Source organism: Pseudomonas sp. S2_A05, from assembly GCF_054668485.1.
In genome coordinates this window covers 2,692,077-2,749,091 of the sequence record NZ_CP162775.1, presented here as the reverse complement: position 1 = coordinate 2,749,091, position 57,015 = coordinate 2,692,077, and the positions used below count along the sequence as shown (strand labels likewise).

Genomic DNA, 57,015 nt, shown 5'->3' with positions numbered 1-57,015 from the left:
TCGCCCTCGGCGTGCTGGCGATGATCGTCGTGCTGTCGGTGATGAACGGCTTTCAGCGCGAAATGAGCTCGCGCATCCTCGGCATGGTGCCCCATGCGACCATCGTTGGCGTCAAGCCGATCGATGACTGGCAGCCAGTGGCCGCCGCTGCGATGAAAAATCCCGAAGTGACGGCCGCCGTGCCGTTCACCGAAATGGAAGGCATGCTGTCCTACAAGGGTTCGATGCAGCCGATTCAGATCAGCGGCGTTGATCCGGCCCAGGAAGGCAAGGTGTCGATCGTTGCCCAGCACATCGTCCAGGGTCGTCTGGATGCCTTGAAGCCGGGTGAATTCGGTGTGGTGATCGGTGAAATCACCGCGCGGCGTTTCCGCCTCAATGTCGGCGACAAGATCACTCTGATCGTCCCGGAAGTCAGCACCGCGCCGGGCGGTATCACCCCGCGCATGCAGCGCCTGAATGTGGTTGGCGTGTTCAAGGTCGGCGCCGAGCTGGACGGCTCGATGGGCCTGATTCACGTCGCCGACGCCGCGACCATGCAGCACTGGCAACCGAATCAGGTGCAGAGCGTGCGTCTGGCGGTCAAGGATCTGTACGCCGCGCCGAAGGTGTCTGCGGACATTGCCGGTGGCCTCGGCGCCGACTTCAAGGCTGACGACTGGACTCACACCCAGGGCAGCCTGTTCAGCGCGATGAAGATGGAAAAAACCATGATCGGCCTGCTGTTGCTGATGATCGTCGCGGTGGCGGCGTTCAACATCATCGCGACGCTGATCATGGTGGTGAACGACAAGGGCGCCGACATCGCCATCCTGCGCACCATCGGCGCTACGCCCCGGCAGATCATGGCGATCTTCATGGTGCAGGGCACGGTGATCGGTATTGTCGGCACCATCATTGGCGGCGTGCTGGGCGTGATTGCGGCGCTCAATGTCAGCGAACTGGTCGGCTGGGTCGAGCGTGTGACCGGCCAGCATATCTTCAGTTCGGACGTGTATTTCGTCAGCAACCTGCCCTCGGAATTGCAGGGTGGGGATGTGCTGTTGATCTGCTCGGCGGGTTTCATCCTGAGCTTCCTGGCGACGGTGTATCCGGCGTGGCGGGCGGCGAAGATCGAACCGGCGCATGCCTTGAGATATTCGTAAGCGACTCCATGCTCGTTCCCACGCTCTGCGTGGGAATGCCTCAACGGACGCTCTGCGTTCGGCTCTTGAAGGGACGCGGAGCGTCCCGGGCTGCATTCCCACGCAGAGCGTGGGAACGATCAGGTCCGAGGCAACTCGATCACAAACCGCGTCCAACCCGCTTCAGATTCACAACGAATCTGCCCGCCATGTGCCCGCACGATCGACTGAGTAATCGCCAGCCCCAACCCCGCATGCTCACTGCTGCCTTCCTGCCGCGCCGGATCCGCTCGATAGAAGCGGTCGAACAGACGTGGCAGTAATTGCGCGGAAATACCCTCGCCACTGTTTTCGACGCAGACGCGCACGGTTTCCCCCTCGTCGACGATGCTCAAGCGCACATAACCCTCGGCCGGGGTAAACCGCAGTGCGTTATCCAGCAGGTTCGACAAGGCCCGGCGCAACATGCCGCGATCACCTTCGATACGCGCCTCACCTTCACGGCTCAAGCTCACGCCAGCGTCTTCCGCCAATGGCGCAAAAAACTCCAGCAACATGTCGGCCTCATCCGCCAGCTCCAGTGGTTCGCGCTTGGGCATCAGCAAGCCGTGGTCAGCCTTGGCCAGGTAGAGCATGTCGTTGACCAGTTGCGCCATCCATTGCAGTTCTTCGAGGTTGCTGTGCAGCGCTTCGCGGTAATCCTCCAGTGCCCGGGGGCGGGTGAGGGTGACCTGGGTGTGGGTCAGCAGATTCGACAACGGTGTGCGCAGTTCATGGGCGATGTCGGCGGAGAACGCCGAGAGGCGCTGAAACGAGTCGTCGAGGCGTGCGAGCATGGCGTTGAAGCTGTAGGCCATTTCTGCAAGCTCTGGCGGCATCTTCTCTTCAGGCAGTCGGGCATTCAGCGATTGCGCAGAAATCCCACGGGCCACCGCGCTCATCCGCCGCAACGGGCGCAGACCGCTGCGCGCGGCCCAGGCCCCGAGCACGGCAGTGGCCAGCGCCGACAGGCCGACGGTCAGCCAGATCAGATGCTGCATGCGCGTAAGAAAATGCTGGTGATGGGTGATGTCCAGCAGCAGCGTCAGTTGCGGCGAATCCGCTGTGTCCGGATAGAGCGGGGCGCGCAGCACGCGGTAATCGGTGCCGTCATGGCTGATGGTCGACAGGCCTGTTTGCAGCGGCAGATTCTTCGGAATCTGCACCGAGCTGTCATACCAGTGCTGACCGTCGCCACTGGTAATGCGCAACGACAGATCCGCCTGACGGCTGAGTTCATCGGCCAGCCGCGCCTCGCGCTGGGCAGGTTGGAGATCCTGCAAGGCGCGGCGCAGGCCGATCAGTTTCGTCTCCAGTTGTTGCTGGTCAAGCTCGATGAAGTGCGCCTCGCTGGCGCGGTCGAACAGCACCCCGGCGAACAGCGAGACCACCGCAGTGCAGGCGGCAAACAACAGCGCCAGGCGCGTGCTCAAGGACAGGCTACGCATCACAGCGAACGCTCTTCGAGCACGTAACCCATGCCGCGCACGGTGTGGATCAACTTGTTGGGGAAGTCATCGTCGATCTTCAGGCGCAAGCGGCGGATCGCCACTTCGATGACGTTGGTGTCGCTGTCGAAATTCATGTCCCAAACCTGCGAGGCGATCAGCGATTTGGGCAGGACTTCACCCTGACGGCGCAGGAGCATTTCCAGCAGGGCGAATTCCTTGGCGGTCAGGTCGATGCGCTGGCCGCTGCGTTCGACCCGGCGGCGGATCAGATCCAGGCGCAGATCGGCCAGTTGCAGGCTGGTTTCCTGGGCAATTGCGCTGCCGCGTCGCAACAGGCTGCGCACCCGGGCGAGCAATTCGGAGAAGGCGAATGGCTTGACCAGATAATCGTCGGCGCCCAGTTCGAGGCCGTGAACCCTGTCCTCCACGGCGTCTTTGGCGGTGAGAAAAAGTACCGGCGTTTCGAGGCCAGCGCTGCGCACCGCTTGCAGAATCTGCCAGCCACTGCGCCCGGGCAGCATCACATCGAGGATCAACAGCGCGTAATCGCCGCTCAAGGCCAATTGCTGGCCGCTGATGCCATCGGCCACCAGCTCGGTATTGAATCCGGCCTCGGTCAGGCCCTGACGCAGGTATTGGCCGGTTTTCGCTTGGTCTTCGACGATCAACAGTTTCATGGGCGACTCGGGCTGCTTCGGGATGAAAAAGGGCGAGGGCGTTATACCGTGAGATCCGGCGATAAGCGCCAAGCTGACAAAGTTGTAATCTGCCTGTCAGGTCGATGCCAGCACTGGGTGGTTAGAGTTTCCCACAGGCTGAACCTTGTCTCGTTGGAGTACGACCATGTTTTTGCGCACCTCGCTGAAAATAGCCACCTGTCTGCTGGCATTGAGTTCGCCAGCCTGGGCGGCACCCGCGCACACCTTCGCCTTCGGCCAGCCGGCAGCGGCGAGCCAGGCTACGCGCAGTATCGAAATCGTCATGGGCGACATGAACTTCGACCCGAAAGCCATACAGGTCAAGGCCGGTGAGACGGTTCGCTTTGTACTGGTGAATAAAGGCCAGTTGCTGCATGAATTCAACCTCGGTGATGCGGCGATGCATGCCAGTCACCAGCAGGAAATGTTGCAGATGCAGCAAAGCGGCATGCTAACGCCGACAGGCATGAAAGAAATGTCCCACGACATGGCGGGCATGAATCACGCGGCGATGGGCCACGGCATGCAGCATGACGACCCCAACAGCGTGCTGGTCGAGCCCGGTAAAACCGCCGAGTTGACCTGGACCTTCAGCAAGGCCACGGCGCTCGAGTTTGCCTGCAATATCCCCGGGCATTATCAGGCGGGCATGGTCGGCAAACTGACAGTCAGTCAGTAAGCACTCAAAGGCGCGGGCAAAGGCTGGTAGAATCCGCTGATTCTTCAGTCAGGTTTCCGCCATGCATCCCGCAGCCGAACATTCGCCGCTGGGCAAATCCAGCGAATACATCGCCACGTACACGCCGTCCCTGCTGTTCCCGATTCCGCGCACCGCGAAATGGGCCGAGCTGGGCCTGACCGCCGAAACCCTGCCGTATAAAGGCGTGGATTTCTGGAACTGCTTCGAGCTGTCGTGGCTGCTGCCCTCGGGCAAACCGGTGGTGGCGATCGCTGAATTCAGCATCCCGGCGGACTCGCCGAACATCATCGAATCGAAGTCGTTCAAGCTCTACCTCAACTCGCTGAACCAGACGCCGTTCGCCGACGTTGCCATATTGCAAGCGACGCTGGTCAAGGATCTGTCCGCCGCTGCCGGCAAACCTGTGGGCGTTCGGGTTCGCAGTCTGAAGGACGTCGAAGCCGAAGGCGTGGTGGCGTTGCCGGGCGTGTGCATCGACGATCTGGATATCAGCGTGAGCAACTATGAGCATCCGCGTCCGGAGCTGCTGCGTTGCGACAATTCGCGCGTGGTCGAGGAGAGCGTGCACAGCCACCTGCTCAAATCCAACTGCCCGGTGACCAGCCAGCCGGACTGGGGCAGCGTCGTGGTGGAATATCGCGGCGCGGCGCTGGATCACGCCAGCCTGCTGGAGTACATCGTCAGCTTCCGCCAGCATTCGGACTTCCATGAGCAATGCGTTGAGCGGATTTTCCTCGATCTGCAGCGGTTGTTGAAACCTGAAAAGCTCACCGTGTTTGCACGTTACGTTCGCCGGGGTGGGCTGGATATCAATCCGTATCGCAGTACCGAAAGCGTACAACTGCCGAATCATCGGCTCGTACGTCAATAAAGATCCTGAATGTGCGACATCCAATGTGGAAGCGAGCCTGCTCGCGAATGCGGTGTGTCATTCAACGATGATGTCGACTGACACGACGCCTTCGCGAGCAGGCTCGCTCCCACAAGGGCTTGCATGCACATTTTGCAAATGAAAAAGCCCTGCCATCGCTGGCAGGGCTTTTTTGTGCGGCGGGGCGTCAGATGCCCATGCTGCCCAGCGCGTTGACGATGTTGCGCAGGGTGCCGGCGATCGCCGGGTGTTCGACTTCGAAGCGCTCCACTGCCAGGTTCACGCCATCGGCGATGCTTGCGTTCTGGGTGGCAGTTTCCAGCTGGATCTCCGATTCGATCTGCGCCATCAGCGCATGCAGATCTTCACGCTCGGCTTCCGACAGCGGTGGATTGTGTTTCAGCTGCTCGCGCAGTGTATCGAGCTGTTTTTGCAGTTCTTGGGCGGGCATGGTGGTTTCCTTTTTATCAATAGGCACTGGCATTGACCGCAGCCACGCGCCAAAGGTCTATGGCTGACCTTTAGATTAATCCACTCTCGGTAAACCTGCATGACGCCGGTCAGGGCTTTTCGCCTTTGGCGCGGCGCAAGCTGATGTCGGCGAGGCAGGCGTCCAGTTCGCCGAGATGATCGATTACCGAATGCACGCCCAGGCCGAACAACTGCACGGTTGCCTTGCCGCGCAACTTTTCGCGTTCCTTTTGCGAGAGCGCCTGCCACTCGCTCGGGCTCAGGCCGCATAGCGAGCCACAGGACGCCAGGCCAATCGTCCATAACCCGGCATTCAGACCGGCCTGTAACAGGCGCGGCTCACCACTGACCAGCACGCAACCGTCGAGGCGGTCGATGTTCAAACTCATCAACGCCTGCCAGCACGCGTTGGGCGCTGGCCATGGATTCATTGTTGCTGAATGTTGCGTCGGTTTGATCCAGTCCGGCAGCGACGCGGCCAGTGGCTGAGCGAGGGCAGGGGGCAATTCGTCGAGCCACGCGCAGGGAATTCCCTGGCGCTGCAAACTTTTCAGGCTATCGAGTGCGCCCGGTGTAGTTTTGGCATGTTCCGGCTGGGCGTTGAGCTCTCGCGCGGCGCGGGCACCGAAATCCACCAGGCAACCGCTCAGGCCGAACAGCACGGCAGTCAGGCCGGGCGCGGCGACGGGCAAGGTTTCGGCGTGAGTCATGGCAACGTCCCTGAAATAACGCTCAAGACTAAGGCACTGGGGTGACAGTTGCATGACAGGCGGGTGAAAGCCTGCGTAGGAAACTTCCTGCATATCGTTGCAGCGGCGCACTGCCCAAATCGCCGTTTACGCTTATACTAGCGGCCTTAATGCCCGGGCCGAGAGGACCGCGCCAGTATCGAATCCAAGGAGTTTTTCTATGCGCTGGAGCCCTTCGCTCACTCAGCTAAGTGTATGTGCCAGCCTGTTGCTGGCGCCGTTCGCCACCCAGGCGGCCACCGAAGAAGACCCTTGGGAAAGCGTCAACCGGCCGATTTTCCAGTTCAACGACTTCGTTGACACCTACGCGCTGAAGCCACTGGCCCAGGGTTATGAGTTCATCACCCCGCAGTTCGTTGAAGACGGCATTCACAATATGTTCCGCAACGTCGGTGACGTGACCAACCTGGCGAACAACATTCTCCAGGCCAAACCGGCTGCGGCGGGCGTTGATACCGCCCGACTGATCTTCAACACCACCTTCGGTCTGCTCGGCTTCTTTGATGTCGGCACCAAGATGGGCTTGAACCGCAGCGACGAAGACTTCGGTCAGACCCTCGGTTACTGGGGCGTGGGCAGCGGCCCGTACGTTATGCTGCCGCTGATGGGGCCGAGCACCCTGCGTGACGCACCGTCGAAATATGTCGACAGCTTCACCGGCGCGTACCGCTACATCGACCACGTGCCGACGCGTAACTCGATCTTCGGCCTGAACATCGTCGACACCCGCGCCAGCCTGCTGTCGAGCGAGAAGCTGATCAGCGGCGACAAATACACCTTCATCCGCAACGCTTACCTGCAGAACCGCGAGTTCAAGGTGAAGGACGGTCAGGTCGAAGACGATTTCTGATTTCGACCGGCGACAGAAAGGCGACCCTCGGGTCGCCTTTTTTGTCCGCGCCAGAGCGTCGCCTGCGACTGCCACTACCTTCCATCGGGTTACCTTTGGAGCGGTTCTTATAACTCCCGGTGATTTGACAAACAAAGTCGTCAAGCGACAATCGGCGCATGCTTGAAACGCTCTGCGGATGGGAGTACCGTCTGCGCCTTAGAAGGGCACCTCTGTTTAAAACCGCGCGCCAGGCGAATGCTTGAAAGCGCTGCAACAGAGAGGCTAGAAAGCGAATCCAGTAGTCTGCGCAGGGCCGTTGCCCCGCTCACTACGCCAACCTAATTCTGGCGCCGTTTGCCCACATGCCAAAAACCAGTGCCACGCTGCTGATAATCGATGATGACGAGGTAGTGCGCGCGAGCCTCGCGGCCTATCTGGAAGACAGTGGTTTCAGCGTCCTGCAGGCCGGCAACGGTCAACAGGGTCTTCAGGTATTCGAGCAAGACGAGCCCGATCTGGTCATCTGCGATCTGCGCATGCCGCAGATGGGCGGTCTCGAACTGATCCGTCAGGTTACCGAGCGCTCACCGGAGACGCCGGTGATCGTGGTCTCGGGTGCCGGGGTAATGAACGACGCAGTCGAGGCCCTGCGCCTGGGTGCGGCGGATTACCTGATCAAGCCTCTCGAAGATCTGGCTGTGCTCGAGCACTCCGTGCGCCGGGCCCTGGATCGTGCGCGGCTGCTGCTGGAAAACCAGCGCTACAGCGAGAAGCTGGAAAAGGCCAATCGCGAGCTTGAAGCCAGCCTGAACCTGCTCCAGGAAGACCAGAACGCCGGTCGCCAGGTGCAGATGAACATGCTGCCGGAAAGCCCGTGGAGCATCGACGAATTCAACTTTGCCCACCAGATCATCCCGTCGCTGTACCTGTCGGGTGATTTTGTCGACTATTTCCGCGTTGACGAGCGCCGGGTCGCGTTTTATCTGGCGGATGTTTCCGGGCATGGTGCGTCATCAGCCTTCGTCACCGTGCTGTTGAAGTTCATGACCACGCGTCTGCTCTTCGAATCGAAACGCAGCGGTACCTTGCCGGAGTTCAAACCTTCGGAAGTGCTCGGTCATATCAACCGGGGGCTGATCAGTTGTAAGCTGGGTAAACACGTCACAATGGTCGGTGGAGTCATCGACGAGGAGACCGGTTTGTTGACCTATAGCATCGGCGGCCATCTGCCTTTGCCTGTGTTGTACACGCCTGACAGTGTTCGTTATCTCGAAGGCCGTGGTCTGCCGGTGGGGCTTTTCAACGAAGCCACCTACGAAGACCACGTGCTTGAGCTGCCGCCGACGTTCAGCCTGACGCTGATGTCTGATGGCATTCTGGACCTTTTGCCGGAAGCAACGCTCAAAGAAAAAGAGGCTGCTTTGCCCGAACGGGTGAAGTCAGCGGGCGGCAGCCTGGATGGTCTGCGGCAAGTGTTTGGTTTGGCCACGCTAGGGGAGATGCCGGATGATATCGCCCTGTTGGTGTTGAGCAGGAATCTTTAATGAGTACCGGTAGAATCCAGTTCGCCGAGCAGGACGGCACCTTTGTCCTGAAGTTCGTCGGTGAAGTTCGCCTGACCCTGTGTTCGGCGTTGGATGCGACTATTGAGAAAATCTTCACCGCGCTGAATTTCAACGCGATCGTGATCGATTTGACCGAAACCCGCAGCATCGACAGCACCACCCTGGGCCTGCTGGCCAAACTGTCGATCCTGTCGCGGCAGAAGGTCGGCCTGTTGCCGACGGTTGTCACCACCCACGAAGACATCACTCGGCTTTTGCAGTCGATGGGCTTCGAGCAGGTGTTCAACATCGTCAACCACCCGGTGCCGTGCCCGGAGTGCCTGGACGACCTGCCGGATCAGGACCAGTCCGAAGAAGTGGTGCGAATCAAGGTGCTGGAAGCGCACAAGATTCTCATGGGCCTGAACGATTCCAATCGTGAAGCGTTTCATGATCTGGTCAATGCCCTGGAAAGACACTGACCTCATGAATTGATGGTGTCTGGGCTGGCCTCATCGCGGGCAAGCCCGCTCCCACAATGATCGCGTGAAACCTCAAACTTAGGTTCTCCACATACCCTGTGGGAGCGGGCTTGCCCGCGATGGCGTCGGGTCGGTCGATACATTTATCAGTGCAGGCAAATGAAAAAGGGCGAACCCTCACAGGTTCGCCCTTTTTGCGTTCTACAAAATCAAATCACAGCTTGGCCTGCAGCAACGCTTCCAGCTTCTCCTGGTCGCGGGCGAACTGACGGATGCCTTCAGCCAGTTTCTCGGTGGCCATCGCGTCTTCGTTGGACAACCAGCGGAATTGCGCTTCGTTGAGGCTCAGACGTGCTTCACCGGCATTGCCCGGCGCCAGTTTGCGTTCCAGCTTGCCGGTGTCGGCGGCGAGCTTCTCCAGCAGTTCCGGGCTGATCGTCAGGCGATCGCAGCCAGCCAGTTGCTCGATCTGGTTGATGTTACGGAAGCTCGCGCCCATGACCACGGTCTTGTAGTCGTTGGCCTTGTAGTAGTTGTAGATGCGCGTCACCGACTGCACGCCCGGATCATCGGCGCCGGTGTAGTCGTTGCCGTTGGCCTTCTTGTACCAGTCGTAGATACGGCCCACGAACGGCGAAATCAGGAACACCCCGGCATCGGCGCAGGCGGCGGCCTGGGCGAAAGAGAACAGCAGGGTCAGGTTGGTCTGGATGCCTTCCTTCTCGAGGATCTCGGCGGCGCGGATGCCTTCCCAGGTCGAGGCGATCTTGATCAGCACGCGGTCACGGCCAACGCCGGCCTTGTCGTACAGCTCGATCAGGCGATGCGCACGCTTGAGGATCGCATCCTGGTCGAAGGACAGGCGCGCATCCACTTCGGTGGAGATGCGGCCTGGAACCACGTTGAGAATTTCCTTGCCCACTGCGACGCCGAAACGGTCGCTGGCCAGGCCTACATCGCCCTTGCAGTCGCGAACGCAATCGTTCAGCAGTTCGGCGTAACCGTGAATCGCCGAAGCCTTGAGCAGCAGGGAAGGGTTGGTGGTGGCATCGGTCGGTTTGACTCGGGCGATCGCTTCGAAGTCGCCGGTGTCGGCAACCACGGTGGTGAACTGTTTGAGTTGTTCCAGCTTGGAAGTCATGGGCGTGCTCTATCCTATGGGTCTGAAGACATTACCCGAGCGCTGACGGGCACTCAAGGGTGCATTGGTGGATCGATGGCCCCTGCGGCAACAACCTGAAAACGATTGTTTGAAAGGCGGGGCGCGGTGTCGCTGAATACGATGCCAAAACAGCCCACAGGTTCAAAGCAACCGACCTGTGAACAGGCCGGTCGCCCAACGCCTACTCAGCGTTCAACACACCTTCCACGGACAACCGCGCCGGTTTTGGCTGGCCGTCAGAGGTGAGAAAGCCGAAGTTCTTCTCGCGATCGTTGCTGCCGGAATCACTGTTCCGCCATTCATAGATAGAGGTCAGCGGAATATTGAGGCGTTTAACGTCGGTAATAAACGCGTTGATCTTGGTCGCTTGCCCCTCAGGACCACCGTTGGAGGCGAGGGCCGAAACCCCCCATTCACTGATGACCCCCGGCAGATTGAAGTTCTGCTGGATGAAGGTCTGCGCGTTGCTGATCTGCGTGGCGGTCATGCCGTAAGGGTGGTAGGACACGGCGTTCAAGCATTTGGGGTAATCGCTGACGATGCTTTTCAGCGCCACCGTCGACGCCGAGCCCGCGCTTGGCGGCCGGGCGAAGCCGAAACCGACCCGTGGTGTCGTCTGTGGCTGAGCTTCGAAGGCCTTGCACATGCCGGCCATGAACGGCACGAACGTTGTATCGAAATTGCGCGTCGGCCAATAGGTTTCCAGGTCCGGTTCGTTCCATATTTCGATCGCCACCAATTGCGAGCTCGAGGATTTTTCCAGCCCGGTCACGGTGTTGGCGAACTTACCGCCGGCGGCGTTCAGTTCCTCGGGCGAAGTGGCCGGCAGTGCCTTGATCGCGCGCACCGTCAGCAGCACCGGCAGGCCGGCGGAAGCGGCGGCGGCGAAGGCGTCGCTGACCTGTTTCTGATAAGTCTTGGCGGTGAGGCTGTCGCTCCACACGCCGAAGCGCACAAAGCTGAAGCCTGCCGCTTTGATCTGCGCGGCATCGGCGGCGGTGAAACTCTGGATTTTCACCTGCACGCCGATGGTTTTTGCTGGAAGGTTGGGGAACAGCTCACTGGCGTGAACCTGGCTGGTGGCACCGAGCGCCATCAGGGCGAGGGCGGCGAGTTTATTGCGCTGTGCTGTTTTCATGTCTGCTCTCCTGAAGAGAATGACAACTACGAATATTTATCCCGTTACTCAATTTCCGATAACGGTGATGGCACTAAGTGCGCGAATGTTATTTTTTGTCAGGAAAACAGTAACTGAAAATCACAGTTATTTTTAGTCCGCTAATTGTGGTTGGGGCGGCTTAAAACGCTGTGGTACTTAATGTTCCTGTACTAACAGGGCGAAGCTATTTCTGAGTGCAGGAAAGTCGTGAGGGTTCATTAACTTTCGCGACATGTTGGCTGTTTGATATTACACAGGAAAGCAAGACTTGTTCAAAAAGATCCTCGTTGTCTGCGTGGGCAATATATGCCGAAGTCCGACGGCCGAACTGCTGCTGCGCAACGCGCTGGGGCCGTCCGCCATCACGGTGTCCTCCGCCGGCCTGTCCGCCCGCGTCGGCGAGGGCGTGGAGGCCTCGGCGCGGCAGGTTCTCGAAGAACACGGGCACCGTGCCGAGGCCTTCAAGGCGCGGCAACTGACTTCGGACATCGTCAATGACTCGGACCTGATCCTGGTCATGGAAAAAGCCCACGTCAATCAAGTGCTGAAGATTGCCTCGCACGCCCGAGGCAAAGTGTTTCTGCTCGGCAAGTGGCAGAGCGAGCGCGAAATACATGATCCGTATCGTCAAGGCAAAGCCGCGTTTATTCATGCCCACGCATTGATCGAAGATGCTGTTAGTTCATGGGCGAAGCGTCTCGGGCATTGATGAATATTCTTCAGAACAGCAAATGGTAAGAACAGACTTATGCAGTTACCGTCCGTAATCGGCACCCGCGACAATGATCAAGACAGTATTGATCTGCTCGGCATCTTCGGCAGCCTGATCGACCAGAAGTGGCTGATCGGCGCGCTGACGGGCGCCTTCATGGTCACCGGCGTCGCCTATGCGGTTCTGGCAACGCCGGTGTACCTGGCGAACGCGCTGGTGCAGGTCGAACCGAAAAAGAACGACATGCTCGGTTTCTCCGACCTCAACAGTATGCTCGGTGGGCAATCGCCGTCGGTGACCGAAATCGGCATCATCAAATCCCGCGCGGTGATCGGCAAAACCGTTGACGACCTGCGCCTGGATATCGACGTCACGCCCAACACGTTCCCGTTAATCGGCGGCTTTCTTTCGCGGCGTTATCGCGGAGACAGCGAGACCGGGTCGCGCCGCCGCGTTTCGGCTTGAACAGTTATGCCTGGGGCGGTGAACGTCTGGAATTCACTCGGCTGCAATTGCCGAAAGACCTGCTCGGCAAGAAACTCACCCTGATCGCCGGCGAGCAGCAGCGTTTTCAGCTGTTCGATGAAAACGACAATCTGCTCGCCGAAGGCGTGGCCGGCGAAGCGTTTGCCAACGATGGCGTGGAAGGGCAGATCGCGCACTTTTCGGCCAACCCCGGCACGCGCTTTCAGGTGGTGCGCAATCCTCGGATTGTGACCATTCAGGGCTATCAGGACGCGCTGGATATCTCCGAACAAGGCAAAGAGTCGGGGATCATTCGTCTGGCGCTGGCCAGCTCGGACGCGGCCGAGGCGGTGAAGATTCTCAACAAGATCGCCTCGCTCTACGTCGAACAGAACGTACGGCGCACTTCGGCGGAAGCCGCGCAGAGCCTGGCGTTTCTGCAAAGCCAGTTGCCCCAGGTCAAGCGTGATCTGGCCAAGGCCAGCGACGCCTTGAATGCCTACCAGACCCACGGCAAGACCGTGAACATTTCGCTGGAAACCCAGTCGGTGCTGGGCCAGTCGGTGGCGCTGGAAACGCGCATTTCCGAGCTGAAAATGCAGCAGGCCGAACTCGATCGCAAGTTCACCAAACAGCACCCGGCGTATCGCGCCTTGATGACGCAGATCGGCGAATTGACCCAGCAGCAGAAATCCCTCGAAGGCAAGGTTCAGGACTTGCCGGCCACCCAGCAGGAATTGCTCAACCTGACCCGCGACGTCGAAGTGGCCTCGCAGATCTACACGCAGTTGCTGAACAAATCCCAGGAGCTCGACATCGTCCGCGCCGGGGCTGTTGGCAATGTGCGCTTGATCGACACTGCCGATGTCGACCTGACCAATCCGATCAAACCGAAGAAACCACTGATCGTGCTGATCGCGACATTGCTCGGCGCGTTTGTCGGCGTGGCGCTGGTGCTGCTGCGCAAATCCCTCAGCCGTGGCCTTGAAGGCCCGGAAGGCATCGAGCAGTTGGGCCTGCCGGTTTACGCGTCGATTCCCTACAGCGCCTTGCAGGAAGAAGAGGACAACAAAAAGGGCCGCGCCCGCGATGGCGTCGACAAACCGGCGTACCTGCTGGCGCTGCGCAATCCGACCGATCTGTCGATCGAATCGATCCGCAGCCTGCGCACCTGCCTGCACTTTGCCGGGCTCGATTCGACCAACAACCGCATCATGATTTCCGGGCCGAGCCCGCAGGTCGGCAAGACCTTCGTCTCGTCCAACCTTGCGGCGGTCATGGCCCTGAGCGGCCAGCGCGTGGTGCTGATCGATGCCGACATGCGCAAAGGGCACCTGCACAAAACCCTCAACACGCCGATCAGCAATGGTTTGTCCGACCTGCTGGTCAAGCGCTGCACCCTTGAGCAGGCGATCAACAAGGTCGAAGTCGACAACCTGCATTTCATCAGCCGGGGGCAAGTGCCGCCCAATCCTTCCGAGCTGCTGATGCACGCCAACTTCCGCGAACTGCTGGCGCAACTCAGCGAATTGTATGACCTGGTGATCATCGACACGCCGCCACTGCTGGCAGTGACTGATGCCGCCATCGTCGGTCGCGAGGCCGGCATCAGCCTGATCGTCACCCGCTTCGGGGTGAACCCGGCCAAAGAGATCGAACTGACCATTCGCCGCTTCGCCCAGAACGGCATCGAGTTGAAAGGCGCGGTGTTCAACGGCGTCGAGAAACGTGCGGCCAGCTATTACGGCGGCACCGGCTATTACAACTACGAATACGCGTCCGACAAATCCTGATGGTTGCCGATTGTTCTTTCCTGTTTGAAGTGGGTGAGTTGTGAAAAAAATACTGCACGTGGCAGAGACGATCAAAGGTGGCGTGGCGACGGTGATCCGCACGATCTCGGCATCCCCAGAAGACGACGCAGCGAATTATCAACTGGTCTATCTGGTGCCCGAGGATCAGGCCAAGGAGCTGCACGGCATCGCCCCGCAGCAGGTGCGCACCTTTCCACGTAGTGGCCGCAACGTGCCGTCGCTGCTGCGTTTCGCCTGGCGTCTGAGCCAGGTGCTGCTCAAGGAAAACCCCGACGTGGTGCATTTGCACAGCACCTTTTCCGGGGTGATCGGCCGTGTGGTGTGTGTGCTGTTGCGACCATGGCGCAAGCCGAAAATCGTCTACTGCCCGCATGCGTTTTCGTTCCTGATGGAAAGCTCGCCGACCAAGCAGAAGGTCTACGCGTGGATCGAGCGCGTGCTGCAGAAAGTCACCGACGTGATCATCTGCGTCAGCCAGTACGAGCTGGATAAAGCCGCGCGTTTCGGTATCGAGCGCAAGCGCATGAAGCTGATCTACAACGGCATTCATCACAAGGATGACGCGCCAAAAACCGCTGGCGCCGAGCCGATTCATCTGCTGTTCGTCGGGCGCCTGGATTACCAGAAAGGCTTCGACGTGCTGCTCAAGGCCTACGCCAAGGTCAATCGCAACGACCTCAAACTGACGGTGGTCGGCAGTGCGGTCAACGAAGATTCGGTCGAGTGCCCGCCGATGGATTCGGTCGAGTACCTGCCGTGGGTGACCCCGAGTGAAGTGCAGGCGCTGTATCAGAAAGCCGATGCGCTGATTGTGCCGAGTCGCTGGGAAGGCTTTGCCATGGTGCCGCTGGAAGGCATGGCCATGGGGCTGCCGGTGATTGCCAGCAACTGCACTTCACTGCCGGAACTGGTCACCAATGAAGTGTCCGGCTACGTCTTCCCCTCCGGCGATCACCAGGCGCTGGCCGACGTTTTGACGATCATCCAGAAGCCGCGCCTGCTCGACCTCGGCAACGAAGGCCGGAGCATTGTCCGCGAACGTTTCAGCGCCGCGTTGATGATCCGCCAGACCTACGACCTGTATCACGCTCCCACTTATTAAGTAGAACTCAAGCTTATGAACGTAACGATTTTGCATGGCTACAGTGCGTCCAACTCCGGTGACGGTCTGCTCGTCGATCTGGCCATTGCTCTGGTGCAGCGTAACTTCGGTGACGACACCGCGATCAGTGTCGTGGCGTCCGACCCCGAGTCGTTCAACTACTTGCCGCACCCGCGTTTCGATGCGCCGGTGATGGCGGCCAAGGGTCTGGGGCGGGTCAAGCAAGCGGTGTTTCTCAATCAGTCCTACGCCGGGCTCGCCGATCTGCTGAAGAAAACCGATCTGATCGTCGGTGTCGGCGGCGGTTACATGCGTTCGAAAAGCGCCTTCGAGCACATCAAGCTGAAGCTCGGCCATGCCAAGCAACTGGAAACCGCGATTCTCAGCAAAGTGCCGTCGGTGTACCTGCCGCAGAGCATCGGCCCGTTCCACGGCGAGAGCAGCAAGATCGTCGAACACTACGCCAGCGCCGATGCGGTGTTCGTGCGTGACAACCGTTCCTCGGCCATCTTCGATGCTTGCGAAAACGTCTACCGCGCGCCGGATCTGGCGGTGCAGTCGCTGGCGAGCAAGATTCTTCAGCAACCGAAATTCACTCGCTGCGCCGCCTCGCCGGCGACGGTTTGCGTAGTGCTGCGCAAGCCGCCGGAATGGAGCAAAGAGAAGAAGGTCGCCTACGTGGCGAATCTGAAACTGCTGTTGCAGCGTCTGAAGAACAAAAGCAAAGTGGTCTGCGCCGTGCAAAGTGCGGTGCGTGGCAACGATGACGGCGCGTTCTACCGCGAGCTGGGCATCAACGAAGACCTGCTGTCGCTGAAGGCAACCATCGCCAAATACCAACCTGACCTGGTGATCTCGGTGCGTCTGCACGGCGCCATCGAATCGCTGCTCTCCGGCGTGCCGGCGTATCACATCAGCTACGAGCGCAAAGGCTTTGGCGCCTACCAGGACATGGGCGTCGAGGACTGGGTGATCAATGGCGGCGACATCGACGTCGACACCATCATCAACACCGTTTACGCGCCCAATGCCTTGGCTGATTTCGGCAAGCGCCTGACCGACACCTGCCGCGAAATCGAAGCGAAAACCGTGGCCATGGACGAAATCATCAAGGGTGTCGTTCGATGATATTTCGGCTGTTGCTTCGGGGCGGAGCCTTGGGCGCAAAGTTCTTGCTGGTGTTGGCCATCACCCATTACCTCGGTTACGAGGCGCTGGGTTTTTACGGTGTGGTGGTCGCGGCTTCGCTGATCGCTTCGAAGTTCTACAGCGTCGGCTTCAGTTCCGAGATCAACCGTTTGATCAGCGTCGGCGGCAGCTCGCGGCGGGTGGTCGACAAGGTTCTGCTGCTGTATCTGGCGGTGGGGCTGTTGTTGTCGGTACTGACGGTGCTGGTCTATTCGCTGTTCCAGTCGGTGGAAGCGACCGCCACGCTGATCCTGTGCGTGACCCTGGTGCTGCTCACCGAGCACCTGTCGTTCGAAATCAATTCCTTCGTGTTTTCTGCGCAGAAAGCCACCGCCGGCGCCTTGCTGTTCTTCATCAAGACCGGCCTGTGGGCGGTGTTGGCGGTGGGCGGCATGGTGCTCGGCTGGGTCGCGGGCATCGCCAGTGTGTTGTGGCTGTGGGTCGCCGCCAACGTGCTGGTGATCATTGCGGGTTACCTGATCGTGGTGAACGTGCACAAGGGCCGCGAAGCAGCGACGCTGGACACCGCGACGGTGTGGAAGGCCGGGTTGCCGTTCTATCTCGGCACCGGTCTGATCGCCCTGAGTCAGTACGCCGAGCGCTTTCTGATCATCGACCTGGAGCCCTACGCCAGCCTCGGTAAATATGTGTACGCGTGGTCGGCGGCCAACACTTTGCAGGCGTTGTCGTATGCGGTGGTGGCGGTGGTCGGCATTCCGGTGTTGGCCAAGCGTTTCCAGGCCGATCAACAGGCGTTCACGGTCAGGCAACTGTTCGTCAACAAATGGGTGATGCGCTCGCTAGCGGTCTCCGCCGTTGTGGCCGTGGCGATCTATGTGTTTTTCAATGTGCTGCTCGATTACGTCGCCGCCAGCGTGCCGCGTCCCGATAACGCGATTCTCGCGGTGCTGATTTTTTCCTTCGCGTTGCGGGCGATTGGCGACATCGTCTGGGGCGGTTTGATTGCTTCGAAAAACAGCCGGGTGTCGCTGGCCAGCGCGGCGCTCTGCCTGCTGATTTCGGTGCCGGTCAGCTATGTGCTGATCAAGCATTACTCGATCTACGGCGCGGCGTGGGGCAATGTTTTCGCCATCGTCGTGCAACTTGGTGTGATTGCAGTGTTGACCCGTGTCACCGGCGCAAAAGAAGGCTGCGCTGTCATGGGCCTGAAACTGCCGCGCATCGAGTTTCGCGGGCGCACATTCGATTCGTCGATTTCCTTTCTGATCCTGTTCACCGGACTGTTTCTGTCAGTGGCGATGCCGCTGTTGGTGCCGCGTGATCCGGGGCCGGATGCGATGACCTTGTGGTCGTCGTATGCGCGTGCCGACAACTGCAATTTCTGGAACCCGTTCTCGCCGGATCGCTCGTCCTACGAGTGTTCGGCGTTCCTGCTGCGGCCCACCGGGATCAATCTGACCAATGCCTGGGCCTACGGCATGTTCTGCAATTTCTTCCTCACCGCAATTCCGGTGGTGGTGTTTCGGCGCATGCCGTTGACCATTTTCGGCACCCTGTGCCTGTGGGGCATCGTGCGCTCGTTTTTCCTCGAGAACCTGACCAAGGAAATCATCGTGTCGGTGGCGGTGTTGAGCATTCTGCTCAGCGCATTGACGCGCAAATATCGCGGCGGTTTTTTCCTCTCGGCGGTGATTTACGGCGTGCTGATCCGGCCGTACTGGATTCTGTTTTCGCTGTCGTGGGTCGGCGTCTGCGTGATGAAAAAGTACGTCTCGCGCTTCACCTTCTTTCTGATGCTGTTTCTGTTTTATCTGGCGGTGGCCATGGCCATTCAGCTGGCGCTGGGCTTTCCGGTGTCATCGATCCGCGCGAGCAACAACGAGCTGCGCACGGCGGGCGAGGAGGGCTCGAAGTCGCTCATCGTCTCGTGGCTCAGCGGCAGTGACTTCGTCTCCCAGGCACTGGATTCGATGATCATTTTCTTCCGCCTGTCGTTCCCGGTTGAGCTGATTCTGCTGTCCGGGCCGGGGCAGGTGATCTTCGTTGCGCTGATGATCATGACCGCGCTGCTGCTGTTCAAGGTCATCACTTCGACCGACTACAAGGGCGCGCCGATCCAGACCAAACCCAAGGAACTGATCGCGATTCCGCTGGCGTTTCTGTTGGTGCAAGGCTTGTTCGAGCCGGACTTCGGCTCCTTTGCCCGACACTTCTCGATGGTCGTGCCGGTGTTGTTCGTCGGCCTGGGCTTGATGCTGCGCGCGAACAAACCGGTGCAGGTCGAATCAAGAATTCTCACTTAAGGCAGGTGCTCTATGTCGAGCAAGAAAAAATCCCTGGAGATCGAAACCCTGCGCGGCCTGGCGTGCCTGCTGCTGGTGCTCTATCACGTCATCGGCCCGCTGGGCGGCGGCTTGAAGATCGACATCGGCTCGCTGTTCCGGGTCATCGCCGACTCGATGGTGTACGTGCGCATGCCGCTGTTCACGTTTATCTCCGGCTACATCTATTCGATCTACAAGATTCGCGGCAATGACTTTTCCGCCTTCTTCGCTGGCAAGGTGCGGCGGCTGATCGTGCCGCTGTTCTGCGTCGGCGTGCCGTTCTCGGTGCTGCAAGCGGTGGGTCCGGGGGTGAACAAGGACGTCGGCGTGATCGACGCGTTGTTGTCGTTCTGGGTACCGATCAACCACTTCTGGTTCCTGCAGGCGGTGTTCAGCATTTTCATCTTCGTCGGCTTGCTGGAATGGCGTGGCCTGCTGCGTTCAGCAACGCGGCTGTATGGCTTGTTTGCGTTTGCGGCGGTGTTGTTCCTGCTGCCGCCGTTGCCGCTGGATGCGTTCGGTATCAACGGTGCAATTTACCTGCTGCCGTTTTTTGTTGCAGGGATGATCGGTCAGGAAAATGTCGATGTTTTGAAGCAGCGTTTCAAAGTGATCGGGCCGTTATTGTTTGTGCTGATCTCGCTGACGTTGCTGTACGTCGCGGCGATTGATCGTGAGCTGATTGTCGATCGCCGCAGCCTGATTGGTTTGACGGTGGGTTGTGTGTCTTGCATCGCGTTGCTGTCGAGTGACATGCGCTCGAAAGCGCTGACCTGGCTCGGCGGGTATTCCTATGCGATTTTCCTTTTTCATGTGCTGTTCGCAGCGACCTCGCGGTTTGTCCTCGGGCGCCTCGGCGTGAAGGATGAGAGCTTGCTGGTGCTTGGTGGTCTGAGTTGTGGATTGCTCGGGCCGGTGCTGTTGGCGATGGTGTTCAGCCGGTTCAATTTCACCTCGGTGTTGTTCCTTGGCGAACGTGCGGCGAAGAAGAAAGCACCGGTGATTGTCGCTCCGGTGGTGCAGACGCAGAACAGCTGAAAGCTTCGCGAGCAGGCTCGCTCCCACAGAGATTGTGTGAATTGCACAAGGTCTTTTGTGGGAGCGAGCCTGCTCGCGAAGGAGCCATCCCGGACAAAGGAAATATTCAATGATGCCAGTAGACGCCCCTCAACCCGTCGCCACCTCGGCCATCACGATAGACGATGCCCGCCAGCGCTTTGCGCAGTGGCGCGAGGGCAAGGCCGGCAAGGTGCTGGCGGTTTCGGTGATCGGCGACAGCTACACCGCCGGGCAGGATTTCTACCTGAACAAACTGGTGCAGCGAGTGGCCGCCGAGGTGGGTTTTGCCGGCCCCGGTTACGTCGGTTTCAACCACGGCGCGGCGCTGGGCGGCACGCATTTCAAATACACCCGCAGCAGCGACAAATACTTCGGCGGCGGCTGGAAGGTTTCCGACCTGGGCCAGGCCAGCCCGGACAGTCGCACGATCAGCGGCAAGCCGGGTGCCTGGGTGCAAGTCGATGCCAGCCCTTCGCCGCGCATCGATACCACGGTCACTCAGGCGAAACTGTTGTATCTGGGCAACGGCGAATCCGATGAGTTGCGCTATCGCTGGTCGCCCGCGCAAGACTGGCAACCGTTGAAACTCGCAGGCTCAGGCGTTCAGGAAGTCGCGCTAGCGGGCGCACCTTCAGCCGCAGACTGGTCATTCAGACTGGAAGTGGTGAAGGGCGCGCCGACACTGTTCGGCCTGTGGCTGGGTAACCATCAGCAGGGCGTGCGAGTGTCGAAACTGGCGGCCTCCGGCGCGGCATCGGCGGATTTCTATCACGCCGATCCGCAGTGGCAGACGCAATGGAAAGCTGTGGTGTCGAAGATTCCGGCCGACGTGTACCTGATCATGCTCGGCGGCAACGATCAGGGCTTCGGCGTCAAACCTGCGCAGTACCTGCAGAACGTTCAGGGCCTGGTGAGCATGCTGCGCGAGATCCAGCCAGCGGCGAGCATCAACCTGATCATGCGTCAGGACACCACGCGCTCCAGCGCTTATCCGATGTCGGCCTACGCGCAGGTGCTCGAACCGTGGGCGCGTGAGCAGCAGCTCGGTTTTGCCAACCTGCAATGCGCGTTCGGCCCCGACGTCAAACGCTACGCCAGCGCGATGATCGGCCCGGACAGGATTCATCCGTTGCCGGCCACGGGCGGGAAGGTGATTGCCGATTATTTTTATGGCTGGATAACTGGTACGAGTACCGGTTGCGACGACTCGCCACCATGATCGTTCCCACGCGGAGCGTGGGAACGATCAATGCTGACTGTGCCGCCGCTTTCGCGAGCAGGCTCGCTCCCACAATGGATCGGCGTGAAGCCCGGGTGATCAGGCGTCGTGCTTGAAGGCGTCGATGAGCCCCAGCAGTTCGTCAAGCTTGCGCGGCATCAACCGCGCATCACAGCGCGTCTCGACGTTAATGATGATCGCCGGATCATTGCAGCAGATGCGCACGCGAAAACGCCAGTCGCTGAAGATCACTTTCAGGCCATCGCGGTCATCCATTTCCAGCGCCTGTTCGCCATACAACGCCTTCAGGTGCGCGAGCAGCGGATAGGGATCACGCAGCGGCCGGCGAATATCGCCGGACGCAGGGAACACGCCGATCCGCTCCACCAGCAGAATCGTGCCCAGCCAGGTCTCGTTGGCGCTGGGCAGCGGTTGATGGCGCGACAACCAGCTCATCACCCCGAGGTTGCCCACCTCACGTTCAATCTCTGTCGAATGTTGTGCAATGTTCATGGTTGCCTGCCTTTGGTGGTGGGGAGCCGTCTCAGCGGCCCTTGAGGTACACGTTGTCGTAGCAGAAGTTGGTCGCCTGCAAGTAACCCTCGGCATCGCCGCAATCGAAGCGCAGGCCTTTGAATTTGTAGGCCAGCACGCAGCCGTTCTGCGCCTGTTTCATCAGTGCGTCGGTGATCTGGATTTCGCCGCCCTTGCCCGGTTCGGTGTCGGCAATCAGGTCGAAGATGTCCGGGGTGAGGATGTAGCGCCCGATGATCGCCAGGTTCGACGGCGCGTCCTGCGGCGCCGGTTTTTCCACCATGTTGTTGACCCGGTAGATGCCCTCGGAAATCAGCTCACCGGCAATCACGCCGTACTTGTGAGTCTGGTCGGCCGGGACTTCCTGGATGGCGACGATCGAGCAGCGGAATTTCCTGTACAGCTGGATCATCTGCGACAGCACGCCGTCGCCTTCGAGGTTCAGGCACAGGTCGTCAGCCAGCACCACGGCAAACGGCTCGTCGCCAATCAATGGGCGGCCGCTGAGGATCGCATGCCCAAGGCCTTTCATTTCCACCTGACGGGTGTAGGAGAAGGTGCAGGTGTCGATCAGCTCGCGGGTGCCGGCGAGGAATTTCTCTTTCTCGGTGCCGCGAATCTGGTGCTCGAGTTCGTAGCTGATGTCGAAGTGGTCTTCCAGCGCGCGCTTGCCCCGGCCGGTGACGATGGCCATGTGTTGCAGGCCGGCGTCCCGTGCTTCTTCAACGGCGTATTCGATCAACGGCTTGTTGACGATCGGCAGCATCTCTTTCGGCATGGCTTTGGTCGCCGGCAAGAAACGCGTGCCGTAGCCGGCAGCGGGGAACAAACATTTACGAATCATAAAAGTATCCTGGACAGTCATGGAACACAGGCGACGGTTGCGCGCCACAAAGTGGCGGCAAGTTTCAATGATTATTGAAGGCTTACTTTAATACCCGAGTCAGGTTGTTGCTGGCAATTAGTTGTGCTGTTAAAAAGCGCTAATGTTATGAGATGTCGACTACTTGGTTGTAAGTTATTTTTAGTCGGTATCTGTCGATAGTGATAAGTATCCAGGGAGTGCTAATAAGTACCCGTCAAACAGTTTGACCGGCAAAAATAATTATTGCCAGTGGTTGAACTAAATTTGTTTGAGGTTGTTGTCGCCCTGTTTGTGTGAATTGCTCCGCATATCCACCAGGCATGGCTTGACACGCTACCGGGTATTTATTCAATGACGGACCGCGCTATGAAGATTCTGGTAACGGGTGGTGCCGGCTATATCGGCTCGCATACCACACTTGCATTGCTTGAAGCAGGTTATGAAGTTGTCGTTCTGGATAATCTTTGTAACAGCAGCGACGCAGCACTTCACGCCGTTGAGGCCATTTGCGGAAAAAGTGCATGGATGATTCGCGGCGACGTCTGCGATCGCGCGTTGCTGGATCGTATTTTCCGCGAACATCAGATCGACGCCGTGCTGCATTTCGCCGGGCTGAAAGCCGTGGGCGAGAGTGTGCGCAAGCCGCTCGAATACTACGAAACCAACGTCGGCGGCAGCATCACCCTGTGCCAGGCGATGGCGGCGGCGGGGGTGTTCCGGCTGGTGTTCAGTTCCTCGGCAACGGTGTACGGCGAGCCCGAAGAGATGCCGATTCGCGAGGATTTTCCGACGGGCAATCCGACCAATCCCTACGGCCAATCCAAGCTGATCGTCGAGAACGTGCTGCGCGACCTGAGCCTCGCCGAGCCGCGCTGGAGTATCGCGCTGCTGCGCTATTTCAATCCGATCGGCGCTCACGCCAGCGGGCACATGGGCGAAGACCCCAACGGCATCCCGAACAATCTGGTGCCGTATATCAGCCAGGTTGCGGTCGGCAGCCTGCGCGAGCTGTCGATCTTCGGTAACGATTACCCGACCGCCGATGGCACCGGCGTGCGCGATTACATTCATGTCGTCGATCTGGCGGATGGGCATTTGAAAGCGTTGCAGTCGATCAGCGAGCGCACCGGCATTCACACCTGGAACCTCGGCACCGGCGACGGCTACAGCGTGCTGCAAGTGCTGCATGCCTTCGAACAGGCCTGCGGGCGGCCGGTGCCGTACCGGATGATGCCGCGCCGCGCCGGTGATATCGCCCAGAGTTTTGCCGATGCTTCGAAAGCGGCGAAAGAACTCGGCTGGAAAGCCACGCGCAACTTGCAGGACATGGTTGCCGACACTTGGCGCTGGCAGTCGAATCATCCCAATGGTTATTCAGGGTGATGGCCATTTAGTCCGATGTTAGTTTCAGTCAGGTTGTTAGATAACGTCGGGAAATTACACTGGCAATGCCTTTTGCAAGTCCGTAGATATAAACCTGCCGTTCGACTTTAGCAGTTACACAGGACTGTGAAAGAACAACGGATCTTGTTCGCGCTCTTTGCGGACTTGAAAGCTACCAGCTCTGACACAGATCTGTTTTTTAACAGTTCGAATGTTAGAAAGGAGTTGTTATGAAAAAAGTGATGGCAGTTGCCCTGTTGACGATGTTGAGCAACTGGGCTGCCGCCGCTGAAGCGCCGTTGACAGCGGTAACCAATGTAGGTGGCAGTGTGGCGGCTTCGCAAGCGCCCGCGGCCAGTACTGCAATGGTTGCCAGTGCTGTAGCGGCGTCCAACAGCGGTGGCAGTGCCAACGGCGGTACCACCGGTACGACGGGTACCACCGGTACAACCGGCACGCATAACTAACAGGAACATTTGTTAGTGCAGTACAGAGTCGCCCGACGCAAGTCGGGTGACTTTGTTTTTTGGATTCGCCCTTGAATAGCGTAGTGCCATTATGACTCGTAGTGTTTATCTTTTAATGTTGGCAAGTCTCGCTTTGCAAGGTTGCATGTTTTCCCCCGGCCAGTACCTGAGCACCAGCGATATCACCCGCCAGGGTGCCAGCGAAAGCAGTCGGGTCGAGCTGATTCCGATCACCCCGAAGCTGATCGCCATGAACCGCGCCACGCAGAAGCGTGAGTCGCTGCCGACGGAGCTGCTGGTGACGCCGGCGGAATATCGCATCGGCAACAATGACGTGCTGTACATCACCGTCTGGGATCACCCGGAGCTGACTGCCCCCTCCGGCGCGCAACAACAGATTGATGCCAACGGCCGACTGGTGCGCTCCGATGGCACGCTGTATTACCCGTTCATCAAGGAAGTCCGGGCCGCCGGCCGGACCATCCAGCAACTGCGCGCGGACATCGAACAACGCCTGTCGGCATTCATCGCCGAGCCGCAGGTCGACGTTGCAGTATTGCGCTTTGCCAGTCAGAAAGTCGTGGTCACCGGCGCCGTCACGAAGGCCGGCCCGCAAGCGATTTCGACCAATCCGCTGAGCGTGGTCGAGGCCCTCGGTTCCGCTGGCATCGACACCAATAACGCCGACTTGTCGGGCCTGCTGCTGACGCGCAACGGGCGGGTGTATCCGCTCAATCTCGACTCGCTCAATCAGCAGGATTCCGAACTGCAGAACGTCTACCTCAAGGGCGGCGATCAGCTGTATCTGCCGTACAACGACAACAAGCGCATCTACGTCATGGGCGAGGTCAACCAGCCGCGCGCGCTGAGCTTCAAGACCGCGACCATGAATCTTTCCGACGTGCTCGGTTCGGTCGGTGGCCTGAGTCAGACCAGCTCCAACGGCAACGCGGTCTATGTCATTCGCGGTGTGGAAAACCTCGACGTCGAGCCGGCGAAGATCTATCAGCTTGAAGCCGAATCACCGACCGCCATGGCGCTGGCTTCGCACTTCCAGGTGCGGCCACAGGATGTGGTCTACGTCGGCCCGGCCAACGTCACTCGCTGGAACCGTTTCATCAGCCAGTTGGTGCCGTCGGCGTCGATTGTCGGCACCGGGGCTTCGGCAGCGAAGAACTGGAGCGAATACAGCAACAACAGCAAATAAGGCCGCCCGACTGTGAACCTATTGAAAGTGGGCGTCTGCCTGATGGCGGCCTCGTTGCTGTGCGGCTGCAATCCTCTGATGAGCGCATCGCTGAACAACCTCAAGGCCGCCGTCGTCGGCCCCGACGAGGTTGATGTGACAGCAGCTGAGGTCGCCGGGGTCAACTACCCGCAACTGAAACTGACCACACCGTCCGGCTCAGGCGTGCTGGCGCTGGTGCGCGAGCGCGAAGACCTGCAATTCTGGGTCGCCTCCGGCAAGCAGGTTTTGCTGCTGCGCGATGGCCTCGCCGTGCGCAGCATCGGCCTCGGCCTGCAAGGTGATCTGGATGGCACGCGGCTGGCCGATGACTCGCCGTTCAAGCACGGTCTGCATCACGTCGTCGACGGTTTCACCACACGGCGCTGGATCGATCTGTACAAGGGCCGGGAAGTCGGCGTGATCGTCAACAGCCGCTTTTCGCGCCGTTCCACCGAGACCCTGGAGATTCTCGACAAGGCTTACTCGGTGCTGCGCGTCGATGAACAGATTGACGCGCCAGCCATCGGCCTCAGCGCGACCAACCGTTACTGGGTCGACCCGCGCGACGGTTTCATTCTGCAGAGCGAGCAACAACTGACCTCGCAATTGCGCGTGAAGCTGGTGCAATTGACTCTGACCGCAGGCATCTGCCGTGAAGCGCTTAAGCCTAATCGCGGCGGGTCTTTTCCTGATCGCTGGGGCGAGTCAGGCCGCCGTCACTGTGTCCGGCGACGTCGCCAATCCCGGTCCGATCGCGTTGCCGCCGGGTGGACGCCTGTTCGATGTGATCAGCGAAGCCGTGCCCAATGCCGAAGGCTATTGGCTGGCGGGCGGCTTGTTGCGCCAGTCGCTGGTCGAGGAACAGACGCGGCTCAAGGTCGGCGTGCTGTTCGATCTCGAGGTGCTGCAACGCATGGCGACGCTGTTCGATCGGCCAAGCCGCGCGGCACTGGCGCAGCGCATTGCCGAAGAGGTTCGACAAATGCCAGTGACCGGACGGCAGATCGCTGACCTCGATCCGGTGGCGGTGGAAGTCGGCTTCGCGCGCAACATTCGTCTGGATGACGGCGATCGGCTGATCTATCCGAAACGGGTTGATGAAGTGCAGGTGTTGGGCGCGGTCACCGAGCCGTGCCACCTGCCGTACCAGCCATTGCAGGAGGCCCGCGAATACCTGGAAGGCTGCTCGATTCTCGACGATGCCGAGGCCGATTACCTGTGGCTGATCCAGCCCAACGGCGTGTCGCGGCGCGTCGGCATCGCGCACTGGAATCGCGAGAGCGGGCAGTTTCCGGTGGCCGGCAGCAGGATTCTGGTGCCGATAAAAAATGATGATCTTGATCCGCCTCTTCCTGAATTGAATCAGCAGTTGGCCGAATTCATTGCCACGCAGCTGGCCGAGGTGGTTCGTTGAAGTTACGTTTTGCAGCTGTGTTGTTATTGCCCTGCGGTCTGGCCCACGCCGAGCCGCGCATCACCCAGAATGACTTCGGTGGCACCGGTCTGTTGCAGACGCCGACGGCGCGCATGGCCCCGGCCGGCGAGCTGAGCATCAACGCCAACCGCACCGACCCGTACAGCCGCTACAGCGTGTCGTTGCAGCCGCTGGACTGGCTCGAAGGTTCGTTTCGCTACACCGCGATCACCAACCGGCCCTACGGCTCGGAGGCCCTCAGCGGCAGTCAAAGCTACAAGGACAAGGCGGTCGACGCCAAAGTGCGCCTGTGGCAGGAAAGCCACTGGGCGCCGGAAGTGGCGCTGGGCTTTCGAGATATTGGTGGTACCGGTTTGTTCTCCAGCGAATTCTTCGTCGCCAACAAGCGCTTCGACAATTTCGATTTCAGCGCCGGCATCGCCTGGGGCTACATCGGTAATCGCGGCGACTTCGACAACCCGCTGGGCTACGTCAGCAATCGCTTCGATACGCGACCGGCGCTGGAAGGCACCGGCGACGTCAACTCCGGCTCGTACTTTCGCGGCAAGCCTTCACTGTTCGGTGGCGTGAGCTACCAGACGCCGTGGGATCGGCTGAGCCTGAAGCTGGAATTCGAAGGCAACGACTACAAGAACGAGCCGAAGGACAACGAGATCAAACAGGACTCGCCGATCAACCTTGGCGCGGTGTTCAAGGTGACCGATTCGATCGATCTGAGCGCTGCCTGGGAACGGGGCAATACGGCGATGTTCGGCGTGACGTTTCACACCAATTTCGTCAGCCGCAAAGCGCCGGCCAAGACTTACGATCCGACTCCCGAACCGCTGCCGGCGAAGGCGCCGACGACCTCGATGGAACAGGTCAACTGGGCCGATGTGTCGCGGCGTTTGCAGCAGAACGCCGGGTACAAGGTCGAGCGCATCAGTCAGCGCGATTCCGAACTGATCGTCTACGGCGAGCAGCAGCGGTATTTCCATTCGTCCAAAGCCGTTGGCCGCGCGAGCCGGATTCTCGACAACAGCGTCAACGACGACATCGACTGGTTCACCGTGGTCAACAAGCGCTATGACTTGCCGCTGGAAGAAACCAGCCTGCCACGCCAGACCTTCCGTGAAGTGATCAACAACGAAGAACCCTTGGAGTCGCTGCATCGCACCACCGAAATCAACCCGGCGATGCCGCACAACGAGACAACCCTCTACACCGAAGCGCCGCAGCATTTCAGCTATGGCGTGGGTCTAGGCTTCAAGCAAAACGTCGGCGGCCCGGATGGTTTGCTCTATCAATTCAGTGCGGATGCGGACGCTGAATATCGCTTCAACCGCAACACCTGGTGGAGCGGTTTGCTCAGCGCCAATCTGGTCAACAACTTCGACAAATTCGTCTACGACGCGCCGAGCGGATTGCCCCGCGTGCGCACGGATTTGCGCCAGTACCTGACCACGTCAAACACGACCATGCCGTTGTTCCAGCTCAGCCATGCCGAGCAGTTGGATAAAGACCTATACGGCATGGTGTACGGCGGCTATCTGGAGTCGATGTTTGCCGGCGTTGGCGCGGAAGTGTTGTTCCGCCCGACCGGCGAACGCTGGTCGCTGGGCGCGGATCTGAACTGGGTGCGCCAGCGTGATTTCGATCAGGGCTTTGCCTTGCGCGATTACTCAGTGGTGACCGGGCATATCACCGGCTATACCGATCTGCCGTTCGACACGCTGGCGGCGGTCAGTGTTGGTCGCTATCTGGCCGGAGACTGGGGAACCACCGTGGACATCTCCCGTGAGTTCTTCAACGGCGTGCGCGTCGGAGCCTGGGCGACCATCACCACGGCCAGCAGCGCGGAATATGGCGAAGGTAGTTTCGACAAAGGCCTGTATCTGTCGATCCCGTTCGACGAAATGATGAGCATGTCGACCATGCGCCGCGCCAACCTGGTCTGGGCGCCACTGACCCGAGATGGCGGCGCCAGACTGAGCCGCAGCTATCAACTGCACTCGATGACGGATAGCCGGGAAGGGGACATGTTCTATCGCAACTTCGAGAAGATTACCGAGTAGGCGCTGGTCTGTGGGAGCGAGCCTGCTCGCGAATGGTCCGGCACATCCAATATCTCCAGTGCCTGACACACCGCTTTCGCGAGCAGGCTCGCTCCCACAGTTGATCGGCGTCACGCCACACATCCAGGTCATCACCCGAATCCCTGTGGGAGCGAGCCTGCTCGCGATGGTCCGGCACATCCAACATCTCCATCGCCTGACACGACGCTATCGCGAGCAGGCTCACTCCTACACTTGATCGGCGTCACGCCACACATCCAGGTCATCACCCGAATCCCTGTGGGAGCGAGCTTGCTCGCGATAGCTTCGTGTCAGCCGACATCGTCATTGACTGACCCACCGCCATCGCGAGCAGGCTCACTCCTACAGTTGATCGGCGTCACGCCACACCTCCTGGTCATCACTCGAATCCCTGTGGGAGCGAGCCTGCTCGCGAATGGTCCGGCACATCCAACATCGCCATCGCCTGACACACCGCTTTCGCGAGCAGGCTCGCTCCCACAGGGGGCGCACCGGTAATCGATACTGGTTACTCAAATCCCGCCCACAAAAAGGGGACTTTCGTCCCCTTGTGATCTGCAGCGCTGAGCCTCAGTAAATATCCTTCGACAACAACGTAAACGGCGTCTTCACGAGGATCTTCAGATCCAGCCACAACGACCAACTGTTGATGTACTGCAGGTCGATCTCGACACGCTTCTGCATCTTGTCGATGGTGTCGGTCTCACCCCGGCAGCCGCTGATCTGTGCCAGGCCAGTGATGCCCGGTTTGATTCGGTGACGCGCCATGTAAGCGAGAATCTTGCCCGAGTAGTAATTGTTGTGCGCCACCGCATGCGGCCGTGGCCCCACCAGCGCCATGTGCCCCTGCAACACGTTGAACAACTGCGGCAACTCGTCCAGCGAAGTGCGGCGGATAAAACGGCCTACTGCGGTAATGCGCGAGTCATTGCGGCTGGCCTGTTTCACTTCGCGGTCATCGTGGACACGCATCGAGCGGAATTTCCAGACCTTGATCACCTTGCCGTTCCAGCCATGGCGGTCCTGCTTGAAAAACACCGGGCCGGGCGAGTTGATTTTCACCGCCAGAGCGATGATCAACAGCAGCGGACTGAGCGCAATGATCGCCAGGAACGCCACGGTTTTCTCAACCAGACTCTTGCTCAGAGCAGCGGTCGGGCGGCTGGTCAGCGGGCTTTCGTTCAGGTAAATCGCCGGCAGGCCGTCCACGACTTTCACCGAATGGTTGAGCAGGGTCAGGCTGTTCAAGTCCGGCACCCACACCACATCGACGTTGGCGCCGAGCAAATCGACATACATCGCTTCGATTTTCGCGGCTTCGCACAGGGGCAGGGTGATGTACAAACGACGGATGTCGTGGGCCTCGATCAGCTCAAGCAACTCGTCCTGAGCACCAACGACACGCGGTGCGTCGGAAGCGAGGACCGGTTTGTCACCGTTGCTGACCAAGCCAATCAGCGGCAGGTTTTCCAGTTGGCTCAGCTTTTTCGCCAGGCCCAACGCCAGTTCGCCGGTGCCGACAATCAGCGTCCGGTGTTCGCTTTTACGCGAACGCTGGTAGTACTTGGAAAATGCATGCAGCGGCGCGTAGAGGAACGCCTGACCGAGGAAACCGTACACCGCCCAGCTCAGAATCACCTGACGTGAAAACAGCTCATCGGCCTGGCAGACAAACGCGATGCACGCCAGCGCGGCCATGGTCATCGACCAGCCCATGAACAAGCGGCCGAGGCCGGTCAGGTAGTTGTCGCGTTTGCGATAAACGCCGCTGAATGTGTAAGCCGGCACCGAAGCCAGGACGGCGAGGGTGGCGCACATTCGGTAGTAGAACGCGACGGTGCCGGTGTGCTGTTCAGCGAGGATGAACAGCAGCGTCACAACGAAAGCCTGTGCCAGCGCCCATTGGCCCCAAAAGGTCAGTCCCTTGAGGCCCGTGCTTCGATTAATACTGAGAGAAAGATCCATACGATATCCCCAAAAGACGTCCATTCAGGTTTCAACAGTTGAAAGCCGAGTTGTTATGCAGACTTATTGTTTTTGTTTTAGCGAGTGTCTTGAGGTAACAACATCGAGAGCCGAACTGTCGTCAGCCAATAGACTAAGTTATTGCCGGGAATGGTGTCTGACGAGTTCTAACAAGATGGCACAGTGCCAACTTTTTAATAATTAAATAGATGGCTGTTAGAAAAGGTCGTAGAGCGGGGGATGAAAAGGCGAGGGGATATTTGTTACTGTTGCAGGGTGGAGGCAGGGAAGCTTTTATTGAATCAGGGAGGGAAAACCAGACAGAGTGCTCTTCTTGTTGTTGTAGTCGCACTTTATATCTGTTTGTCTCGGTTTTAGTGGCGCCGGTGATTACGCTACGACTTCTTGAATCAGGCAATATCCGCGATTTCTTACGGCTCGGAACAATCGCTCGCCATTACTTGCGTTCTTGAATTTATCCTGCAATCGACTCAGGCACATTTCCAGGCCACGGTATTGCTCGGGTTCCCGGCCAATGCTGATGATCAAGTCATCACGACTGACCACGCGCTCTTCATGGGTCAGCATTTTTCTGACCAGAGCGGTTTCCAGGCCAGTCAGGCTGATCGCAACATTGTCCTTGAGTAGAACACCTTGTTCATCGTCAAGATGCCAAGTGTCGCTGCAAGGCTCAGTGCTCTCGCTGACATTGGAGATATGAGCGCGTTCTGCACTGCGGGTCGGGAAGCTTTGAAACGGATTGTCTGTCTGCGCGGCTCGCCATTCATTTTCGAGAGTGGCCAGTATGCGTTGAGTATCATGCTCGATACTGCGCGCAACATTCTTTCGGCTGAGGCTTGGGTAACTGAACTCCATGACCATCGGGGCGGAAGAGGGCGAAGCAACACCTTCAACAAACATTTGTGCCTGCGACGTGCCAAACGAATTGAAACGCTCACTGGACAAGATGCTTTCCAGTTCACGTTGCGACGTTGTGCTGTGCGTCACAACAACAAAATATTTTCTGGGGAGGGTTGTACTCGTTTCCATGTCTCTCTCCTAAATACACACCAAAATTGGCTAAAAGATAAATCGGCAGGCGAGCAATGACTTCCTCGGAAGTAATCGTAGGCAGGGTTCTGGCCGAAAATGGCCATCGATAAATTCCACTCGATCTGCTGCTATGTTATGGAGTTTTATTGTTATGTGGCGTGATGCCGTGCTCATTCAAGTGCTTGAGTTTTAATAAGTATGAGGCGCAATTGGAACGATATGGCTGCATCAGACGATCCTTCGTACGTATGCAAAAGGGAAGACTGCCCGAGACTCAGGCAGTCGATATCAGGCCCCGCATCAGGCGATAGCCGTAGCCGCGGATGCTCTGAATCGCGTTTGTACCATACATGTCCTTGATTTTTCCACGCAAGCGACTGATTGATTTTTCCAGTGCCCGAGGATCGTAGAAATTGCTGTTGAGGCCCATGATGCTGGCGATTTCATCATGACTCAGAATGTGATTGCCGGTGTGCGCAAAGGCCTCGAGGATCTTCATCTCGGCGAAAGAGATATCTAGTTTGCGCCGACTGTCCATCAGGCAGATCCGCGTCGGATCAAGCGTGAGATTGATATCTCGTTGCCAGTCTTCGCTGTTGAAGAACTCCGCGAGCAAGTCTTCGCTGTCATCGCTCAATGTGTTGAGCTTGATACAGGCATCCGCCCCGGCGAGAAAATACTTGATCTTGTTGACGGCACCGCGGCCGGTGACAATTGCGCAAATAAGCGGCTTCAAGTTGTCATCGCGCAGGTTCTGCACCAGGGCCAGATTTTCTTCGATGGCTTGTGGATTATCGATGATGACGAAAATGGCGCGGTAGGAACCGATGTAACCGTGCTGCTTATATGAACTAGTGAAAGCACCTGTTTCCAGAGTCATATCGGGCTGCACGTGCTTTGCGATCAGCGATCTCAAATGATCAGCCACACCCAGTGTACGACCCAGCGCAAGAACACCGGATTCATCATTTGTCGGGCGCGGACTTCTCGTCGCCAAGTTCCCTGAGAGCATCATGCGTTGACTCGAATTAGGTGCTGACATCGGGATGTTAAAGCACCGGTTCTCATCTGTGACTGACAATTGGTAACATTTACGCGGATTTTAGACGTGTCTCCCGAGTTTTCTAACAATAACTAAGCTTTTCAGGCTTTTAGTTGATTTTCTCGGGCTTGTGAACTAATGGATAAGTGATGGCTATATGCAATGGTGCCACTATTTTGAGCTTATGGCGATGGCTTTGTCTATGTCCTTTTGCCATTGATTGGCCATGCCAACAATGTGTGAAGTTGATCACACTTCATATCTGAACTGAAATATTTTTAGTAATAGATGTAAATTTTTTCAGTTTAGTTCGTCGGCCGACGATTACTAACATGACTTGAGTGTGGCAGTCCGTTAAATCTATTCTTCGAAATCAAAGGATCGCGGCCTTCGGCAGCTTCTACATGGAAATGCATTCCACATGTAGGAGCTGTCGAAGGCTGCGATCTCTTTAGATCTTCATATGCGCCAATTGTGTAACTCGGATACTCAACCCCTGAGTGTTATTGACTGGTCGCTCACCCTGAGTGCTCTGACGGAGGATTAATGGATTTCTGGACCCTTTTCCAGGTATTGATATTAGGCGCGGTTGAAGGCCTGACCGAGTTTTTGCCCATCTCGAGTACCGGCCACCAGATTATTGTCGCCGACCTGCTCGAGTTTGGCGGCGAACGCGCGATGGCGTTCAACATCATTATTCAACTGGGGGCCATTCTTGCTGTGGTCTGGGAGTTTCGTCCGAAGATCTTCGATATCGTCAAAGGCCTGCCCACCGAGCGCAACGCGCAACGTTTCACCCTTAATCTGCTGATCGCGTTTTTCCCGGCCGTTATCCTCGGCGTGTTATTCGCCGACGCGATTCATGAATACCTGTTCAACCCGATCACCGTTGCCGTCGCCCTGGTTGTCGGCGGCATCGTCATGTTATGGGCCGAACAGCGCAGCCATGTAGTCAGCGTCGAACATGTCGACGACATGCGCTGGTCTCACGCGTTGAAGGTCGGTTTCGTACAGTGCCTGGCGATGATTCCCGGCACCTCACGCTCCGGCTCGACCATCATCGGCGGTCTGCTCTTCGGCCTCTCGCGCAAAGCCGCCACCGAGTTCTCGTTCTTCCTCGCCATGCCGACCATGGTTGGCGCTGCCGTGTACTCCGGCTACAAATACCGCGACCTGTTCCAACCCAACGACCTGCCTGTCTTCGCCCTCGGCTTCGTCACCGCCTTCATCTTCGCGATGATCGCAGTGCGTGGCCTGCTCAAATTTATCGCCAACCACAGCTATGCCGCGTTCGCCTGGTATCGGATCGCGTTTGGTTTGTTGATTCTGGCGACGTGGCTGTTTGGCTGGGTCAACTGGACCGCCGCAGCGGCCGCCTGATCACTGAGCGCTGATCAACGCCGCCACGGCGAGATCGTTTAACGTCGAATCCGCCGACTCCTGACGAAAGCGCTGCAAGGCCGAGGTGAAATATGCGGCCTGCAGCATGCCGTCGCTGGCCAGATAGAGTCGCGCGTCTTCTTGCTCCTCGGCGGAGTAAACACGCTTGTGACTGTCGGTCGTTTCCTGGCTAGACGAAATAGGTGCGAGGATCAAAGACACCAAAGTGAAGCCGGAAAGCTGCGTCACCTCCCACGGCGTATCGGTACGGCCCATGCAAAAGCCATCGCAGTGCGCATAAACGTTGGAGGTGAAGCTGAACAAAGCGAGGAGGGTGAAACGCTTGAAACCTGAACAAGTAAACGCGGGCATAAACGAAAGACATCCTGTCAGTACATCAAAACACCGGGCAACGCTCATGCGTCGCCCGCACGCTCAATCCATCAATCAACGACCTTCAAGCAACTCAGCCGCCTGATCCAGCAACGCCAGCGGATCCTTGGCCTTGTGAATATCCACCGACAACAACTGACGGAATTTCCGCGCCCCGGGGAAACCGGTGCCCAGGCCCAGCACATGCCGAGTGATGTGATGCATCGCCCCACCGGCCAGCAGATGTTCGGCGATATACGGCCGCAACTGCGCCAACGCCTCAGCCCGACTGATCACCGGCGCGGTACTGCCGAACAGTTGCTGATCGACCTCCGCCAGCAAATACGGATTGTGATAAGCCTCACGCCCCAACATCACGCCATCGAACGTCTGCAGATGCTCATGGCAGGCCTCCATGGTCTTGATCCCGCCATTCAGCACAATCTCCAGCTCCGGAAAATCCGCCTTCAGCTGCGCCGCGACGTCATAGCGCAACGGCGGAATGTCACGATTCTCCTTCGGCGACAACCCCTCCAGAATCGCAATCCGCGCATGCACGGTAAAACTCGTGCAGCCGGCATCCCGCACAGTACCGACGAAATCACACAGCTCAGCGTAACTGTCCCGACCGTTGATCCCGATGCGATGCTTCACCGTTACCGGAATCGACACCGCATCACGCATCGCCTTCACACAATCCGCCACCAACTGCGGATGCCCCATCAGGCAGGCGCCGATCATGTTGTTTTGCACACGATCGCTCGGGCAGCCGACGTTCAGGTTTACCTCGTCGTAACCGTGTTCCTGAGCCATGCGCGCGCAGGCGGCGAGATCGAGCGGAACACTACCACCGAGCTGCAACGCCAGCGGGTGCTCGGCTTCGTTGTGACGCAGGAAACGTTCGTGATCGCCGTTGAGCAGAGCGCCGGTGGTGACCATTTCGGTGTAGAGCAGGGCGTTCTTCGACAGGAGGCGTAGGAAGAAACGGCAATGGCGGTCCGTCCAATCCATCATGGGTGCCACACTGAAGCGGCGAGACGGCTCAGGCATGGATTTTACTGGGCTGAAGCTCTGATTCTGGACCATTTTACTCAACGTGTTTTCGGCGTGCTTTTGGGCGTTTTCAAGGGTGTTCAGCATCTGGTTGGTACGATGTACCAATTCGAAGCCAATGCGTACCACTTTCGTTTATGGCAGCTGTCAGGACATGAAAACTGGCGGATGGCAGCATGCGCTACACCGCATCCGGCGGAATGGAGTGCAAGTCTACCAAGACAGCCACATTTTCGCCCCGGAAACGGACTACGCGATCTGGATTGCTGGCAGAGGATCTTGATAGCTCCAGCAACTTCATCGAGCAGGTGCTCCGGCGTCAGATGGGGATTGCCTCTATTGAGTCCCGTGCTTGCGCGAGGCCACGACCGGTAGGCGTATTGCCATTCCCACCTGGTAAAGGATTGAGTCGCCAAGCGTTTGAATGCGCATTTTCAGCCCCCGTTTCACGCCGATAGCGATGTGCCACAAATCATGATGGCAATGCGTCATCACGCCGCTCAAAAAGTTCAACGATTATACAAAAATATAAAGTTGTACAAGTTTTCCCAAAATTAATAGCATCCCTCCAGACACCTTTGCTGAAACGATAAATCCAGCCTGCATATGCTCTGTTGCGACGTGATGGGTTTGTCTGCCGGTGCTCGCGTCGGGTTGTTTTCGACGCTTCAACAGCATCGGCATTTGCATTTCAGGGACCGCTGGAGCGTCCCGTACTACGCCCTGGATGACGACCCCCGAATGTCTGGACGGTGACTGTGGTTACCGGAGATCAATTTTTTTGTGCCTGGCGTTTCGCGTCAGGACGTTTGAGGCTGAATATGGCAGTAGCATCGAATTTCCTCGGTGACATCAAAGTTTCCCGCAAGCTGGGAACCGGCTTCGGCATTCTTCTGCTGGCCGTTTTGGCGGTTGCCTTCATTGGCTATAACAGCAACAGCGTGCTGGTTGATCGCTTGAGTACGACGCGTCTGATCGGCACGTTGAATGACGCTACGCAAAATATGCGTCTGTCCGAGAAACAGTACGAAGCCGCCGCTGACGCAGCCTTCGCCGAGTCCTATAACGCGCAGTTGAATGTCTTGCAGGGCCTTGTGGGCAAGGCGCTGGATACACTGACCCGCGCTGAAAACCAGCAAGCCTTGAAGGCTTTGCAAACCACGATTGTTGCCTACGACCAGAAGGTCAAACGGCTGATCGCTGCCGATCAGTCGACCACCGATGCGCTGAAACCGCTGACGGCGCTGTCGGACAAGTACGCGCAAACTTTTGCCGGCATGCTTGAAGGCACCACGACCAGTGCCTTGGCGTCTGCCGATGGTGAACGCGTTCGGGAGCTGCGCACGGTGGCCGATTTGCGCAATGGCATGACCACTTTTCGCCTGATGTTGCGTCGTTACATCGCGGTGCCCAACGACGTGAACAAAAAACTGCTGATGGAAACCATCGATAGCTTCTTGAGTGATATCAGCAAGGCGCGCACCAGCCTGCCGACGGCGCTGTCGAGCCAACTGGAAGAAGCCCACTCCGGCATGCGGCGTTATCGCGAAGTATTGGTGGAAGTGGCCGGGCTGTTTGAGCAGAAGCAGAACATGCGCGAGCAGGTCGACCAGGAAAGCAAGGCGATGGACAAGATCATGAGTGGCCTGATGGACACCCAGCAGCGCCTTGCGCATGAGGATCAGCATTCGGCTTTTATTCAGATGGCGGTATTGACTGCGTTGGCGCTGGTGATCGGGCTGTTGGCTTCGGTGGTTATCTCGCGCCAGATCACTGCGCCGCTAGCGCTGACGGTTGATCTGGCACGACGGATTGCCAAAGGCGACCTGACGGTCCAGGCCAGGTCTGCGCGCAAAGATGAGTTGGGCGATCTGCAAAATGCGATGCAGGAGATGGCGCAGAACCTGAACACGCTGGTGCAAGGTATCGGCAATGGCGTCACGCAGATTTCCACCTCTGCGGAAAAGCTCTCGGCCATGAGCGAGCAGACCAGCGCAGGTGTACGTCAGCAAAAAAGTGAAGTGGATCAAGTTGCCACGGCGATGCACGAAATGGCTTCGACGGTGCAGGAAGTTGCGCGTAACACCACCGATGCCTCCGCTGCCGCGACCCTCGCCGATCAGCAGGCGCGCCACGGCAGCACGGTGGTCAAGCAGGCGACGGTGCAGATCAGCGAACTTGCCATGGCCATTGAAGAGTTGGGCGGTGCGATGAATGTGCTGACTCAGGACAGCGAGCAGATCGGCAAAGTCATCGATGTGATCAAAGCCGTCGCCGAGCAGACCAACCTGCTCGCGTTGAACGCCGCTATCGAAGCCGCGCGGGCGGGTGAGCAGGGTCGTGGTTTTGCTGTGGTAGCAGACGAAGTGCGCTCGCTGGCACAGCGCACGCAGGACTCGACCAAGGAAATCGAAGCGCTGATCGTCACCCTGCAACAAGGCACGCAAGCGGCCGCGACGCTGATGACCTCAAGCCGCGAGCGCACCCTCGATACGGTGGTACTGGCGCAGAAGGCCGAATTGGCGATTACCGAGATCAATCAGTCCATCGGTACGATCCAGGAGATGAGTCTGCAGATCTCGGCCGCCGCCGAGCAGCAAAGTGCCGTGGCCGACGAAATCAACCGCAGCATTGTCAGTGTGCGTGATGTGGCTGACCAGTCGGCTGTCGCCAGCGAAGAAAGTGCGGCGGCGACGATCGAATTGGCGTCCCTGGGGCAGGACCTGCAGCGAATGACCGCGCATTTCCGCACCTGATCTTTTCAACTTGGCGCACGCGGTGCCTTCAACTATTCAGGCGCCGCAGGGCTACAGTTATTGCCTTGTTTGCAGATAACTAAGGCCAGCAGCTGTTTTATTTATCGCCATGGAAGGTTGCACGCCGTCATCAGGTGGTTCATGACCGACTTTCCAAAATCATTCGCGTCTCCCGGTGGCTGCCAGGGCTGTAGGAACAAAGGTGTGCCAGAGATGGATTTCGCCTTCGCTTTCCAGCCCATTGTGGATCTGCGCGATCAAACGACGTTTGCCCATGAAGCGTTGGTTCGCGGCGTAAACGGTGAAGGCGCCTTGTCTGTCCTGGAGCAGGTGGACGATCAGAACCGTTATCGATTCGATCAACTGTGTCGAGTGCGGGCGATTTCCACGGCGGCTGACTTGGGCATGACGCAGTACCTGTCGATCAACTTTCTGCCGAATGCCGTTTACCGGCCGGAGATGTGTATTCGCAGCACGCTGGAAGCGGCGCGCACATACGGCTTTCCGCTGGAGCGGCTGATCTTCGAGGCTGTGGAAGGCGAGCACGTCGAAAGCAACAAACACTTGATGAATATCTTGCGTGAGTATCGTGAGTTTGGTTTCAAGACGGCCATCGACGACTTTGGCGCAGGCTATTCCGGCCTTAACTTGTTGGCGGATTTTCAACCGGACCTGATCAAGCTGGATATGGCGCTGATCCGCAATATTCACCGTGACCGCGTACGCCAGACGATCGTGCGCAACGTGGTGAACATGTGCAGAGAGCTGGGCGTGGAAGTGATCGCTGAGGGCATAGAAAGTGCCGAGGAAAGAGACTTTCTCGCCGATTGCGGCATTTACCTGATGCAAGGCTACTGGTTCGCCAGGCCCTCGTTCAAATCGTTGGCGCAGATCTCGACGAGTGCGTGGCTGGGGAGATCATCCAATCCGCGCTCTTATGCAAAACATTGACAGCCACCAACACTGGCTGCCGTGAGTGCCATGCGCCTGAATGCCGGTTGTTCTGCGGTCACGGGGTGCGTCGGGTTTCCAGCAACGTAAATAGGCCCATGCCTGCGAGCATCGCCAATACGAAAACGATTGCCTGCCAGTGGCCCGTCAACAGGATGGTCACCGCCGGGCCGGGGCAGATGCCGGCTATCCCCAAACCGACGCCGAACAGCAGGCCGGCCAGGAATGCATTCAGTTTGAGCACGTTCAGATTCCCAACACCGCGTGCATTGAGCGAACCGTTCCCTCAACGCGCGCGGTGGCCGGGTTCAGTGGCTTATTGCGGCACCGCTATCCACTCACTCAACGTCTGCTGATACTTGCCAGTGACCTTGCTCAAATGCAGCCACTGATCGACATACACTTTCCAACTCATGTCATCACGCGGCAGCAAGTAAGCCTTCTCCCCGTACTGCATGTACTTATGCGGATTCACTGCGCACAACCCCGGTTTGAGTTTCTGCTGATACAGCGCTTCCGAGGCGTCGGTGATCATCACGTCGGCTTTGTTGTCGAGCAGTTGCTGGAAGATCGTCACGTTGTCGTGCAGGGCCAGTTGCGCTTTGGGCAGGAAGGCGTGGACGAAGGCTTCGTTGGTGCCGCCGGCAGGTTCCACCAGGCGCACGTTGGGCTGGTTGATCTGGTCGATGGTCTGGTATTTGGACTGGTCGGCGCAGCGCACCAGCGGGATTTTGCCGTCGGTATCGAGGGTGTTGCTGAAGTAGGCTTTTTTCTGCCGTTCCAATGTGACCGAGATGCCCCCCATGCCAATGTCGCATTTGCCGGCCTGCATGTCGGGCATCAGGTTTTTCCAGGTGGTCTGCACCCATTGCACCTTGACGCCGAGACTGTCGGCCAGGGAGCGGGCCATGCTGATGTCGATGCCTTCGAAGTCGCCGTCGCTGCGCTTGAAGGTGTAGGGCTTGTAGTCGCCGGTGGTGCAGACGCGCAACTGGCCTTGTTGCTGAATGCTGTCGAGGTGAGACGAGGCCGGGTCGGCGTGAGCGCCAGTCGCCAGGGTCAGCAGGCCGCCGAGGATCATCGTGCTTTTTAGTGTTGTCATTGAGATCGGGCTTCTGAAAGGGAAGGTGGCCCAGTGTAGTGAAAGCCTTCCACGGGTGTCATCCCGGGTCCGGACTCAATGTGCCGAGCCACGCCACCAGCGCCACGATCAACAGGGCAAGGGCCAGCTCCATCACCACACTGCGCCGCAGCGCGTTCGCGGCGATGAGGTGCTGGCCGTCGCGCAGCGATCGTTGCAGTGACGGTCCAAGATGAAAGCGGTTCAACGCAGCCAGCACCAGCATCACGGCGAACGCCAGCACCTTGATCGCCAGCAGCAGCCCGTAAGTGCCGAACAGCACTCCGTCGAGCCTTGGGCCGACGATGAAAAGATAATTCATCACGCCGGTGACCGACACCGTCAGCACGATCACAGCGCCCACCCATTCGAAGCGTTTCACTGCATCGGCTATCAAGCGAAGGCGTGTATCACCGATCCGCCCGCTCACCATCAACACCAGCGCCAGCAAGGCACCCAACCACGCTCCCGCCGCAAGCAAGTGCAAGATGTCGCTGAGAAAGTGCCAGAACCGCAGCCATCCTTCGTCCATCGCGCCATGCCCGCTCCACGCCAGCGAAGCGAGAGCAATGGCGCCTGCCAACGACGCTGGCCACAGACCCGGCCGGATCACCACGATGGCCAGCGCTGTCATCCGCAGTGCCCACGCCAGGCCGACGTCCGTTTCCAACACCATCATCTGCAGGTGCGGCCACAACGCCGCGAGCTGTGTTTCGCCACTCATGGCGCGGGTCATCAGCACCAGCCCGGCCACTGACAGCAATGCCCCTGTCACTGCCATGCCCCGCAATAACCGACGGAACTGCAGCAACGTGTTAAAGCTGTACAAGCCAAACAACGCCAGCCCGAACAACAGCAGCAAATCCACATACAAGGCGAACCGCAGGATGATGTTGAGCAGGTCCGCCATTGTTCACTTCACTTTGAACGTGACGTTACCGGTGATCGGGTGCGTGTCTGCGGACACCGCGCGCCACTGCACCTGATAGGTGCCGGCAGGCAGCGGGGCGAGCGGGGTGATCAGCATGGTTTTCGGATCGCTGCTGGCGCTGACTTTGGCTTTCATCGGCATCGGCGAGTGAGCCATGCCACCCATTTCGGTCATTACCAGTTTGGCCCCGGAGAATTGCGTGACCAGGTTCTCGGAAAAGTGCAGCTCGATCCTGCCCGGCGCGGCGCCTTCCGCGCCTTCGGCTGGCGTTGACGAAAGCAGTTTCGGATGGGCCTGGGCGAGGGTGCTCAGGAGCAATCCGCTGGCGAATATCAGGGGCAGGGTTAATGTGCGCATGCAAGGTCTCCGATTTGTTTTTTTAGAAGAATTCAGAACCACAGCCTGACCCCGAGGACGAGGCGCGCCTCACTGCGATCCTCGTCTTCTTCGCGGGCGTAGTCGGCGGTGTTGCCGTAAGTGCGATTCCACGTCACGCCGATATAAGGCGCGAATTCGCGGCGGATTTCATAACGCAACCGCAGGCCCGCCTCGGTATTGGACAACCCTGAGCCGATGCCTCGCTGCGGATCGTTTTTGCCATAGATGTTGAGTTCTGCGGTCGGCTGCAGGATCAGGCGATTGGTCAGCAGGATGTCGTAGTCGCCCTCCAGGCGTACCGCACTCTGGCCGCCCTCGCCGAGGAAAGCCGTGGCTTCGGCCTCGAAGTTGTACAGCGCCATGCCTTGCACGCCGAACGCGGCCCAGGTTTGCGGTGCGCCGGGTTTAAAGTCCTGACGCACGCCGCTGACCACGTCCCACCATGGTGAAATCGCGTGGCCCCATAGCGCTTGAATTTCCGCGTCTTCAGTCTTGCCGTTGTTGCGCTCGCCTTCAGAGCGCAGCCACAGCCGATCGGTATCCCCACCGATCCAGCCGGACAGGTCCCAGGCCAAAGCGCTGCCGTCATCGGCGTTCTGCCATTCGAGTTTGTCGGCAAGAAAGTAACTGTTTATAACGCTGTCATGCACCTGATGACCGCCGGGGCTGGTGAACACCGCAGCGCGGTCGGCGTCGGTCACGGGCGGAATCGGCGTGCGGCTTTCGCTCGGCGCGGCGGGCTGCATCATGCCGTCGTCCATGCTTTGCATTGCCGAATGATCCATCCCGGGCATCTGGCTGTGATCCATACCGTGCATGGCGTCGGCGGCCATGGCTGAGGTGCCGGCGAGCAGCAGCGGAAACACGCTGAGTCGAGTCATGATGGACCTCTTCATTCTTCCACCCGCACTTCGCGGAACATGCCCGTTTCCATGTGATAAAGCAGATGACAGTGATAGGCCCAGCGGCCGAGGGCGTCGGCGGTGACGCGATAGCTGCGGCGGCTGCCGGGCGGCATGTCGATGGTATGTTTGCGCACCTGAAAGTTGCCGTTTTCGTCTTCCAGATCGCTCCACATCCCGTGAAGGTGGATCGGGTGGGTCATCATGGTGTCGTTGACCAGCACCAAGCGGATGCGCTCGCCGTATTTCAGCCGTAAAGGCTCGGCATTGGAGAATTTGATGCCGTTGAACGACCAGGCGAATTTCTCCATGTGGCCGGTCAGGTGCAGCTCTATCGTGCGGCCCGGATCGCGGCCGTCCGGGTCCTCGAAGGTGCTGCGCAGGTCGGCGTAGGTCAGCACTCGGCGGCCGTTGTTGCGCAGGCCGAGGCCTGGGTCGTCAAGCTTTGGCGCGGTGATCATGGCCTGCATGTCCACCAGCGGATTGTTGTTTTCACTGTCGGGATGGGCTTGCATCGGGCCCATGGCGGAGTGATCCATGGTGCTCATGTCCATGCTGCCGTGATCCATGCCGCCCATGCCCATGTCGTCCATGCTCACCAACGGACGCGGATCCAGCGCCGGCACTGCTGCCGACATGCCGGCGCGTGTGGCGAGAGTGCCACGGGCGTAGCCAGTGCGATCCATCGCTTGAGCGAAGAGGGTATAGGCCTCGCTTTCAGGTTCGACGATCACGTCATAGGTCTCGGCCACTGCGATACGCAGTTCATCGACGCTGACCGGTTTGACGTACAGGCCATCGGCAGCCACCACCGTCATTTTCAGTCCCGGAATGCGCACATCGAAATAGGTCATGGCCGAGCCGTTGATCAGGCGCAGGCGCAGTTTTTCGCCGGGACGGAACAGCCAGGTGAAGTTGTCATCGGGGGCCTGGCCGTTGATCAAAAAGGTATACGTGGCGCCACTGACGTCGGCAATGTCGGTGGGATTCATGTTCATTTGCGCCCACATCTTGCGATCGGCGACCGTGGCGCCCCAGCCTTTTTCACTGACATCGTCGATAAAATCGCCGACGGTGCGTTTGTGGAAGTTGTAGTAGTCGGACTGTTTTTTCAGGGTCTTAATCAGGCTGGCCGGGTCTTCGTCGGTCCAGTCGCTGAGCATCACCACGTAGTCGCGATCGTACTGGAACGGCTCCGGCTCTTTGGCCTCAATGACCAGCGGCCCGTAGACGCCGGCCTGCTCCTGTAAGCCGGAATGGCTGTGATACCAGTAGGTGCCGTGCTGCCGGACCTTGAATTGGTAGACATACACGCCGCCCGGTTCAATGCCGTGGAAGCTCAGGCCCGGTACGCCGTCCATGTTCGCCGGCAGGAGAATGCCGTGCCAGTGAATCGAGGTGTCAGCCGTGAGCCGGTTTCGCACCCGCAGCGTCACGGTATCGCCTTCGCGCCAGCGCAACAGCGGGCCGGGCAGGCTGCCGTTGATGGTCATCGCCGTGCGTGCGGAACCCGTGAAATTGACCGGAGTTTCGCCGATGAACAACTCGAATTCGTTGCCGCTCAGTTCGTTGAGGGGGGCGGCGCCGTTCAGCGCCCAGACCGGTGTACGCCACAGCCCGAGGCCTGCGAGCACGCTGCCAGCGGCCAGGCCTTTGACAAAGGTACGTCTTGTTGGAGTGGAAGGCATGCGCTGGAAATCCCCGTCTGACTCATGACAGAGAGACTAGCCAGCCTCAGCTTTCAGTTGGCTGAGGCGAACATTACAGTTTTGTCAGTTGACTCGGACGCCTTACAGGCCCAGCCCTTGCTGCACCACTTGCAGCAGATTGTTTTCCGTCAGCGCAATCGCATCCAGCTCCTGGCCGGTCTCGATAGTCTGCAACCACCAATGGCTTTCGCCATGCTCGTCAACCGTGCGCAGCAACGACTGATCGCGCCCCGGTACCTTGATCTCGACACGTCCGCAACCATCCTCGGTAAACCGCGCAATCGGATCGAACGTAAGGCTGTGATGATTAGCCTCGATCACCAACTGGTCTATGGCGTAGTCGTGGCTTTCACCATCCGGCGAACTTTCGCAAACGTGCGTAGGATTTCGCCGAATCTTCAGTCCTACTTCGGTGACTGGTTGCAGCCAGCCCTCAATGCGGTGGTACAAGTCGTACACCTGAGCAGGCCAGCAATCGATTTCCAGCACCGCATCAGCCTGGGTGTGCCGTGTCTGCTTGAGTCTGGCGGCGAGTTCGTCTGCTTTACTCATGTCGGTTCCCTTGTTGGATGTCTGCCTGTTCAGCGTAGACCTTTGCACGGCGCAGGGCCTTGCCTTGCGTCATGCGCTTGCAATACAAGCGTGTCGAAATCAGCACTGGCCAGGTCTGGCCAACAACGAAAACCACGGACGCAGGCGTCCCAAGGAACGGGTTAATGAAAAAGCTGTTTACAATTCTGGCGCTGATCGCGCTGACGGCCGGTAGCATCGGCACGAGTTCGGCGCGTCAGCCGGCGTCGAACAAAGCGCAGGCCGAATCGGTGGCGGGGGTGTTCGACTACTACCTGCTGGCGCTGTCCTGGTCACCGACTTTTTGTCTGACGCACAAGGACGATGCGCAGTGCACCGGCAAGGGTTATGGTTTTGTCCTGCACGGTTTGTGGCCGCAATACGCCAAGGGCGGCTGGCCGCAATCCTGTCCGCCGCTGACCAGGCTGTCGGCGGCAGAAACCAGCAAGGGCCTGACGATGTACCCGACGAAAAAACTCCTTGATCACGAATGGTCCAAGCACGGTACCTGCAGCGGTCTTGGCGCAATGGGTTATCTGGACAAGTCCGATCAGGCCCTCGGCGCGGTGAAGATTCCGCAGGCGTTACAGCCGTTCGGCTCGACGTCGTACTACTTCGAAGCGCAAGAGATTGTCGATCTGTTTCGCAAGGCCAATCCGGGTATTCCCGAGGATGGAATTGCGGTGATTTGCAGCGGCCCGCAGCTGTCGGAAGTGCGGGTGTGCATGGACAAGGATTTGCAGTTCGGCGCGTGTGGCAAAGGGGTGAAGACGCAGTGTCGGGCGGGGGATATTCGGGTGCCGCCGGTACGGTAAGCCATCCGTAATGAGCAAGGAAAAACAGGCGCTCCCGTGAGCGTCTGTTTTTTTTGGTCTGAGGATTTTGAAATGTGAATATGAATACGAACCACGCTACTACTCAAACACCATGAACATCCCCACCGCCGACCTGCTCCGCGAAATCAACAAACCCGAATAAGGATCCCCGGGGGGTTCAGGCAAATCCCCCCGCATCCACCCCCAATTCCCCACGCAAAAACTCCACCAGCCCCCGCTGCAACCCGCTCAACACTCCCTCGCGGCTGACCAGCGCCAGTTCCGTCGGCGCCAACTCCGGCAGATCCCTACACACCTCGTGCTCTGGCAATACCGCCGAAACCGGCAACACCGAAACCCCTAACCCAGACGCCACTGCGGCTTGAATTCCGGTCAGGCTGTGGCTGCCGAACGCCACTCGCCATGGTCGCTGCGCCACATCGAGCAGGCGAATAGCCCGCTGTCGATACAGGCAGCCCTGCGGAAACAGTGCCAGCGGTAGCACACCGCTGGAGGTGTCGAATTCGGTGCCTTTGACCCATACCAGGCGTTCCGGCCAGGTGGCCCATGCCGGGCCGCTGTCGGGTTCGCGTTTGATCAGGGCAATGTCGATGTCGCCGGCGTCGAGGCGTTGGCGCAGGTCGAGGCTCATGCCACTGATGGTTTCCAGGCGCGCCTGCGGATGGTTGCGGGTGAAACCGGCGAGGATCAGTGCCATGCGCCGGGCGTCGAAGTCTTCCGGCATGCCGATGCGCAGCACTTCCAGGTCGACGTCGCTGGCCAGCGCTTGCGTGGCTTCGGCGGACAGCGCCAGCAATCGGCGCGCATAGTGGATCAGCAGTTCGCCGTGTTCGGTGACCGCGACGTTCACTCCGGTGCGGTCGCGCAGGAGTAGCGGGTGGCCGACCAGATCCTCGAGTTTGCGCACCTGCTGGCTGACCGTCGATTGGGTGCGGTGCACACGTTCGGCAGCACGGGTGAAGCTGCCTTCGTCGACCACGCAGACAAAGGTTTTCAGCAATTCCAGATCCAGCATGGCGGCGTTCCTGATAGTTGATTTGCGAATGACAATCGCGTGTTTATTTAATTTCACACTATCACCGCGCGCTCATAAGCTGAAGTCCTCACTGTGGAGGAATCGACCGATGACCTTGAACAACACGCCGCGCCCGCACTGGCTGACCTTCGATTGCTACGGCACGCTGATTCAGTGGGATGAAGGCCTGAAAGCCGTGGTCGAAAAAATGCTCAGCGACAAGGGCGAGCACGCAGTCGACGCCGCTAAGTTGATCGAAGTCTACGACCGTCACGAGCACCGTCTCGAACAAACACCGCCGCACCGTTCCTTTCGCGAACTGAGCACACTCGGCCTGCAACTGGCGCTGGCAGAACTGGGCTTGCCGAGCCAGCCCGAGGACAGTCAACGCCTGGCGACAGCCATCCCGAACATGCCGCCATTTGCCGAAGTGGTCGACACCCTCGCGCAGCTCAAAGCCTTGGGCTTCAAGCTGTGCATTGTCTCCAACACTGACGACGACATCATCGCCGGTAACGTCGCGCAACTCGGCGGCCATATCGACCGGGTGATCACCGCGCAACAGGCCGGTGCCTACAAACCGGCGCCGCGCCTGTTCGACTACGCTCATGAGCAATTGGGCGTGACCCGGGATGAAGTGGTGCACATCTGCGCCAGCCCCATGCTCGATCACACGGCGGCGCGGGACATGGGTTTTCGTTGCGTGTGGATCGATCGCGGCACCGGGCGCCAGTTGTTGCCCGACTATCGCCCCGACGCGATCCTGTCCAGCCTCGATCAAGTGCTGCCGCTGTTCAAATCCCTCGGCTGGACCTAAGGAGGATTGCCATGGCTCATATCTTGAGCGGCACTGGCAAAGCCAGACCAAGCGCAACGCTGAACCTGGAAACCGAAGCGATCATCACCGCCCGCAACGAACTCGCTGCGTGCTTTCAACTGGCCGCATTGCATGGTCTGGAGGAGGGCATCTGCAATCACTTTTCGGCGATGCTGCCGGGGCATGATGATCTGTTTCTGGTCAATCCATACGGCTACGCTTTTTCGGAAGTGACCGCGCAGAATCTGCTGGTCTGCGACTTCGCTGGCAACGTGGTCGATGGCGAAGGCGAGCCCGAAGCGACCGCGTTCTACATCCACGCGCGCCTGCACAAACAACTGCCACGGGTAAAAGTCGCGTTCCACACGCACATGCCGCACGCCACCGCGTTGTGCCTGTTGCAAGGCCCGCCGCTGCTGTGGCTGGGGCAGACTGCGCTGAAGTTTTACGGGCGCACAGCGGTGGACGAGGATTACAACGGTCTCGCACTGGACGCATCCGAAGGTGACCGCATCGCCAGCGTCATGGGCGACGCCGACATTCTCTTTCTGAAAAACCACGGGGTGATTATCGCCGCGCCGAGCATTGCCGAAGCCTGGGACGATCTGTATTACCTGGAACGCGCCGCGCAGGTGCAACTGCTGGCACTGGCCACTCAGCGCGAATTGAAACCGGTGCCCCATGCGATTGCGCAGCGCGCCTATGAACAAATGCGTGAAGGCGATGCGCAAAGTGCCCGCGCGCACCTGACCAGCGCGATGCGGCGGCTGGCCCTGCACAACTGATTAACCGTAAAGAAGCAATCGTAAATAAATCGACGAAAAGCGATCATCCAAACTCGCGACGCGCCGATAACTGGGCGGGAGGCGGGCGTTTGCCCGGTACATCCCGGTGGGCTACGCTCACACATACAAGGGTTTCGGGCTCGCGCCCCTGTCGTACCTGCCCAGGACATGCTTTTGCCAATCCCCAATAACGATCCGCATCAGGCCCCCGGCACGCTCAAACGGTTGCCGCTACGCAAAGCGGCGGTGCTGTTTATCGTTGCGGTGAGCCTGTGCCTGTGCGGTCTGCTGTACCTGCAACTGGAGCAGTCGCGGCGTCAGGATCTGGCGGTGGCGAAAATGGCTTCGGGCAACCTGACCAGGGCCATGGCGCAGCAGGCCGAGGACACTGTGCGGGCGGCGGATCTGGTGATGACCAGCCTGGTCGACTGGATTCAGGACGATGGTTACGGGGCGGTGCAGCGCCCTCGGTTGCAGCGGATCTTTGCCCGCCGCGCGCAGCAACTGGATCAGTTGCATGGCATCTTTCTCTTCGATCGCGAAGGGCAGTGGGTCATTACTTCGTTCGCCGATCTGCCTCGTGGCAATGGCGTGGCCGATCGCGAATATTTCAAGTTCCATCAGCAGAATGCTTCGACGGTTGCGCACATCGGCCCGGCGATTCGCAGCCGCGAAAACGGCGAGTGGATCATTCCGATTTCCAGACGCGTCAACGACCAGCTCGGCAACTTTCAGGGCGTGCTGATGGCCGGCATCCGCATGTCCTACTTCGATCAGTTCTTCAAAAGCTTCAGCCTCGATGACAGCGGCATCATGTTTCTGGCGCTGACCGACGGCACCTTGCTGGCGCGACGGCCCTTTGATGAGTCGTTGATCAATACCTCGGTGGCACACGGCGAGATCTATCAAACCCTGCTGCCGAACGCTAACGCTGGCACCGCGATGCTCAACTCCGTGGTCGACGGCGTGACCCGCTTGTATGGCTATCGACAGCTCGCCTCGTATCCGCTGGTGGTCTCTGCGGCGACGTCGCAAGACACGATTCTGCAGGGCTGGTATGACCGCGCCTTTCAGTCCAGCGTGATTGTCGCGCTGGTGATTCTCGGGGTTGGCCTGTTCGGCTGGGTGTTCATTCATCAAGTGCGCGATGGCGAACGTATCGAGAAAAACCTGCGCAAGGCGCAACTGGCGCTGGAGCAGATCGCCACCCACGACAGCCTGACCGGGTTGGCCAATCGACGCTTGTTCGAGCGCTCGCTGGACATCGAATTTGCCCGGGGCGCGCGCCAGGTCAGCCCGGTCAGCCTGATCATGCTCGATATCGATTTCTTCAAGCGCTACAACGACGCTTACGGCCATGTCGCCGGCGATCAATGCCTGGCGCAGGTTGCGCAAGTGGTGAAGGCCTGCTGCCAGCGCAAGTCGGATCTGGCGGTGCGTTATGGCGGCGAAGAGTTTGCCGTGCTGTTGCCGGACACGGACATCAACGGCGCGCTGGCGATAGCCGGGCAGATTCGCCGCAGCGTGATCGACAAGCACATCATCCACAGCGGCTCGCCGACCGGTTATCTCACCGTGAGCCTGGGCTGTTATTCATTCATTCCGCATGGCAACGACAGCCCGCAGGTGTTTATCCAGCGCGCGGACGCGGCTTTGTATGAGGCGAAAAATGCCGGGCGCAATCGCGCGGCGGTGTTTACAGCTGAAGAGGGTTTTGCCGAGCTGATGCGTTCGGATCGCTGATTTTTTTTCAATCAACAGACATCAGAAGTGGGAGCGAGCCTGCTCGCGAATCGGTGTGTCAGCTTGCATCAAGGTTGGCTGACAGACCGCTTTCGCGAGCAGGCTCGCTCCCACATTGGGTCCTGATGTATGCAGGACTATCTGGGATGGCTCTTGTTCGTTCAGCTGCCCGTGCCACCGCCCGCACCACCCGTGCCGCCGCCGGCCGAACCGGTGCCGCCACCCGCGCCGGACCCCGAACCGCTGACGCCGCCATTGGTGCCCGTTCCAGTGCCCATGCCCGAACCAGTTCCTGTCCCTGTCCCTGTCCCGGTTCCTGTGCCAGTTCCGTTATTGGTTCCACCAGAATTGCTGTCAACGGAAGGCGAGCCCGGCGTGCTGTCTGGCGGCATGGTCGAGCTGCTGGCGCCGCCGGACTTGGTGCCCGTCGCATCGGTGCTGTCATTGGCAGCGAAGCTGGCGGCGGATGCCGTGGCGAGCAGGCCGGCCAACAATAACGAAGTGAATTTGCGCGTCATCATGGTACGTCTCCTGATAAAGGGGATTACCTGATATTGGTCTTGCGCACTGAAACCTTGGTGCCCGTCGAGTGACGAGCGGTCAGTCGCCGCGCCAAGTGGCCTACCGTTCTTCTGCAATATTGGCTATTTGCCGAACCACCCCCGGGGACTAACGTAGCCACACATTCAATCGCTACCCCGGAGCCCACCATGCAACCTCGTGCCGATTTCTACACCGCGTCCCCTGATGCCATGAAAGCGATGATGGCGCTGGAAAATGCCGTCTCGAAACTGTCGCTGGAAAAGAGCCTGCTGGAACTGGTCAAGCTGCGCTCTTCACAGATCAACGGCTGCGCATTCTGCATCGACATGCACACCGCCGACGCGATAAAGGACGGCGAAACCCCACGCCGCCTGTTCGCCGTGACGGCATGGCGGGAAGCGCCGTTCTTCAGCGAGCGTGAACGCGCCGCGCTGCTGTGGACCGAGTCGCTGACACAACTGAGCCTGACCCACGCGCCGGACGAAGACTATGAAGTCGTCGCTGCGCAGTTTTCGCCGATGGAACTGGTTGACCTGACGGTGGCGATCAACACCATCAACGGCTGGAATCGCCTGGCAGTGGGCTTCCGCAAACTGCCGCAGGCCTGAGACATTCACGCTTTTACCTTGTGGGAGCGAGCCTGCTCGCGAAGGCGACGTGTCAGTCACCATCATCGTTGCTGACATACCGCATTCGCGAGAAGGCTCGCTCCCACAGGGTCCTATTCAATGCCCATCGGAGCTCGGCGTCGTCGGTGCTTGTACCTTGCGCATCAAGAACACCATCACAGCGTGCATTGCTTTGTATTAATACGAAGCATTACTATTCACGCCCCTTTCTCACCACGCCGCCCATCCCCCATGCGCTCCCGCAGACCCGGCTTTTTCGAGCATTACGAAGAGTTGATCGGCACCTGGACTCGTCGCCTGCGCAATCGCGCGCAGGCCGAGGATCTGGCGCACGACACCTTTGTGCGGGTGCTCGAGGCGGATTCGGCGGCGGTGCAGCAGCCGCGTGCGTATTTGCATCAGACCGCGCGCAATATCGCCGTTGATGGTTATCGGCGTGAGGACCGGCGGGGCGTCATGGAGTCGGAGGCGGTCGATGACAGTGCATCGTCGGCGGGCGATCCGGAGCATTACATGCACGCGATCCAGTTGGCCGATTCCATCGAACGCGCGCTCACCGAGCTGCCGCTCAACTGCCGCAAGATCTTTGTATGGCAGAAGATCGAAGGCCTGACGCAGGCAGAAATCGCCGAACGCCTGGGGCTGTCCAAGAACATGGTCGAAAAGTATATGATCCGCACCCTGCGCCATCTGCGTGAGCGGCTGGATGGCTTGCAGTCATGATGACGAGTGACGTCGAAAAGATCGCAGCCTTCGGCAGCTCCTACAGGGGGGCGTGCCTGGTCTCAACCTCAGCCGGACAGAATATTCCATGATGGAGACGAGAGATTGCGCCTGTGGGCAAGCGGCGGTGCGTGACGAGGCGGCGGCATGGTTCGTGCGTTTGCAGGAACCGAATGTCAGCGTCGAGCAACAGCAGCGCTTCGAGGCCTGGCTGAACGAGCATTCGCAGCACCGCGAAGAATTCCAGTTGCTACAGGGCTTGTGGGCGGCGGCTGATTTGCTGCCGACCTCACGTCTTCAAGCGCTGGTTGAAACTCCGCCAGCTCGCCGCCAACGTCGGCCGATGCTGCGTTATGCCGTCGCCGCGAGTGTTCTGGCCGTGGCGCTGGGGCTTGGCCTGTTCAGCGGGCTGAATCATCCGGGCGGTTACCGCGCTGAATTCGCCACGGCGCCGGGCGAGCGCAAGCATGTGGCGTTGCCGGACGGTTCTGTAATCGATCTGAACAGTCGCAGCCGCTTGCAGGTGCGTTATGAGCAGGATCGACGGGTTATCGAATTGAGCGCGGGCGAGGCGATGTTCAGCGTTGAACACGACGCCTCGCGTCCGTTTATTGTCGAAGCCGGCAGCGGCAGGGTCACGGTCACCGGTACGCGTTTCGATGTGCGCCGCGATGCCACGCAAACCCGCGTGGCGGTGGAGCAGGGCACGGTGAAGGTGCAGGGAAGTGCTGCCCCGGACAACCAATTCATCAACCTCACCGCAGGCCTCGGCACGGCGGTCGATGGCCAAGGCAAAGTCCTGCCGGCCTACGCGGTCAACCCGGCGGAACTGACCGCATGGCGTAACGGCAAACTGGTGTTCAACAACGCCAGCCTCGGCGAAGTAGCGGCGGAAGTATCGCGCTATCGCGACAAACCGCTGACCGTATCCCAGCCGAACGTGGCCAGCCTGCGCCTGACCAGCGTGTTCAAATCCGACGACACCGACGCCTTGCTCAAAGCCTTGCCGAGCATCCTGCCGGTGACGGTGCGCACCCTTGCCGATGGCAGTCAGGAAATAATTTCCAGATAGCATTCAGGTTTTTTCCCCGTTCATCGTCTTCCTGTTCAACTGCAACTGGTTTGCATTAACAGCCGCACACTCTTGCGATCCACAGGACTCCGTACGACGTGAACATCACCACAACCCACAATAAAAAATCCCCTTGGTTGCCACTGGCTCTCGCGCTGGCAGTCAGCGCCGCGATGCCGTTGGCGTTTGCCGCTGAAGCCATTCATATCCGCGCGCAACCGCTAGGCCAAGCCTTGAGCGAACTGGGCCAGCAAACCTCGCTGCAGGTGTTTTTCAGCCCTGAGCTGGTGGCCGGCAAACAAGCTCCGGCGGTGGACGGCGACCTCGCGCCAGAGCAGGCGCTGCGGCAGTTGCTGCAGGGCAGCGGCCTCGATTATCAGATCAATGAAGGCTCGGTGACGCTCGCCCCGGCCGCCACTTCCGCAGCCAGCAACGGCCCGCTGGAACTGGGTGTGACCGACATCAAAGTGGTCGGCGACTGGCTCGGTGACGCGGACGCTGCGGTGGTGCAGAACCACCCCGGCGCACGCACGGTGATTCGCCGCGAAGCGATGGTCGAGCAGGGCGCGATGAACGTCAGCGACGTGCTCAAGCGCGTGCCTGGCGTGCAGGTGCAGGACTCCAATGGCACCGGCGGCAGTGATATTTCCCTCAACGTCGGCGTGCGCGGTCTGACTTCGCGCCTGTCGCCACGCTCGACTGTTTTGATCGATGGCGTGCCAGCGGCGTTCGCGCCTTACGGCCAGCCGCAACTGTCGATGGCGCCGATTTCCTCGGGCAACCTCGACAGCATCGACGTCGTGCGTGGCGCCGGTTCCGTGCGCTACGGGCCGCAAAACGTCGGCGGCGTGATCAACTTCGTGACCCGCGCGATTCCGGAGAAAACCACCGGCGAAATCGGCACCACCCTGGAAACCACGCAGCACGGCGGCTGGAAACACATCGACACCGCATTTCTTGGCGGCACCGCCGACAACGGCATGGGCGTCGCGCTGCTGTACTCCGGCGTCAACGGTCACGGTTATCGCGAGCGCAACAACGGCAATGACATCGACGACGTGCTGCTCAAGACGCATTGGGCGCCGACCGATAAGGACGATTTCAGCCTCAACTTCCACTACTACGACGCCAGTGCCGACATGCCGGGTGGCCTGACGCAGCGTCAGTACGACGACAAACCGTACGAATCGGTGCGTGATTACGACCAGTTCACAGGCCGGCGCAAAGACGTGTCGTTCAAGTGGATCCGCCAGATCGACGAGCGCACCCAGGCAGAAATTCTCACCTATTACACCGACAGCTTTCGCGGCAGTACCATCGCCGCGCGCGATCAGCGCACCCTCAGCTCGTACCCGCGTTCCTATTACACCCTGGGCATCGAGCCGCGCGTGTCGCGGGTGTTCGATGTCGGCCCGACCACTCAGGAAGTCAGCGTCGGTTATCGCTATCTGAAAGAGGCCATGCACGAAGAGTCGAGTCGTCTGGCGCTGGTCAACAATCAGCCAGTGGTCACGCCGACTTCCGACGGCCATGTATTCCAAGATCGCACCGGTGGCACCGAGGCCAATTCGGTGTATGTCGACAACAAGATCGACGTCGGCAACTGGACCATCACCCCGGGCATTCGCTTCGAACACATCAGCACCGATTGGCACGACCGCGCCGTGCTCGACACCGCTGGCCGGCCGGTCCAGGAGAAAAACCGCAGCATCGAAAGCAATGAGCCGCTGCCGGCGCTGAGCGTGATGTATCACCTGTCCGATGCCTGGAAGCTGTTCGCTAATTACGAAACCTCGTTCGGCAGCCTGCAGTATTTCCAGCTCGGCCAGGGCGGTTCGGGTGACAGCACCGCCAACGGTCTGGAGCCGGAAAAGGCCAAGACCTACGAGATCGGCACGCGTTACAACGATGATGTCTGGGGCGGCGAGGTGACGCTGTTCTACATCGATTTCGATGACGAACTGCAATACATCAGCAACGACGTCGGCTGGACCAACCTCGGCGCGACCAAGCACCAGGGCATTGAAGCCTCGGTGCATTACGACATGGCCGCACTCGACCCGCGCCTCGATGGCCTGACCGCCAACGCCGGGCTCACCTACACCCGCGCCACTTATGAAGGCGAGATCCCCGGCTTCAAGGGCCGCGATCTGCCGTTCTATTCGCGGCAGGTTGCGACAGTCGGTTTGCGTTACGACATCAACCGCTGGACCTGGAACATCGACGGCTTTGCCCAATCGAAACAGCGTTCGCCGGGCACCGGTGTGAATGCGGATGGCAGCTTCAATGGCAACTACATCACCGAAGGCACAGCAGACGGGCAGTACGGCGACATCCCGGGTTACGTGACCTGGAACGTGCGCGGCGGCTATGACTTTGGTCCGCAGGTGTCGAACCTCAAGCTCGGTGCCGGGGTGAAGAACGTCTTCGACAAGCAATACTTCACCCGCTCCAGCGACAACAACTCGGGGATGTATGTCGGCGCACCGCGCACGTTCTTCGTGCAGGCCAGCGTAGGCTTCTGATAGAGCGCGGTGCCTTCTTCGCGAGCAGGCTCGCTCCCACATGGACCACTGAAACCCTGTGGGAGCGAGCCTGCTCGCGAAGCTTTCAGACCTTGAGGACTTTGCCGCCGATCGCCACAGCCACCAGCAATACCGCCATCAGTCCAAAGGCAAAACTCAGGCTGCTGGCATGGGCGACAAAACCGATCACTGCCGGCCCGGCGAGAATCCCTGCATAACCCAGCGTGGTAATCGCCGGCACCGCGATGCTCTCCGGCATCACCGTCTGCTTGCCCACCGCCGTGTACAGCACCGGCACGATGTTCGAGCAACCGGCGCCGACCAGCGCATACCCGACCAGCGCCGCTTGCCAGCTCGGCGCGAAGGTGGCGAGAAACAGTCCCGCCGCCGCCAACAGGCCGCCGAACAGAATGATCCGCGTAGCCCCCAGCTTGCGCACTATGCGATCACCCAGCAGACGGCCGACGGTCATGGTCAGGGCAAACGCTGCGTAACCCATTCCCGCATAAGCCGTGTCGATCCCGCGTTCCTGAGCGAGGAACACTGCGCTCCAGTCCAGCGCCGCGCCTTCGGTGAGGAACACGATGAAGCACATGCCGCCGATAAACAGCACGATGCCATGGGGAATGGCGAACGCCGGGCCGGAGCTTTCGCTGCCGTAGGGCAACATGTGCGGCACGCATTTGAGCAAGGCGCCGATCAGCAAAACCACTACCACCAGCATCGCCGACAGCGGTGTCAGGCCGAGGCCGAGCAGGGCGCTGACGCCCGCCGCACCGACAATGCCGCCGAGGCTGAACAGGCCGTGGAAACCCGACATCATGTGCTTGCCGCTGGCGCGCTCGACGATCACTGCTTGCAGGTTCACCGTCGAATCCACCGTGCCGAGACCGGCGCCGAACATGAACAGCGTGGCGATCAGCGCCGGGATCGACGACACCGTCGCCAGCAACGGCAGTGCCGCGCAGATCAACAAGGTGCCTGCGGTGGCTACACGTCGGCAACCAAAACGCGTGGCAAGAATCCCCGCCA

The 57,015-nt window shown here is 59.2% G+C and carries 50 protein-coding genes and 6 pseudogenes (2 of these 56 running past the window's edge); 32 read left to right on the top strand and 24 right to left on the bottom strand.

From position 1 onward, the window contains the following. Window positions 1-1,145 carry the 3' portion of a lipoprotein-releasing ABC transporter permease subunit gene (locus tag AB4O12_RS12505; RefSeq protein ID WP_024013627.1) on the top strand. Its footprint begins 100 nt before the window's first position, so the window shows 1,145 of its 1,245 coding nt (coding positions 101-1,245); its start codon lies off the left edge, out of view; its stop codon occupies window positions 1,143-1,145. 119 nt (window positions 1,146-1,264) lie between these two features. Here the strand turns inward: AB4O12_RS12505 and AB4O12_RS12500 are convergent, their stop codons facing one another. Both AB4O12_RS12500 and AB4O12_RS12495 read right to left on the bottom strand, forming a co-directional pair. Then, complete coding sequence (locus tag AB4O12_RS12500) at window positions 1,265-2,611, bottom strand: heavy metal sensor histidine kinase (RefSeq protein WP_406226869.1); 1,347 nt, start codon at window positions 2,609-2,611, stop codon at window positions 1,265-1,267. Continuing rightward, window positions 2,611-3,291: a heavy metal response regulator transcription factor gene (locus AB4O12_RS12495; RefSeq protein WP_130903103.1), complete on the bottom strand. Its 681-nt coding sequence runs from the start codon at window positions 3,289-3,291 to the stop codon at window positions 2,611-2,613. The genes AB4O12_RS12500 and AB4O12_RS12495 overlap by 1 nt, the downstream gene beginning before the upstream one ends. Window positions 3,292-3,457: 166 nt before the next feature. On the opposite strand from AB4O12_RS12495, the gene copI reads away from it, so the two are divergent. Further along, window positions 3,458-3,991, top strand: coding sequence for a copper-resistant cuproprotein CopI (copI, locus tag AB4O12_RS12490; RefSeq protein WP_056791490.1), 534 nt, complete (start codon window positions 3,458-3,460; stop codon window positions 3,989-3,991). Window positions 3,992-4,052: 61 nt separating this feature from the next. Next, a complete protein-coding gene (queF, locus tag AB4O12_RS12485) occupies window positions 4,053-4,883 on the top strand; it encodes an NADPH-dependent 7-cyano-7-deazaguanine reductase QueF (protein WP_095182378.1) in 831 nt (276 codons plus the stop codon). 26 nt (window positions 4,884-4,909) lie between these two features. On the opposite strand, the pseudogene AB4O12_RS12480 reads toward queF, so the two are convergent. The 3 genes and pseudogenes from AB4O12_RS12480 to AB4O12_RS12470 form a co-directional block, all read right to left on the bottom strand. After that, a pseudogene (locus tag AB4O12_RS12480) lies at window positions 4,910-5,014 on the bottom strand (metal ABC transporter ATP-binding protein); the annotation flags it as partial. 56 nt (window positions 5,015-5,070) lie between these two features. Then, complete coding sequence (locus tag AB4O12_RS12475) at window positions 5,071-5,334, bottom strand: DUF4404 family protein (protein WP_150741251.1); 264 nt, start codon at window positions 5,332-5,334, stop codon at window positions 5,071-5,073. 109 nt (window positions 5,335-5,443) lie between these two features. Continuing rightward, window positions 5,444-6,064 (bottom strand): phosphatase, encoded by a 621-nt coding sequence (locus tag AB4O12_RS12470; protein ID WP_056791481.1) that lies wholly within the window; start codon window positions 6,062-6,064, stop codon window positions 5,444-5,446. A gap of 199 nt (window positions 6,065-6,263) precedes the next feature. On the opposite strand from AB4O12_RS12470, the gene AB4O12_RS12465 reads away from it, so the two are divergent. From AB4O12_RS12465 to rssC, 3 genes are all read left to right on the top strand, one after another. Further along, window positions 6,264-6,953, top strand: a complete 690-nt coding sequence (locus tag AB4O12_RS12465) for an MlaA family lipoprotein (protein ID WP_016775470.1) — start codon at window positions 6,264-6,266, stop codon at window positions 6,951-6,953. 344 nt (window positions 6,954-7,297) lie between these two features. Beyond that, window positions 7,298-8,479 carry a two-component system response regulator RssB gene (rssB, locus tag AB4O12_RS12460; RefSeq protein ID WP_041477317.1) on the top strand — a complete coding sequence of 394 codons (1,182 nt, stop codon included), beginning with the start codon at window positions 7,298-7,300 and terminating at the stop codon, window positions 8,477-8,479. Beyond that, the gene (gene rssC, locus AB4O12_RS12455; protein ID WP_003226553.1) at window positions 8,479-8,961 is read left to right on the top strand and encodes an anti-sigma factor antagonist RssC; all 483 of its coding nucleotides are present in this window, start codon (window positions 8,479-8,481) and stop codon (window positions 8,959-8,961) included. Before rssB ends, rssC begins: the two co-directional genes overlap by 1 nt. A gap of 214 nt (window positions 8,962-9,175) precedes the next feature. Here rssC and tal read toward each other — a convergent pair whose 3' ends face one another. Together tal and AB4O12_RS12445 are read right to left on the bottom strand one after the other, a co-directional pair. Then, a complete protein-coding gene (gene tal, locus AB4O12_RS12450; RefSeq protein WP_016775468.1) occupies window positions 9,176-10,102 on the bottom strand; it encodes a transaldolase in 927 nt (308 codons plus the stop codon). A gap of 202 nt (window positions 10,103-10,304) precedes the next feature. After that, window positions 10,305-11,261 carry a glycosyl hydrolase family 5 gene (locus AB4O12_RS12445; protein WP_460062167.1) on the bottom strand — a complete coding sequence of 319 codons (957 nt, stop codon included), beginning with the start codon at window positions 11,259-11,261 and terminating at the stop codon, window positions 10,305-10,307. Between the two features lie 289 nt (window positions 11,262-11,550). On the opposite strand from AB4O12_RS12445, the gene AB4O12_RS12440 reads away from it, so the two are divergent. The 7 genes and pseudogenes from AB4O12_RS12440 to AB4O12_RS12410 all read left to right on the top strand — a co-directional run bounded on the left by AB4O12_RS12440 (window position 11,551) and on the right by AB4O12_RS12410 (window position 21,126). Beyond that, entirely contained in the window at window positions 11,551-11,991 is a 441-nt protein-coding gene (locus tag AB4O12_RS12440; RefSeq protein ID WP_150741248.1) for a low molecular weight protein-tyrosine-phosphatase, read from the top strand. Between the two features lie 39 nt (window positions 11,992-12,030). Then, a pseudogene (locus tag AB4O12_RS12435) lies at window positions 12,031-14,252 on the top strand (polysaccharide biosynthesis tyrosine autokinase). Between the two features lie 40 nt (window positions 14,253-14,292). Beyond that, a complete protein-coding gene (locus AB4O12_RS12430; protein ID WP_150741246.1) occupies window positions 14,293-15,375 on the top strand; it encodes a glycosyltransferase in 1,083 nt (360 codons plus the stop codon). Between the two features lie 15 nt (window positions 15,376-15,390). Continuing rightward, window positions 15,391-16,503 carry a polysaccharide pyruvyl transferase family protein gene (locus tag AB4O12_RS12425; protein WP_041477306.1) on the top strand — a complete coding sequence of 371 codons (1,113 nt, stop codon included), beginning with the start codon at window positions 15,391-15,393 and terminating at the stop codon, window positions 16,501-16,503. A gap of 1,220 nt (window positions 16,504-17,723) precedes the next feature. Next, on the top strand, window positions 17,724-18,827 hold the full coding sequence (locus AB4O12_RS12420; protein ID WP_056791467.1) for a hypothetical protein: 1,104 nt from the start codon (window positions 17,724-17,726) through the stop codon (window positions 18,825-18,827). 12 nt (window positions 18,828-18,839) lie between these two features. After that, window positions 18,840-19,886 carry an acyltransferase family protein gene (locus tag AB4O12_RS12415; protein ID WP_406226866.1) on the top strand — a complete coding sequence of 349 codons (1,047 nt, stop codon included), beginning with the start codon at window positions 18,840-18,842 and terminating at the stop codon, window positions 19,884-19,886. A gap of 109 nt (window positions 19,887-19,995) precedes the next feature. Next, the gene (locus tag AB4O12_RS12410) at window positions 19,996-21,126 is read left to right on the top strand and encodes an SGNH/GDSL hydrolase family protein (protein ID WP_406226865.1); all 1,131 of its coding nucleotides are present in this window, start codon (window positions 19,996-19,998) and stop codon (window positions 21,124-21,126) included. A 99-nt stretch (window positions 21,127-21,225) separates the two neighbouring features. On the opposite strand, the gene AB4O12_RS12405 is transcribed toward AB4O12_RS12410, so the two are convergent. Together AB4O12_RS12405 and galU are read right to left on the bottom strand one after the other, a co-directional pair. Next, entirely contained in the window at window positions 21,226-21,639 is a 414-nt protein-coding gene (locus AB4O12_RS12405; RefSeq protein ID WP_016770593.1) for a mannose-1-phosphate guanylyltransferase, read from the bottom strand. 31 nt (window positions 21,640-21,670) lie between these two features. Further along, window positions 21,671-22,504, bottom strand: a complete 834-nt coding sequence (gene galU / locus AB4O12_RS12400; protein WP_041477294.1) for a UTP--glucose-1-phosphate uridylyltransferase GalU — start codon at window positions 22,502-22,504, stop codon at window positions 21,671-21,673. Window positions 22,505-22,891: 387 nt separating this feature from the next. Here galU and galE point away from each other — a divergent pair, with 387 nt between their 5' ends. The 6 genes and pseudogenes from galE (at window position 22,892) to AB4O12_RS12370 (ending at window position 29,092) form a co-directional block, all read left to right on the top strand. Continuing rightward, window positions 22,892-23,908 carry a UDP-glucose 4-epimerase GalE gene (gene galE / locus AB4O12_RS12395; protein WP_460062161.1) on the top strand — a complete coding sequence of 339 codons (1,017 nt, stop codon included), beginning with the start codon at window positions 22,892-22,894 and terminating at the stop codon, window positions 23,906-23,908. Window positions 23,909-24,138: 230 nt separating this feature from the next. Beyond that, window positions 24,139-24,375 carry a hypothetical protein gene (locus tag AB4O12_RS12390; RefSeq protein ID WP_016775457.1) on the top strand — a complete coding sequence of 79 codons (237 nt, stop codon included), beginning with the start codon at window positions 24,139-24,141 and terminating at the stop codon, window positions 24,373-24,375. A 91-nt stretch (window positions 24,376-24,466) separates the two neighbouring features. Next, on the top strand, window positions 24,467-25,582 hold the full coding sequence (locus AB4O12_RS12385; protein ID WP_460062157.1) for a polysaccharide biosynthesis/export family protein: 1,116 nt from the start codon (window positions 24,467-24,469) through the stop codon (window positions 25,580-25,582). A gap of 12 nt (window positions 25,583-25,594) precedes the next feature. Continuing rightward, window positions 25,595-26,259: pseudogene (locus AB4O12_RS12380) on the top strand (YjbF family lipoprotein). Then, the gene (locus AB4O12_RS12375) at window positions 26,256-27,017 is read left to right on the top strand and encodes a capsule biosynthesis GfcC family protein (protein WP_256810652.1); all 762 of its coding nucleotides are present in this window, start codon (window positions 26,256-26,258) and stop codon (window positions 27,015-27,017) included. The pseudogene AB4O12_RS12380 and the gene AB4O12_RS12375 overlap by 4 nt, the downstream one beginning before the upstream one ends. Next, complete coding sequence (locus AB4O12_RS12370; protein WP_460062155.1) at window positions 27,014-29,092, top strand: YjbH domain-containing protein; 2,079 nt, start codon at window positions 27,014-27,016, stop codon at window positions 29,090-29,092. Before AB4O12_RS12375 ends, AB4O12_RS12370 begins: the two co-directional genes overlap by 4 nt. Before the next feature lie 591 nt (window positions 29,093-29,683). Here AB4O12_RS12370 and AB4O12_RS12365 read toward each other — a convergent pair. The 3 genes from AB4O12_RS12365 to AB4O12_RS12355 form a co-directional block, all read right to left on the bottom strand. After that, on the bottom strand, window positions 29,684-31,078 hold the full coding sequence (locus AB4O12_RS12365) for an undecaprenyl-phosphate glucose phosphotransferase (RefSeq protein ID WP_016775452.1): 1,395 nt from the start codon (window positions 31,076-31,078) through the stop codon (window positions 29,684-29,686). A 390-nt stretch (window positions 31,079-31,468) separates the two neighbouring features. Then, complete coding sequence (locus AB4O12_RS12360; protein ID WP_460062151.1) at window positions 31,469-32,128, bottom strand: winged helix-turn-helix domain-containing protein; 660 nt, start codon at window positions 32,126-32,128, stop codon at window positions 31,469-31,471. Between the two features lie 277 nt (window positions 32,129-32,405). Beyond that, window positions 32,406-33,146, bottom strand: a complete 741-nt coding sequence (locus AB4O12_RS12355; protein WP_095182403.1) for a winged helix-turn-helix domain-containing protein — start codon at window positions 33,144-33,146, stop codon at window positions 32,406-32,408. A 573-nt stretch (window positions 33,147-33,719) separates the two neighbouring features. Here AB4O12_RS12355 and AB4O12_RS12350 point away from each other — a divergent pair. Beyond that, on the top strand, window positions 33,720-34,553 hold the full coding sequence (locus AB4O12_RS12350) for an undecaprenyl-diphosphate phosphatase (RefSeq protein WP_252876642.1): 834 nt from the start codon (window positions 33,720-33,722) through the stop codon (window positions 34,551-34,553). Here AB4O12_RS12350 and AB4O12_RS12345 read toward each other — a convergent pair whose 3' ends face one another. Beyond that, window positions 34,554-34,925: a DUF2388 domain-containing protein gene (locus tag AB4O12_RS12345; protein WP_460062148.1), complete on the bottom strand. Its 372-nt coding sequence runs from the start codon at window positions 34,923-34,925 to the stop codon at window positions 34,554-34,556. A gap of 75 nt (window positions 34,926-35,000) precedes the next feature. Then, entirely contained in the window at window positions 35,001-35,975 is a 975-nt protein-coding gene (dusA, locus tag AB4O12_RS12340; RefSeq protein WP_460062146.1) for a tRNA dihydrouridine(20/20a) synthase DusA, read from the bottom strand. A gap of 266 nt (window positions 35,976-36,241) precedes the next feature. Here dusA and AB4O12_RS12335 point away from each other — a divergent pair. The 4 genes and pseudogenes from AB4O12_RS12335 to rimA form a co-directional block, all read left to right on the top strand. After that, window positions 36,242-36,378, top strand: a pseudogene (locus AB4O12_RS12335) (Lrp/AsnC family transcriptional regulator); the annotation flags it as partial. Window positions 36,379-36,799: 421 nt separating this feature from the next. Beyond that, a pseudogene (locus tag AB4O12_RS12330) lies at window positions 36,800-37,828 on the top strand (methyl-accepting chemotaxis protein); the annotation flags it as partial. Window positions 37,829-37,861: 33 nt separating this feature from the next. After that, window positions 37,862-38,734, top strand: coding sequence for a methyl-accepting chemotaxis protein (locus tag AB4O12_RS12325; protein ID WP_370695147.1), 873 nt, complete (start codon window positions 37,862-37,864; stop codon window positions 38,732-38,734). A 141-nt stretch (window positions 38,735-38,875) separates the two neighbouring features. Beyond that, window positions 38,876-39,685 carry a S6 modification regulatory phosphodiesterase RimA gene (gene rimA / locus AB4O12_RS12320; protein WP_460062144.1) on the top strand — a complete coding sequence of 270 codons (810 nt, stop codon included), beginning with the start codon at window positions 38,876-38,878 and terminating at the stop codon, window positions 39,683-39,685. 58 nt (window positions 39,686-39,743) lie between these two features. On the opposite strand, the pseudogene AB4O12_RS12315 reads toward rimA, so the two are convergent. The 7 genes and pseudogenes from AB4O12_RS12315 to AB4O12_RS12285 form a co-directional block, all read right to left on the bottom strand. Further along, window positions 39,744-39,902, bottom strand: a pseudogene (locus AB4O12_RS12315) (DUF6691 family protein); the annotation flags it as partial. Between the two features lie 99 nt (window positions 39,903-40,001). After that, a complete protein-coding gene (locus tag AB4O12_RS12310; RefSeq protein WP_252886546.1) occupies window positions 40,002-40,787 on the bottom strand; it encodes a transporter substrate-binding domain-containing protein in 786 nt (261 codons plus the stop codon). A gap of 58 nt (window positions 40,788-40,845) precedes the next feature. Beyond that, on the bottom strand, window positions 40,846-41,715 hold the full coding sequence (copD, locus tag AB4O12_RS12305; protein ID WP_323621292.1) for a copper homeostasis membrane protein CopD: 870 nt from the start codon (window positions 41,713-41,715) through the stop codon (window positions 40,846-40,848). A gap of 3 nt (window positions 41,716-41,718) precedes the next feature. After that, window positions 41,719-42,093 carry a copper homeostasis periplasmic binding protein CopC gene (copC, locus tag AB4O12_RS12300; protein WP_056791417.1) on the bottom strand — a complete coding sequence of 125 codons (375 nt, stop codon included), beginning with the start codon at window positions 42,091-42,093 and terminating at the stop codon, window positions 41,719-41,721. Between the two features lie 32 nt (window positions 42,094-42,125). Next, window positions 42,126-42,995, bottom strand: a complete 870-nt coding sequence (locus tag AB4O12_RS12295) for a copper resistance protein B (RefSeq protein ID WP_150634852.1) — start codon at window positions 42,993-42,995, stop codon at window positions 42,126-42,128. 11 nt (window positions 42,996-43,006) lie between these two features. Next, window positions 43,007-44,704, bottom strand: coding sequence for a copper resistance system multicopper oxidase (locus AB4O12_RS12290; protein WP_095182415.1), 1,698 nt, complete (start codon window positions 44,702-44,704; stop codon window positions 43,007-43,009). A 102-nt stretch (window positions 44,705-44,806) separates the two neighbouring features. Next, window positions 44,807-45,277 carry a hypothetical protein gene (locus AB4O12_RS12285; RefSeq protein WP_095182417.1) on the bottom strand — a complete coding sequence of 157 codons (471 nt, stop codon included), beginning with the start codon at window positions 45,275-45,277 and terminating at the stop codon, window positions 44,807-44,809. A 164-nt stretch (window positions 45,278-45,441) separates the two neighbouring features. On the opposite strand from AB4O12_RS12285, the gene AB4O12_RS12280 reads away from it, so the two are divergent. Further along, on the top strand, window positions 45,442-46,110 hold the full coding sequence (locus AB4O12_RS12280) for a ribonuclease T2 family protein (protein WP_095182419.1): 669 nt from the start codon (window positions 45,442-45,444) through the stop codon (window positions 46,108-46,110). Window positions 46,111-46,288: 178 nt separating this feature from the next. Here the strand turns inward: AB4O12_RS12280 and AB4O12_RS12275 are convergent, their stop codons facing one another. Next, a complete protein-coding gene (locus AB4O12_RS12275) occupies window positions 46,289-47,146 on the bottom strand; it encodes a LysR family transcriptional regulator (protein WP_252882388.1) in 858 nt (285 codons plus the stop codon). A gap of 109 nt (window positions 47,147-47,255) precedes the next feature. On the opposite strand from AB4O12_RS12275, the gene AB4O12_RS12270 reads away from it, so the two are divergent. From AB4O12_RS12270 to AB4O12_RS12260, 3 genes are all read left to right on the top strand, one after another. After that, window positions 47,256-47,963, top strand: a complete 708-nt coding sequence (locus AB4O12_RS12270; protein ID WP_460062140.1) for a haloacid dehalogenase type II — start codon at window positions 47,256-47,258, stop codon at window positions 47,961-47,963. A gap of 11 nt (window positions 47,964-47,974) precedes the next feature. After that, complete coding sequence (locus AB4O12_RS12265) at window positions 47,975-48,748, top strand: aldolase (RefSeq protein WP_460062138.1); 774 nt, start codon at window positions 47,975-47,977, stop codon at window positions 48,746-48,748. Window positions 48,749-48,922: 174 nt separating this feature from the next. Then, on the top strand, window positions 48,923-50,491 hold the full coding sequence (locus AB4O12_RS12260) for a sensor domain-containing diguanylate cyclase (RefSeq protein WP_460062136.1): 1,569 nt from the start codon (window positions 48,923-48,925) through the stop codon (window positions 50,489-50,491). 161 nt (window positions 50,492-50,652) lie between these two features. Here AB4O12_RS12260 and AB4O12_RS12255 read toward each other — a convergent pair whose 3' ends face one another. Then, entirely contained in the window at window positions 50,653-51,012 is a 360-nt protein-coding gene (locus AB4O12_RS12255; RefSeq protein ID WP_423662326.1) for a hypothetical protein, read from the bottom strand. A 189-nt stretch (window positions 51,013-51,201) separates the two neighbouring features. Between AB4O12_RS12255 and AB4O12_RS12250 the strand changes: the two genes are divergently transcribed. The 4 genes from AB4O12_RS12250 (at window position 51,202) to AB4O12_RS12235 (ending at window position 55,983) form a co-directional block, all read left to right on the top strand. Next, window positions 51,202-51,642, top strand: coding sequence for a carboxymuconolactone decarboxylase family protein (locus AB4O12_RS12250; protein ID WP_406226856.1), 441 nt, complete (start codon window positions 51,202-51,204; stop codon window positions 51,640-51,642). A gap of 252 nt (window positions 51,643-51,894) precedes the next feature. After that, complete coding sequence (locus AB4O12_RS12245; RefSeq protein ID WP_406226855.1) at window positions 51,895-52,386, top strand: sigma-70 family RNA polymerase sigma factor; 492 nt, start codon at window positions 51,895-51,897, stop codon at window positions 52,384-52,386. 88 nt (window positions 52,387-52,474) lie between these two features. Beyond that, entirely contained in the window at window positions 52,475-53,458 is a 984-nt protein-coding gene (locus tag AB4O12_RS12240; protein WP_252867932.1) for a FecR family protein, read from the top strand. A gap of 98 nt (window positions 53,459-53,556) precedes the next feature. Continuing rightward, window positions 53,557-55,983 (top strand): TonB-dependent siderophore receptor, encoded by a 2,427-nt coding sequence (locus AB4O12_RS12235; protein ID WP_460062133.1) that lies wholly within the window; start codon window positions 53,557-53,559, stop codon window positions 55,981-55,983. An 85-nt stretch (window positions 55,984-56,068) separates the two neighbouring features. Here the strand turns inward: AB4O12_RS12235 and AB4O12_RS12230 are convergent, their stop codons facing one another. Beyond that, a protein-coding gene (locus tag AB4O12_RS12230; RefSeq protein WP_460062131.1) for an MFS transporter crosses the window boundary here: on the bottom strand, window positions 56,069-57,015 show its 3' portion. 205 nt of this gene lie beyond the right edge of the window; the window shows 947 of its 1,152 coding nt (coding positions 206-1,152); its start codon lies beyond the right edge, outside the window; its stop codon occupies window positions 56,069-56,071.

Coding starts and splice junctions, on each gene's coding strand:
- AB4O12_RS12500 (WP_406226869.1), bottom strand. CDS start 2,611: ATGCGTAGCCTGTCCTTGAGCACGCGCCTGGCGCTGTTGTTTGCCGCC.
- AB4O12_RS12495 (WP_130903103.1), bottom strand. CDS start 3,291: ATGAAACTGTTGATCGTCGAAGACCAAGCGAAAACCGGCCAATACCTG.
- copI (WP_056791490.1), top strand. CDS start 3,458: ATGTTTTTGCGCACCTCGCTGAAAATAGCCACCTGTCTGCTGGCATTG.
- queF (WP_095182378.1), top strand. CDS start 4,053: ATGCATCCCGCAGCCGAACATTCGCCGCTGGGCAAATCCAGCGAATAC.
- AB4O12_RS12475 (WP_150741251.1), bottom strand. CDS start 5,334: ATGCCCGCCCAAGAACTGCAAAAACAGCTCGATACACTGCGCGAGCAG.
- AB4O12_RS12470 (WP_056791481.1), bottom strand. CDS start 6,064: ATGACTCACGCCGAAACCTTGCCCGTCGCCGCGCCCGGCCTGACTGCC.
- AB4O12_RS12465 (WP_016775470.1), top strand. CDS start 6,264: ATGCGCTGGAGCCCTTCGCTCACTCAGCTAAGTGTATGTGCCAGCCTG.
- rssB (WP_041477317.1), top strand. CDS start 7,298: ATGCCAAAAACCAGTGCCACGCTGCTGATAATCGATGATGACGAGGTA.
- rssC (WP_003226553.1), top strand. CDS start 8,479: ATGAGTACCGGTAGAATCCAGTTCGCCGAGCAGGACGGCACCTTTGTC.
- tal (WP_016775468.1), bottom strand. CDS start 10,102: ATGACTTCCAAGCTGGAACAACTCAAACAGTTCACCACCGTGGTTGCC.
- AB4O12_RS12445 (WP_460062167.1), bottom strand. CDS start 11,261: ATGAAAACAGCACAGCGCAATAAACTCGCCGCCCTCGCCCTGATGGCG.
- AB4O12_RS12425 (WP_041477306.1), top strand. CDS start 15,391: ATGAACGTAACGATTTTGCATGGCTACAGTGCGTCCAACTCCGGTGAC.
- AB4O12_RS12420 (WP_056791467.1), top strand. CDS start 17,724: ATGGGCCTGAAACTGCCGCGCATCGAGTTTCGCGGGCGCACATTCGAT.
- AB4O12_RS12415 (WP_406226866.1), top strand. CDS start 18,840: ATGTCGAGCAAGAAAAAATCCCTGGAGATCGAAACCCTGCGCGGCCTG.
- AB4O12_RS12410 (WP_406226865.1), top strand. CDS start 19,996: ATGATGCCAGTAGACGCCCCTCAACCCGTCGCCACCTCGGCCATCACG.
- AB4O12_RS12405 (WP_016770593.1), bottom strand. CDS start 21,639: ATGAACATTGCACAACATTCGACAGAGATTGAACGTGAGGTGGGCAAC.
- galU (WP_041477294.1), bottom strand. CDS start 22,504: ATGATTCGTAAATGTTTGTTCCCCGCTGCCGGCTACGGCACGCGTTTC.
- galE (WP_460062161.1), top strand. CDS start 22,892: ATGAAGATTCTGGTAACGGGTGGTGCCGGCTATATCGGCTCGCATACC.
- AB4O12_RS12390 (WP_016775457.1), top strand. CDS start 24,139: ATGAAAAAAGTGATGGCAGTTGCCCTGTTGACGATGTTGAGCAACTGG.
- AB4O12_RS12385 (WP_460062157.1), top strand. CDS start 24,467: ATGACTCGTAGTGTTTATCTTTTAATGTTGGCAAGTCTCGCTTTGCAA.
- AB4O12_RS12365 (WP_016775452.1), bottom strand. CDS start 31,078: ATGGATCTTTCTCTCAGTATTAATCGAAGCACGGGCCTCAAGGGACTG.
- AB4O12_RS12360 (WP_460062151.1), bottom strand. CDS start 32,128: ATGGAAACGAGTACAACCCTCCCCAGAAAATATTTTGTTGTTGTGACG.
- AB4O12_RS12355 (WP_095182403.1), bottom strand. CDS start 33,146: ATGATGCTCTCAGGGAACTTGGCGACGAGAAGTCCGCGCCCGACAAAT.
- AB4O12_RS12350 (WP_252876642.1), top strand. CDS start 33,720: ATGGATTTCTGGACCCTTTTCCAGGTATTGATATTAGGCGCGGTTGAA.
- AB4O12_RS12345 (WP_460062148.1), bottom strand. CDS start 34,925: ATGCCCGCGTTTACTTGTTCAGGTTTCAAGCGTTTCACCCTCCTCGCT.
- dusA (WP_460062146.1), bottom strand. CDS start 35,975: ATGCCTGAGCCGTCTCGCCGCTTCAGTGTGGCACCCATGATGGATTGG.
- AB4O12_RS12325 (WP_370695147.1), top strand. CDS start 37,862: ATGCAGGAGATGGCGCAGAACCTGAACACGCTGGTGCAAGGTATCGGC.
- rimA (WP_460062144.1), top strand. CDS start 38,876: ATGACCGACTTTCCAAAATCATTCGCGTCTCCCGGTGGCTGCCAGGGC.
- AB4O12_RS12310 (WP_252886546.1), bottom strand. CDS start 40,787: ATGACAACACTAAAAAGCACGATGATCCTCGGCGGCCTGCTGACCCTG.
- copD (WP_323621292.1), bottom strand. CDS start 41,715: ATGGCGGACCTGCTCAACATCATCCTGCGGTTCGCCTTGTATGTGGAT.
- copC (WP_056791417.1), bottom strand. CDS start 42,093: ATGCGCACATTAACCCTGCCCCTGATATTCGCCAGCGGATTGCTCCTG.
- AB4O12_RS12295 (WP_150634852.1), bottom strand. CDS start 42,995: ATGACTCGACTCAGCGTGTTTCCGCTGCTGCTCGCCGGCACCTCAGCC.
- AB4O12_RS12290 (WP_095182415.1), bottom strand. CDS start 44,704: ATGCCTTCCACTCCAACAAGACGTACCTTTGTCAAAGGCCTGGCCGCT.
- AB4O12_RS12285 (WP_095182417.1), bottom strand. CDS start 45,277: ATGAGTAAAGCAGACGAACTCGCCGCCAGACTCAAGCAGACACGGCAC.
- AB4O12_RS12280 (WP_095182419.1), top strand. CDS start 45,442: ATGAAAAAGCTGTTTACAATTCTGGCGCTGATCGCGCTGACGGCCGGT.
- AB4O12_RS12275 (WP_252882388.1), bottom strand. CDS start 47,146: ATGCTGGATCTGGAATTGCTGAAAACCTTTGTCTGCGTGGTCGACGAA.
- AB4O12_RS12270 (WP_460062140.1), top strand. CDS start 47,256: ATGACCTTGAACAACACGCCGCGCCCGCACTGGCTGACCTTCGATTGC.
- AB4O12_RS12265 (WP_460062138.1), top strand. CDS start 47,975: ATGGCTCATATCTTGAGCGGCACTGGCAAAGCCAGACCAAGCGCAACG.
- AB4O12_RS12255 (WP_423662326.1), bottom strand. CDS start 51,012: ATGATGACGCGCAAATTCACTTCGTTATTGTTGGCCGGCCTGCTCGCC.
- AB4O12_RS12250 (WP_406226856.1), top strand. CDS start 51,202: ATGCAACCTCGTGCCGATTTCTACACCGCGTCCCCTGATGCCATGAAA.
- AB4O12_RS12245 (WP_406226855.1), top strand. CDS start 51,895: ATGCGCTCCCGCAGACCCGGCTTTTTCGAGCATTACGAAGAGTTGATC.
- AB4O12_RS12240 (WP_252867932.1), top strand. CDS start 52,475: ATGATGGAGACGAGAGATTGCGCCTGTGGGCAAGCGGCGGTGCGTGAC.